Origin of the sequence: Aeromonas sp. SG16, from assembly GCF_024436135.1 — a bacterium.
In the GTDB taxonomy this organism is placed as follows: domain Bacteria; phylum Pseudomonadota; class Gammaproteobacteria; order Enterobacterales; family Aeromonadaceae; genus Aeromonas; species Aeromonas jandaei.
The window spans coordinates 1-56428 of record NZ_JANFNW010000004.1; the positions used below are offsets into that span (position 1 = coordinate 1).

53 protein-coding genes and 1 pseudogene (1 of these 54 cut by a window edge) are annotated in these 56428 nt (G+C 61.4%); 21 read left to right on the forward strand and 33 right to left on the reverse strand.

What is annotated here, in order from left to right:
- Positions 1-358: 358 nt before the first annotated feature.
- Together tmaR and NOM67_RS11745 are read left to right on the forward strand one after the other, a co-directional pair.
- Positions 359-676: a PTS system regulator TmaR gene (gene tmaR, locus NOM67_RS11740; RefSeq protein ID WP_033115541.1), complete on the forward strand. Its 318-nt coding sequence runs from the start codon at positions 359-361 to the stop codon at positions 674-676.
- Between the two features lie 209 nt (positions 677-885).
- The gene (locus NOM67_RS11745) at positions 886-3969 is read left to right on the forward strand and encodes a transglycosylase domain-containing protein (protein WP_156853670.1); all 3084 of its coding nucleotides are present in this window, start codon (positions 886-888) and stop codon (positions 3967-3969) included.
- Positions 3970-4050: 81 nt separating this feature from the next.
- On the opposite strand, the gene yidA is transcribed toward NOM67_RS11745, so the two are convergent.
- From yidA to NOM67_RS11765, 4 genes are all read right to left on the reverse strand, one after another.
- Positions 4051-4860: a sugar-phosphatase gene (gene yidA, locus NOM67_RS11750; RefSeq protein WP_156853692.1), complete on the reverse strand. Its 810-nt coding sequence runs from the start codon at positions 4858-4860 to the stop codon at positions 4051-4053.
- Between the two features lie 114 nt (positions 4861-4974).
- The gene (locus NOM67_RS11755; protein WP_339379672.1) at positions 4975-6642 is read right to left on the reverse strand and encodes a FapA family protein; all 1668 of its coding nucleotides are present in this window, start codon (positions 6640-6642) and stop codon (positions 4975-4977) included.
- Positions 6643-6899: 257 nt separating this feature from the next.
- Positions 6900-8063, reverse strand: a complete 1164-nt coding sequence (locus NOM67_RS11760; protein WP_156853669.1) for a molybdopterin-binding protein — start codon at positions 8061-8063, stop codon at positions 6900-6902.
- Positions 8064-8117: 54 nt separating this feature from the next.
- On the reverse strand, positions 8118-9362 hold the full coding sequence (locus NOM67_RS11765; RefSeq protein ID WP_198037988.1) for a DUF3391 domain-containing protein: 1245 nt from the start codon (positions 9360-9362) through the stop codon (positions 8118-8120).
- A gap of 144 nt (positions 9363-9506) precedes the next feature.
- Between NOM67_RS11765 and metA the strand changes: the two genes are divergently transcribed.
- Complete coding sequence (metA, locus tag NOM67_RS11770; RefSeq protein ID WP_255937231.1) at positions 9507-10454, forward strand: homoserine O-succinyltransferase; 948 nt, start codon at positions 9507-9509, stop codon at positions 10452-10454.
- Between the two features lies 1 nt (position 10455).
- Here metA and NOM67_RS11775 read toward each other — a convergent pair whose 3' ends face one another.
- A complete protein-coding gene (locus NOM67_RS11775) occupies positions 10456-10974 on the reverse strand; it encodes a tyrosine-protein phosphatase (protein ID WP_156853667.1) in 519 nt (172 codons plus the stop codon).
- Positions 10975-11117: 143 nt separating this feature from the next.
- Between NOM67_RS11775 and NOM67_RS11780 the strand changes: the two genes are divergently transcribed.
- Positions 11118-11588 (forward strand): Lrp/AsnC family transcriptional regulator, encoded by a 471-nt coding sequence (locus tag NOM67_RS11780; protein WP_033115549.1) that lies wholly within the window; start codon positions 11118-11120, stop codon positions 11586-11588.
- A 37-nt stretch (positions 11589-11625) separates the two neighbouring features.
- Here NOM67_RS11780 and NOM67_RS11785 read toward each other — a convergent pair whose 3' ends face one another.
- Positions 11626-13620 (reverse strand): LTA synthase family protein, encoded by a 1995-nt coding sequence (locus tag NOM67_RS11785; protein ID WP_255937237.1) that lies wholly within the window; start codon positions 13618-13620, stop codon positions 11626-11628.
- Positions 13621-13879: 259 nt separating this feature from the next.
- On the opposite strand from NOM67_RS11785, the gene NOM67_RS11790 reads away from it, so the two are divergent.
- The 3 genes from NOM67_RS11790 to NOM67_RS11800 all read left to right on the forward strand — a co-directional run bounded on the left by NOM67_RS11790 (position 13880) and on the right by NOM67_RS11800 (position 18088).
- Complete coding sequence (locus NOM67_RS11790; RefSeq protein ID WP_033115550.1) at positions 13880-14137, forward strand: DUF2442 domain-containing protein; 258 nt, start codon at positions 13880-13882, stop codon at positions 14135-14137.
- A 245-nt stretch (positions 14138-14382) separates the two neighbouring features.
- On the forward strand, positions 14383-16350 hold the full coding sequence (locus NOM67_RS11795) for a TonB-dependent copper receptor (protein WP_255937241.1): 1968 nt from the start codon (positions 14383-14385) through the stop codon (positions 16348-16350).
- Positions 16351-16459: 109 nt separating this feature from the next.
- Positions 16460-18088 carry an alpha-amylase family glycosyl hydrolase gene (locus NOM67_RS11800; RefSeq protein ID WP_255937244.1) on the forward strand — a complete coding sequence of 543 codons (1629 nt, stop codon included), beginning with the start codon at positions 16460-16462 and terminating at the stop codon, positions 18086-18088.
- A 74-nt stretch (positions 18089-18162) separates the two neighbouring features.
- On the opposite strand, the gene NOM67_RS11805 is transcribed toward NOM67_RS11800, so the two are convergent.
- Positions 18163-18702, reverse strand: coding sequence for an MgtC/SapB family protein (locus NOM67_RS11805; protein WP_255937247.1), 540 nt, complete (start codon positions 18700-18702; stop codon positions 18163-18165).
- A gap of 27 nt (positions 18703-18729) precedes the next feature.
- Positions 18730-20172: a RimK family protein gene (locus NOM67_RS11810; protein WP_255937250.1), complete on the reverse strand. Its 1443-nt coding sequence runs from the start codon at positions 20170-20172 to the stop codon at positions 18730-18732.
- Between the two features lie 186 nt (positions 20173-20358).
- On the opposite strand from NOM67_RS11810, the gene NOM67_RS11815 reads away from it, so the two are divergent.
- Genes NOM67_RS11815 through NOM67_RS11825 form a run of 3 tightly spaced genes read left to right on the forward strand, consistent with a single transcriptional unit; the run spans position 20359 to position 21884 of the window.
- Positions 20359-20838: a GNAT family N-acetyltransferase gene (locus NOM67_RS11815; protein ID WP_139394196.1), complete on the forward strand. Its 480-nt coding sequence runs from the start codon at positions 20359-20361 to the stop codon at positions 20836-20838.
- Positions 20835-21080, forward strand: a complete 246-nt coding sequence (locus tag NOM67_RS11820; protein ID WP_064335363.1) for a DUF3624 domain-containing protein — start codon at positions 20835-20837, stop codon at positions 21078-21080. The genes NOM67_RS11815 and NOM67_RS11820 overlap by 4 nt, the downstream gene beginning before the upstream one ends.
- A 57-nt stretch (positions 21081-21137) precedes the next feature.
- Positions 21138-21884, forward strand: a complete 747-nt coding sequence (locus NOM67_RS11825; RefSeq protein WP_255937260.1) for an SDR family oxidoreductase — start codon at positions 21138-21140, stop codon at positions 21882-21884.
- Positions 21885-21945: 61 nt separating this feature from the next.
- On the opposite strand, the gene NOM67_RS11830 is transcribed toward NOM67_RS11825, so the two are convergent.
- On the reverse strand, positions 21946-23418 hold the full coding sequence (locus NOM67_RS11830) for a C69 family dipeptidase (protein ID WP_255937262.1): 1473 nt from the start codon (positions 23416-23418) through the stop codon (positions 21946-21948).
- A 472-nt stretch (positions 23419-23890) separates the two neighbouring features.
- Here NOM67_RS11830 and NOM67_RS11835 point away from each other — a divergent pair, with 472 nt between their 5' ends.
- Both NOM67_RS11835 and NOM67_RS11840 read left to right on the forward strand, forming a co-directional pair.
- Positions 23891-24346, forward strand: coding sequence for a hypothetical protein (locus NOM67_RS11835; RefSeq protein WP_033115559.1), 456 nt, complete (start codon positions 23891-23893; stop codon positions 24344-24346).
- Positions 24347-24489: 143 nt separating this feature from the next.
- On the forward strand, positions 24490-25641 hold the full coding sequence (locus NOM67_RS11840; RefSeq protein WP_041209296.1) for an iron-containing alcohol dehydrogenase: 1152 nt from the start codon (positions 24490-24492) through the stop codon (positions 25639-25641).
- Between the two features lie 269 nt (positions 25642-25910).
- On the opposite strand, the gene NOM67_RS11845 is transcribed toward NOM67_RS11840, so the two are convergent.
- From NOM67_RS11845 to NOM67_RS11855, 3 genes are all read right to left on the reverse strand, one after another.
- Entirely contained in the window at positions 25911-26369 is a 459-nt protein-coding gene (locus NOM67_RS11845) for a methylglyoxal synthase (protein ID WP_033115561.1), read from the reverse strand.
- Positions 26370-26541: 172 nt separating this feature from the next.
- A complete protein-coding gene (gene bfr, locus NOM67_RS11850; RefSeq protein ID WP_033115562.1) occupies positions 26542-27018 on the reverse strand; it encodes a bacterioferritin in 477 nt (158 codons plus the stop codon).
- Between the two features lie 83 nt (positions 27019-27101).
- Positions 27102-27308 carry a bacterioferritin-associated ferredoxin gene (locus tag NOM67_RS11855; protein ID WP_104016567.1) on the reverse strand — a complete coding sequence of 69 codons (207 nt, stop codon included), beginning with the start codon at positions 27306-27308 and terminating at the stop codon, positions 27102-27104.
- Positions 27309-27445: 137 nt separating this feature from the next.
- Between NOM67_RS11855 and NOM67_RS11860 the strand changes: the two genes are divergently transcribed.
- Entirely contained in the window at positions 27446-27757 is a 312-nt protein-coding gene (locus NOM67_RS11860; protein WP_201930457.1) for an HlyU family transcriptional regulator, read from the forward strand.
- Entirely contained in the window at positions 27754-29820 is a 2067-nt protein-coding gene (locus tag NOM67_RS11865) for a tRNA(Met) cytidine acetyltransferase TmcA (RefSeq protein WP_255937281.1), read from the forward strand. Before NOM67_RS11860 ends, NOM67_RS11865 begins: the two co-directional genes overlap by 4 nt.
- 7 nt (positions 29821-29827) lie before the next feature.
- Here the strand turns inward: NOM67_RS11865 and NOM67_RS11870 are convergent, their stop codons facing one another.
- Positions 29828-30547: an SDR family NAD(P)-dependent oxidoreductase gene (locus NOM67_RS11870; RefSeq protein ID WP_255937282.1), complete on the reverse strand. Its 720-nt coding sequence runs from the start codon at positions 30545-30547 to the stop codon at positions 29828-29830.
- A 183-nt stretch (positions 30548-30730) separates the two neighbouring features.
- Between NOM67_RS11870 and NOM67_RS11875 the strand changes: the two genes are divergently transcribed.
- A complete protein-coding gene (locus NOM67_RS11875) occupies positions 30731-31747 on the forward strand; it encodes a chemotaxis protein (RefSeq protein ID WP_124243185.1) in 1017 nt (338 codons plus the stop codon).
- Between the two features lie 105 nt (positions 31748-31852).
- Here NOM67_RS11875 and NOM67_RS11880 read toward each other — a convergent pair.
- The 8 genes and pseudogenes from NOM67_RS11880 to NOM67_RS11915 form a co-directional block, all read right to left on the reverse strand.
- Positions 31853-32635 (reverse strand): annotated as a pseudogene (locus NOM67_RS11880) (vancomycin high temperature exclusion protein); the annotation flags it as partial.
- Between the two features lie 176 nt (positions 32636-32811).
- Entirely contained in the window at positions 32812-35559 is a 2748-nt protein-coding gene (locus NOM67_RS11885; protein ID WP_255937284.1) for a collagenase, read from the reverse strand.
- A 260-nt stretch (positions 35560-35819) separates the two neighbouring features.
- Positions 35820-37214: an AMP-binding protein gene (locus NOM67_RS11890; RefSeq protein WP_255937285.1), complete on the reverse strand. Its 1395-nt coding sequence runs from the start codon at positions 37212-37214 to the stop codon at positions 35820-35822.
- The gene (gene menC / locus NOM67_RS11895; protein ID WP_255937287.1) at positions 37207-38136 is read right to left on the reverse strand and encodes an o-succinylbenzoate synthase; all 930 of its coding nucleotides are present in this window, start codon (positions 38134-38136) and stop codon (positions 37207-37209) included. Before menC ends, NOM67_RS11890 begins: the two co-directional genes overlap by 8 nt.
- Positions 38136-38996 carry a 1,4-dihydroxy-2-naphthoyl-CoA synthase gene (gene menB / locus NOM67_RS11900; protein WP_041209282.1) on the reverse strand — a complete coding sequence of 287 codons (861 nt, stop codon included), beginning with the start codon at positions 38994-38996 and terminating at the stop codon, positions 38136-38138. The genes menC and menB overlap by 1 nt, the downstream gene beginning before the upstream one ends.
- The gene (menH, locus tag NOM67_RS11905; protein WP_255937288.1) at positions 38989-39783 is read right to left on the reverse strand and encodes a 2-succinyl-6-hydroxy-2,4-cyclohexadiene-1-carboxylate synthase; all 795 of its coding nucleotides are present in this window, start codon (positions 39781-39783) and stop codon (positions 38989-38991) included. The genes menB and menH overlap by 8 nt, the downstream gene beginning before the upstream one ends.
- A complete protein-coding gene (gene menD, locus NOM67_RS11910) occupies positions 39743-41491 on the reverse strand; it encodes a 2-succinyl-5-enolpyruvyl-6-hydroxy-3-cyclohexene-1-carboxylic-acid synthase (RefSeq protein WP_255937289.1) in 1749 nt (582 codons plus the stop codon). The genes menH and menD overlap by 41 nt, the downstream gene beginning before the upstream one ends.
- Positions 41492-41523: 32 nt before the next feature.
- Positions 41524-42843 carry an isochorismate synthase MenF gene (locus NOM67_RS11915; RefSeq protein ID WP_255937290.1) on the reverse strand — a complete coding sequence of 440 codons (1320 nt, stop codon included), beginning with the start codon at positions 42841-42843 and terminating at the stop codon, positions 41524-41526.
- Positions 42844-43050: 207 nt separating this feature from the next.
- Between NOM67_RS11915 and NOM67_RS11920 the strand changes: the two genes are divergently transcribed.
- Positions 43051-43956 carry a 1,4-dihydroxy-2-naphthoate polyprenyltransferase gene (locus NOM67_RS11920; protein WP_041209279.1) on the forward strand — a complete coding sequence of 302 codons (906 nt, stop codon included), beginning with the start codon at positions 43051-43053 and terminating at the stop codon, positions 43954-43956.
- Positions 43957-44031: 75 nt separating this feature from the next.
- Here the strand turns inward: NOM67_RS11920 and NOM67_RS11925 are convergent, their stop codons facing one another.
- A complete protein-coding gene (locus NOM67_RS11925; protein WP_255937291.1) occupies positions 44032-45426 on the reverse strand; it encodes a PepSY domain-containing protein in 1395 nt (464 codons plus the stop codon).
- A gap of 267 nt (positions 45427-45693) precedes the next feature.
- Here NOM67_RS11925 and NOM67_RS11930 point away from each other — a divergent pair, with 267 nt between their 5' ends.
- On the forward strand, positions 45694-46086 hold the full coding sequence (locus tag NOM67_RS11930) for a hypothetical protein (RefSeq protein ID WP_255937292.1): 393 nt from the start codon (positions 45694-45696) through the stop codon (positions 46084-46086).
- A gap of 18 nt (positions 46087-46104) precedes the next feature.
- Here the strand turns inward: NOM67_RS11930 and NOM67_RS11935 are convergent, their stop codons facing one another.
- Positions 46105-46395: a YkgJ family cysteine cluster protein gene (locus NOM67_RS11935; RefSeq protein ID WP_041209276.1), complete on the reverse strand. Its 291-nt coding sequence runs from the start codon at positions 46393-46395 to the stop codon at positions 46105-46107.
- Positions 46396-46476: 81 nt separating this feature from the next.
- The gene (dbpA, locus tag NOM67_RS11940) at positions 46477-47856 is read right to left on the reverse strand and encodes an ATP-dependent RNA helicase DbpA (protein WP_071912521.1); all 1380 of its coding nucleotides are present in this window, start codon (positions 47854-47856) and stop codon (positions 46477-46479) included.
- A gap of 229 nt (positions 47857-48085) precedes the next feature.
- On the opposite strand from dbpA, the gene NOM67_RS11945 reads away from it, so the two are divergent.
- On the forward strand, positions 48086-48463 hold the full coding sequence (locus tag NOM67_RS11945; RefSeq protein ID WP_255937293.1) for a hypothetical protein: 378 nt from the start codon (positions 48086-48088) through the stop codon (positions 48461-48463).
- Positions 48402-49607, forward strand: a complete 1206-nt coding sequence (locus tag NOM67_RS11950; protein ID WP_042032686.1) for a NupC/NupG family nucleoside CNT transporter — start codon at positions 48402-48404, stop codon at positions 49605-49607. The genes NOM67_RS11945 and NOM67_RS11950 overlap by 62 nt, the downstream gene beginning before the upstream one ends.
- Before the next feature lie 66 nt (positions 49608-49673).
- Here NOM67_RS11950 and NOM67_RS11955 read toward each other — a convergent pair whose 3' ends face one another.
- The 4 genes from NOM67_RS11955 to NOM67_RS11970 all read right to left on the reverse strand — a co-directional run bounded on the left by NOM67_RS11955 (position 49674) and on the right by NOM67_RS11970 (position 51700).
- The gene (locus tag NOM67_RS11955; protein ID WP_042032684.1) at positions 49674-50174 is read right to left on the reverse strand and encodes a metal-dependent hydrolase; all 501 of its coding nucleotides are present in this window, start codon (positions 50172-50174) and stop codon (positions 49674-49676) included.
- 89 nt (positions 50175-50263) lie between these two features.
- Positions 50264-50824 carry a cytochrome b/b6 domain-containing protein gene (locus NOM67_RS11960; RefSeq protein WP_108570505.1) on the reverse strand — a complete coding sequence of 187 codons (561 nt, stop codon included), beginning with the start codon at positions 50822-50824 and terminating at the stop codon, positions 50264-50266.
- Positions 50825-50868: 44 nt separating this feature from the next.
- Positions 50869-51138: a PepSY domain-containing protein gene (locus NOM67_RS11965; protein ID WP_071912525.1), complete on the reverse strand. Its 270-nt coding sequence runs from the start codon at positions 51136-51138 to the stop codon at positions 50869-50871.
- 109 nt (positions 51139-51247) lie between these two features.
- On the reverse strand, positions 51248-51700 hold the full coding sequence (locus tag NOM67_RS11970; protein ID WP_041209271.1) for a YaiI/YqxD family protein: 453 nt from the start codon (positions 51698-51700) through the stop codon (positions 51248-51250).
- Between the two features lie 140 nt (positions 51701-51840).
- Here NOM67_RS11970 and zntB point away from each other — a divergent pair, with 140 nt between their 5' ends.
- Positions 51841-52806, forward strand: a complete 966-nt coding sequence (zntB, locus tag NOM67_RS11975; RefSeq protein WP_165791467.1) for a zinc transporter ZntB — start codon at positions 51841-51843, stop codon at positions 52804-52806.
- Positions 52807-52819: 13 nt separating this feature from the next.
- Positions 52820-53332 carry a mechanosensitive ion channel domain-containing protein gene (locus NOM67_RS11980; protein ID WP_043849638.1) on the forward strand — a complete coding sequence of 171 codons (513 nt, stop codon included), beginning with the start codon at positions 52820-52822 and terminating at the stop codon, positions 53330-53332.
- A 64-nt stretch (positions 53333-53396) separates the two neighbouring features.
- On the opposite strand, the gene NOM67_RS11985 is transcribed toward NOM67_RS11980, so the two are convergent.
- The 5 genes from NOM67_RS11985 to NOM67_RS12005 all read right to left on the reverse strand — a co-directional run.
- Positions 53397-53645, reverse strand: coding sequence for a hypothetical protein (locus NOM67_RS11985; RefSeq protein WP_033113006.1), 249 nt, complete (start codon positions 53643-53645; stop codon positions 53397-53399).
- A 66-nt stretch (positions 53646-53711) separates the two neighbouring features.
- The gene (locus NOM67_RS11990; protein WP_255937303.1) at positions 53712-54284 is read right to left on the reverse strand and encodes a DNA-J related domain-containing protein; all 573 of its coding nucleotides are present in this window, start codon (positions 54282-54284) and stop codon (positions 53712-53714) included.
- 156 nt (positions 54285-54440) lie between these two features.
- Entirely contained in the window at positions 54441-54962 is a 522-nt protein-coding gene (locus NOM67_RS11995) for an MltR family transcriptional regulator (protein WP_005354914.1), read from the reverse strand.
- Positions 54963-55084: 122 nt separating this feature from the next.
- Positions 55085-56230, reverse strand: coding sequence for a mannitol-1-phosphate 5-dehydrogenase (locus NOM67_RS12000; protein ID WP_255937312.1), 1146 nt, complete (start codon positions 56228-56230; stop codon positions 55085-55087).
- 37 nt (positions 56231-56267) lie between these two features.
- Positions 56268-56428 carry the end of a PTS mannitol transporter subunit IICBA gene (locus NOM67_RS12005; RefSeq protein ID WP_255937315.1) on the reverse strand. It continues 1762 nt past the right edge of the window, so 161 of the gene's 1923 nt are visible here — the last part of the coding sequence; the start codon falls outside the window, past its right edge — the gene reads right to left on this strand; the stop codon is at positions 56268-56270.

Sequence of the window (56428 nt, forward strand, 5' to 3'; positions counted from 1 at the left end):
CCGGCCTGTCACGCCGGGGGTCGCGGGTTCGAGTCCCGTCCGCTCCGCCACTAAATAGAAGGCCTTCCCGATTGGGAGGGCCTTTTTGCTATGGGCGATTTGCCTGTTGGCCACAGTATTGCACACCAGAATAGACACCAAAGCCCGGTCTGATGACCGGGCTTTTTCGTTTGGAAATCCACCCGGCTTGTTTATTTTTACTGGTCTGCTTTTGGCTTGTGGTGCGCGATTAGGGTTGTATCTCGCTTATAACTCGGTAGAGTAAGGGCATCTTGAGTTTGCCTCTCCTGCCGGTGTTTGAGCGGGAGTCAGGTGTAACTTGGCCAGTTTTTATCAACCTTAAGCTAGTGGTATCGATATGGAACAAGTAAACAAGTCCACCTTCAGCGATGTACTGGAATATGTGCGTATGTCCCGTCGCCAGAACAAACTCAAGCGTGAAATTGCGGATAACGAGAAGAAGATCCGTGACAACCAGAAGCGTGTACTGCTGCTCGATAACCTGAGCGACTATATCAAGCCGGGTATGAGCATTGATGAAGTGCAGGCCATCATCGCCAACATGCGTACCGACTATGAAGAGCGTGTTGATGATCACATCATCAAGAACGCCGAGCTCTCCAAAGAGCGCAAAGAGCTGAGCACCAAACTGAAGAGCATGAGCTCCCACAAGTAATGCTTCGTTTACCATGTTAAACAACACCGGCCATTGGCCGGTGTTTTGTTATCAGCTCTGATCTCTGACACTCCTGCAACAATCGGCTCCCCTTTTTAGAGTTGCCCTGTTACCATCAATGCAAAGCGGTCAATAGTTTCAAGCCATTGACTTGAAACGACTAAGCTTGATTGAAACACAATAAATTGCGCAACCATGGTGGGGCTTTTATGGGCGCATCAGAACAGACGGATTTGACACAAGTGGCATCTCAAGATTCATCTGTCCAGACCATGGACGGGAACCCCAAGCGCAAGCGTCGTTCCTGGTGGCGCTGGCTGTTTTGTTTCCTCTTCCTCGCGTGTCTTGGGGCTGTGATCACTCTGGTTGGTTACGAGATGAAAACCTCGAAGCTGCAATCTCAGGAGATCTCGCGCTATGCCGCCAAGCTTACCTATCAGGTGGAGCCTGGTCAGAGCAAGCAGATCGCTTTCCCTGAAGATGGGCCGTTCGACAAGCGACTTGGCTACGTACAACTGCCAATGATGCAGGAGCGGCTGCTGCAGCGAGGCTATCAGGTGAGCAAGCAGGTGCATTTCTCCGATGCGCTCTACGACTACGCCAAGCGTGGCTTCTTTGTCCCCTATACCGAGAAGGTACAGGCCGGGCTGTCGCTCTATGATTGCCGCGCCGAACCTTTCTACCAGTTCCGGTATCCGACCCATCACTATCCGGATTTTGCCTCGATCCCGCCGCTCATCATCCAGTCGCTGCTCTTTATCGAGAACCGCGACCTGCTGAGCAATGAGGAGCCGTTGGCCAACCCGGCTGTGGATTGGCCACGCTTTGCCAAAGCGGCTGTTTCTCAGGTAGGCAAAGCGCTGGATATGCAGGATCAATCTGCTGGCGGCAGTACGCTGGCGACCCAGGTGGAGAAGTATCGTCACTCTCCGGACGGCTTGACCATGTCCCCCACCGAGAAGATCCGCCAGATGGCATCTGCCAGTGTGCGAGCCTACCGACTTGGGCCAGAGACGCTGGAAGCGCGCAAACTGGTGGCTTGGGCCTATCTCAACTCGGTGCCCCTCTCGGCTGCTCCCGGCTACGGCGAGGTGCACGGGTTGGGTGATGGCCTATGGGTCTGGTTTGGCGCCAATGTCGAGGATGTAAACCGTCTGCTGGATCCTGCTCGCAACCAGAACGCCTCGCTGGCGGAGCAGGGCCTGGCGCTGCGTCAGGTAGTTTCTCTGATGATCGCCCACCGCCGTCCCTCCTACTATCTGGCTCAGGGGCGGAGCGCGCTGGCAACGCTGACCGACAGCTATCTGCGTCTGTTTGTGCAGGAGGGGATGATCACGCCTCCGCTGATGGAAGCCGCCCTCAAGGCCAAGGTGACTTTCCGCGACTTTTTGCAATCTCCGGCGGTGACCAAGGTCAATAACAGCAAGGGGTTACAGGTAGCACGTACCCGTCTGAGCCGGCAGCTCGGGGTGCAGCTTTACGATCTCGACCGGATGGATCTGACTGCCGAGACCAGCCTCAATATGCCGCTGCAGAACGAGATTTCTCACTATCTGCAACAGCTCGCTGACCCCGCTTTTGCGGCACAGGTCGGCCTGTTTGGTGAGCGCCTGCTTTCGCCAGAGAAGACCGGTGACGTGCGCTACAGCTTCACCCTGTTCGAGAAGTCGCCGGAAGGGTTCAAGGTGCGGGTGCAGACCGACAACACCGATCAGCCGTTCGACATCAACGAAGGATCCAAGCTCGAGCTGGGCTCCACTGCCAAGCTGCGGGTGCTGACCACCTATCTGGAGATAGTGGCCGAGCTGCATGACAACTATGCCGATATGCCGGCTGCGAGCCTGCGCAAACTGGCAGATGCCTCTCAGGATAACCTCAGTCGCTGGGCCATCTCCTATCTGATGAGCGCGAAGGACAAGAGTCTGCCCCCGATGCTGGAAGCTGCGCTGGATCGCCAATATTCCGCGAGCCCCAATGAAGGCTTCTTTACCGGTGGCGGTATGCACACCTTCAACAACTTCCGTAAAGAGGATAACGGTCGCATCCCGGCAATTCGCGATGCGCTGCGCGAGTCCATCAACCTGCCGTTTGTCCGACTGCTGCGCGACATTGTGCGGTATAGCCTCTACAAGGAGGGGAACCGCGCCCAGCTGCTCAAGGATGACAAGGATCCCCGCCGTCAGGAGTATCTGGCCAAGTTTGCCGACAAGGAGGGTCAGACCTATCTGCTGCGTTTCTGGCGCAAGTATCACGGCAAGAGTGCCGATGAGCAGCTCGATACCTTCCTGGATGGGTTGAAGCCGAGTGCGGTGCGGTTGGCGGCGGTTCACCGCTATCTGATGCCGGATGCCGACCTGGCAACCTTCTCCGCCTTCCTTGCCAAGCGTCTGCCGAATGAGAAGCTGAGTGCAAAACGGATCGAGCAGCTCTATGTCAGTTACGGCCCCGGCAAGTATTCATTGCCGGATCAGGGCTATATCGCACGGGTACACCCGCTGGAGCTGTGGCTGCTCTCCTACCTCAAGGAGTTCGACAAGGCTACTTTTGCCGATGCGGTTGCGGCAAGCCGTGACGAGCGCCAGGAGGTTTACAGCTGGCTGTTCAAGACTCGTCACCGCAGCGCCCGTGACAGCCGCATCCGCACCATGCTGGAGGTCGAGGCTTTCCTCGATATCCATCAACGCTGGGCGCGGCTGGGCTATCCGTTCGACCATCTGGTGCCGTCGCTGGCAACTGCATTGGGCAGCTCGGGCGATCGTCCGGCAGCCTTGGCCGAGTTGATGGGGATTATCCAGAACGGCGGTATCCGGGTACCGACGCTGCGCATCGAACATCTCTCGTTTGCCAGAGGAACGCCTTTCGAGACCGAGTTCGATCCGACCCATACCGAAGGGACACGCGTCTTGCCGGCCGAGGTGGCGACAGCGCTTCGCAATGCTCTCTCCAAGGTTGTCGAAGGGGGGACGGCGAAGCGAATTGCCGGCGCCTTTACCATGCCGGATGGCACCGTGCTGGTAATGGGCGGCAAGACGGGGACCGGTGACAACCGGATCGAGACGGTCGGGCGTTATGGCAATGTGACCAGCTCGCAGGCTCGCAACCGTACCGCGACCTTCGTCTTCTATCTGGGGGATGATCACTTCGGCACGCTGACGGCTTATGTGCCGGGCAGTCAATCAGACAAGTTCCGGTTCACCTCCGCGTTGCCGGTGCAGGTGCTCAAGGGGATGGCGCCGCTGCTGATTCCCTATCTGCAACCGGGTTCCCATACCCAGTGTCTGGCCACTCAGTGAGTAGCAGGCAGAGATAAAAACGGGGAGGCTGTGAAGCCTCCCCGTTTTTTTATTATTGAATACAGCGCTCTAGCTGACTCGTCAGGCGTTCAGAATGAACTGTTCAATCACCTTAGCCACGCCATCTTCATCGTTGCGAGCGGTTGTGTGCTGGGCCAGCGCCTTGATTTCGTCGATGGCGTTGCCCATGGCGACCCCCAGTCCTGCATATTCGATCATATGGTGATCATTGCCGGCATCCCCGACGCATATCACCTGATCGGCGGTCAGACCAAGGTGATCGGCCAGCGCGGCGACCCCGGTCCCCTTGTTGCTCTGCTTGTTCATGAATTCGAGGAAGAAGGGGGCACTTTGCACCACTGTGTAGCGTTCATACAGCTCTGCTGGCAGGCGCTCGATGGCGCGGGTGAGCTGGGGCGGTTCGTCGATCATCATCACCTTCATGATCTGCTCGTCGGCCGGCAGGGTGGCGAAGTCGATCAGATTGATGGGCATGCCGATCAGGCGGGATTCATGCTCGGTGTAACGGCTGACGCGCGGGCTGATAAGCCCCTTGGTGACGGAGAAACCGTGTACGTTCACTTCCAGCTCGTCGGCCAGTTTGGCGACGGCGCTGGCATCGCTGCCGGTCAGCAGCTGGCTGCGGATGATGCGCTGATCGGCAACCTGCTGTACCAGAGCGCCGTTGTAGCAGATGACATAGTCATGCTCCCCGGTGAGGCCGAGCTCGACCAGATAACGGCTCATCCCCTCCAGCGGCCGGCCAGAGGCCAGTACCACGGTGACACCTTTGGCACGAGCAGCCGTGATGGCGGCGTGGGTGCGGGGAGTAATCTGGCCTTGCGGGTTGAGCAGGGTGCCATCCATATCCAATGCGATCAGCTTGTACATCATTCACTACCTGAGTCTGGGCGGCCCGCCCAATGGGGCCTGGGAAGTGGCGAGTGTAGCGAAAATCGGCGGCCGGATCACGGTCGCTACTGATATGAATAGGGGCAGCTTGACCTATTTATGCGCCTCATAGGGGATCATCTGAAGTTGATCTTCCCTGATGCAGAAGTGGATGGGGCCGTGTTCGATATCGACCCGGTTGTGGTGATGGGCCATCTCTACCTCGATACCGGGGAAGAGATGCTGGGTGGCGATGATGTCCATCTCTGCCATCAGCTTCTGAAGCTCTTCGTGGTTGGCGGCAAGTTGCTCTTCCAGCTGGCGGAGCTCCTGCTGATGGCGCTCGCGGATTGGTTTGAGCTTGCGCAGGGTATCGGGATTGCGTTTTTCAGTGGGGAGTTGCACCAGCCGCATCACCAACTCCTTGATCTTGTCGAGCTGCTCCTGACAGAGCTGTTGCTGTTGTTTGAGCTGATGCTCCTGCTCCTTGTGAGTAAAGTAGCCGCCAAGGATCTGCAGCTTGGTATGGTTGCCGGCCGATGCACCGAGCACGGGAGAGATGATGAGCCGGTTGGCGATGGCGAGCCCTCCCAGCAGGTTTCCTTTGCGCATCCCGCTGTCACCCACCTTGATGTCCTGACCACTGCGGCTGTAGCAGTGGCTGAGCTGGGTCTGGATCTGGATATCACCGCCGGCCTCCAGCTGGGCATATTGGGCGTAGTTGGCGTGGATCTCCCCCTGCGCGTTGAGCTGGCATAGGTACTCGCCCTGTTCATTGCGCCGACCTATGATGCCGTGGCGCACAGTGATAGTTCCCCCCGCTTCAATCCAGCCCCCTTCGATAAAGCCACCGATGACGATGTCACCGCTGACCGAGATCTTCATGCCCGGATTGACATCATCATTGACGATGAGTCCTCCCTCGAAGGTGATGTGACCATGGCGGGCATCCACCCGCTTGACGCTCAGCACCTCATCCACCTTCATTCCCGCCTTCTCCTGACAGGGGAGTCCGGCGCGGCTCGCAATCAGCAGATCCGGGTCATCGGGCGAGAAGAAGGTGCCCTCTCCGGCACTCATGGGACTGTCCTTGCCATGCTTGGCGGGGAGTTCCTGACCGGTCACGGTGAAGCCGGGGACGCCCTGAGTTGCCGGGTGACGGCGCATCAGCTGGGCTCCTGCCTTGACGGTGACGATGGAGCCGAGATCCCTCAGATCGACCCGACCATGATCCAGCTCCTGAGGTTTGAGAATACGTTCGGCAGGGGTCTCCACCAGCCGCTCGTAGCGGGTGTCCTGACCGTTGACGGCGGCCTGGCCGCGGGCGATGACCAGTTTCAGCATGCTGCCGGGGGCGGCCTCCTTGGCGGAGAGAATGGCGGTAGCAAGCAGAGCCTCGCTGACCCCCTGCTTCACCTCGCTGATAGAGATCGCCTCTTGCAACTGTTCGAGGGTCAGGTACTTGCCACCCCAGTCGGCGGTGATCTGGGCGCTGGCACTCATCCGGTCTTTCTCGACCACAATCATCACCTTGGCATCGTGCCGCTTGGCGATGGGGATGGGTGTCGTTGGGACAGAGGCGGCAGGGTTGCCTTGCAGCATGTTGAGCAGGGTGATCGACTGTTTGATCCCCTCCGTCAGGGGTTGGTAGCGGCGGCAGTTGGAAGCGAGCAGCAGGGTCTGCACATCCTGTTCGGTGACAGGTTTGGTGAGTCCCGGCGCGATGCGCAGGCAGACCTGATCCATGTCACTTGATAGCAGCAGCCACTCTTTGCTTAACACCGGCTCTCCTTGCAGGGTGGGAGAGGGAAGTGCCCCTCTACTGTCATTAAATCTCTCAATGATGGATAAAGCGAATCACTGAGCCGAAGAGTGTGCAGTATTTGGATATTTCTGCTGGAAGGTCAATGGATTGAGTGCAAATGGGTGACGGGATCGTAAGAAATGACAGTGCTGATTGGAGATGACTCGGCCCAATGCCGGATCATGGAAACGAGCCTGTGCGGCGCGGACGATTCAGGACTGGTTTTCAGCGTTGGTCAGTCGCCGAGCCGGGCTGTTCTGGTCAGGGTGAGGTAGTCGGCCAGTACCGGCAATCCCAGCAGGTGGCGGCGCAGCATGTCGAGGGCGGCGAAGGCGAGGATCTTGCGGCGGCTTTCGGGATCCGGGTGGCTGACCTTGAGGGTCTGACCGAACGAGATTTCATCGGCGCAGAGCAGCAGTGGCACGCCGTCCGGGCCAGCCTGGCCTATGGTCAGACTCACTCCATGGGGAGTGCCCGTCAGCTGGGCAAGCTCGCAGCTCAAGGCGCTGCTAAAACTGGCCTCCAGCGCTGCGTGTTCATGGCACATGGCCAGCAAGGCGCCCCGGCTCTCACATTCATACAGTGCGAGTGGTTTCTCTCCCAGCAGAGTGAGGATCTGCTGCGCCGGTTCGATATCCCCTCTGCCGACCAGCCAGGGCTCGATGGTGGCGAGCAGCCGCGCTTCGGCTGCATCCATGTCTGCCGTGCTGGCGCCGTGGCCGATGAGCTTCAGCTCGATGAGCGGCATGGCGGATCGGTAACCGAGTTCGATGCCGTTGGGCCAAGGGGCCGCATCCAGCATATCGCTGAGGGCTGATTCCGAGACGCCGAAGGTGTAGAAGCGGCGCAGCTCGGTATCGGTCTGGGTGCCGGCCAGCGCCTTGAGGCGCGGCAAGATCTGTTCGCGCACCATCTGTTTGAATTCGAAGGGGACGCCCGGGGTGAAGAAGAGGCGGCTCAGGCCGTGGCTGGCCGGGTGATTGACCACAAAGCCGCAAGCGGTACCGACCGGGTTGTCGAGGATCTCGCAATCCTGCGGCAGCCAGGCCTGCTTGGCATTGCTGGTTGGCATGGTACGGCCGCGGCTGGCGTAACGCGCTTCAATGGTGGCGAGCCAGTCCGGAAACAGGGTGAGCGGCTGGCCGAAGGCCTCGGCCGCTGCTTGGGCGGTGAGATCGTCGGCAGTGGGGCCGAGTCCGCCACACACCAGCACCACCTCGGCACGGCTGGCGCTCTCTTGCAGCACGCTTTTCAGGTCGGCGAGGTTGTCCCCCACTGTCAGGCGGCGGCGCACCTGCCAGCCCTGCTCCAGCAGCAGGGCGCTGAGCCAGGCCGCATTGGTATCCACCACCAGACCCGTCACTATCTCGTCTCCGGTGCTGATGATCTCGATACGCATGGCGGGCTCCTTGTGCTGAAACGGGGAAAAGAGAGGGCTACTGGCCTGCGGGGATCAGGGCTTGTTGTGCTCGAAGTAGTAGCTGATCCGGGTACGCGGGTTGAGGTACTCGAACACCGCAGGTGGCAACCGCTTGGGATGGATCACCTTGGCGATGGAGAGCTCGGCCTGCTGCAGGTCGATGATGGCCGCCTCCTGACGCGGGATACGCGGATCGTAGACCAGCACCGAGGGGTAGAGCAGGCGGGAGGCGTTGACCGACATCACCAGCCCTACCTGACCGTTGGATAGCTGCACCACGCTGCCGGGCGGGTAGATCCCCATCAGCCGGATCAGCATGCTGAGGTACTCCGGATTGAACTGGGCCTTGCGCTGCTTGTAGAGACCGCTCAGGGCCGAGTAGGGCACCTTGGCCTGCATGTGGCAGAGGTTATCGTATTCGTTGATGAGGGAGACCATCTGGGTGAGCGGATCGAGCTGCCCCTTCTTGAGCCCCTCCGGCCCGCTGCCATCCAGATATTCGTGGTGGTGCAGCACTATACCCTTGGCCTCGGCCGGAAAATCCTTGGCCAGATTGAGCAGGTCCAGCCCGTAGCGCGGGTGCTGGGCCATCAGGTTTTGCTCCGGCTTGGTCAGCGGCTCGGTCTTGCGCAGGATCTGGCTCGGGATCTTCAATTTACCGATGTCGTGGAACAGTGCCCCCATGCCGACCTGGCGGATCTCGTCGGCCGTCATGCAGCACTCCTTGGCGAGCAGCATGCTGAGCACGCTCACATTGAGGGAGTGGAAGTAGAGGTTGTTGCCATCCTCGCCGTCAGAGACCAGATGGAGCACCATCTCGTCTACCGAGAGCAGCTGCTCGGTCATGGCGTTGATCAGCTCCTGCGCCTCGCCGATGGCATTGAGGGGACGAGACTGGATCTTGCTCATCACGCTGCGCACCTGCGCCAGCGACTGCTGGAACTGTTTCTCGCACTGCTGCAGATCTCGGCGGTACTGCTGCAACTGCTCGATGCGGCGATCCTTCTCCTGCTGCATCTGGGCCTGACGCTGGGCTGCGTCGGAGTTCTCCGATGGCTGGGTGACGGCATGTGCCTGCTCGAGAGGCTTGGGCGGTACATCGCTCTTGTCGGGAATGATGGTCACCAGTTTGAGGCCCAGGCGACGGATCAGTTCGATCTCTTCTTCATTCTTGATTTTGAAGCTGGAAAACAGGAACGGGTGTTCGCGCCACCCCAGTGGCAGGGATACATAGTTGCCGACTTGCAGTCGATCTACGGAAATCTTGATACCGGTCATTATCTTGGATGCAGGGGAGATACTGAGCCGTATGCTAGTCAAAGGCGAGGGTGAATACAAAAGGTATCTGATGACAGGGTGAACGCTTTATTATAGGCTTCTGGATGTCCAGACATATTTACCGATGCAGTACAGGGAGTAAGCATGCCGATCAAGATCCCGGACCAGTTACCCGCCGCCGAAGTGCTGGGGCGGGAGAACATCTTCGTGATGACGGAATCACGGGCCGTCACCCAGAACATCCGCCCGCTGCGGGTGTTGATCCTCAATTTGATGCCCAAGAAGATTGAGACCGAGATCCAGCTGATGCGGATGCTCTCCAACTCGCCGCTACAGGTGGATGTGGATCTGCTGCGCATCGACGATCGGGAGTCGAAGAACACGCCGCAGGCGCATCTTGAGAACTTCTATCACGACTTCGAGCAGGTGCGTGGCAACAACTATGACGGCATGATCATCACCGGGGCGCCGCTCGGGCTGGTGGAGTTCGAGGAGGTGGTTTACTGGCCGCGCATCGTCGAGATCATCGAGTGGTCCCATCAGCATGTGACCTCTACCCTCTTTCTCTGCTGGGCAGTGCAGGCGGCGCTGAAAGCCCTGTATGGCATGGAGAAGCAGACCCGGGGCGAGAAGCTCTCCGGCGTTTATCACCACCACCGCCTCGACGAGCACGAGCCGCTGCTGCGCGGCTTTGATGACGAGTTTGTCGCGCCTCACTCCCGCTATGCGGCGTTCGACGGCGACCTGATCCGCGCTCACACCGATCTGCAGATTTTCGCGGAGTCAGCAGAGGCGGGAGTTTATCTGGCGGCCACCAAGGATTGTCGTCAGGTCTTCGTGACCGGCCATCCCGAGTACGATGCGTTGACCCTCGACGGTGAATATCGCCGGGATCTGGCGGCGGGGCTCGACCCCATCATCCCGGTCAACTACTACCCGAACAACGACCCGAGCCAGACCCCGCGCGCCAGCTGGCGCAGCCACGGCCATCTGCTGTTCTCCAACTGGCTCAACTACTACGTCTATCAGCTCACCAGCTACCGGGTGGAGGATATCGGCAAGGTCTTTACCTACGACCAGAGCGGCAAGTAGCTCAGGCGTTGTTCTCCAGCCGCTCGGCCTGCTGCTGCAGCCAGTGGCGGTGGGTATCCAGAGTGAATGCCTTGGGTCTGTGCGCCTTGACGGTGGCCATCGCCTCGTCGAGGGGCCGGCCAAGGGAGATCAGCAGAAGGGCGGCCAGCAGTCCAGTGCGACCGCTTCCCCCCTTGCAGTGGATGACCAGATGTTTGCCATCGCGCAGCATCTCGGTCAGCCGGGGCAGAAGTTGCAGCCAGCTCTGCTCGAAACGGGAGTCGGGGGCCTGATCATCTTCGATGGGAAGGTGGAACCAGCGCATTCCCTCCCGTTCGACCTGCACGCCAAGGTGGGCGAGGTCGAAGCGGGCCAGTTCGGCGTCAGTCATCAGGGTGATGACGGCGTGGGCACCGGCCAGTCGCAGCTGGTCGAGGGCGAGAGTCAGCGGCACCTGCTGGGTGCCCGGACAGGGGGTCAGCAGCAGCTGACCATCGACGCGGGGAAGCTCCAGGCTCCAGAAGGGATGAAACGGGTGCATGGCGGATCCTCGTGTGGTGGCCGGGTTACCGAGCCCGGCGAATGGCGCCAAGCATAGGCAGGGCGGGGGGGATGTCAATGGCCGTTGTGTTTGGCCCGGTTTACGGGCAGAGTCTAAAAAATTGAGCGGTTAGAGGAGTGAAGATGAGAAATCTGGATCAACTGGATTTGGATATCCTGGCCCATCTGTTTCGGGATGCAGGTATGACCAACAAGGATCTGGCCGCGTTGGTGGGGGTTGCTCCCTCCACCTGTCTGGAACGGGTACGCAAGCTGCAACAGGACGGGGTGCTCAAAGGGGCGCACTGCGAGGTTGATTATCAGGCCCTCGGTGGTCACATTCAGGCCATGGTCTCCCTGCAACTGGCCCGTCACAGCCGCCAGATCATCGACGATTTTCGCGATGCCATTCTGGTGTTGCCCGAGGTGATCAGCCTGTTCCACATGGGGGGCAAGGATGATTTCCTGGTGCACCTCTGCGTGGCCGATACCGAACACCTGCGCAACTTTGTCTTCGATCACTTCACCTCCCGCGAAGAGGTGGTGCATCTCGAGACCTCGCTGGTGTTCGAGCACAGGTTCAGCCGCTCGCTGCCCTGTTTCCCCCAGCCATAACGCCAGTGTGAAAAAACCGCCTTTCGGCGGTTTTTTTCTATCGGGTGGCGCTGGTTGATGGCGCCTGTTCGGCAGCGGCGGTTCGCTCATCTTTAGCCGTCCGGTAGAGCCCCTTCTGATAAGCCAGGCTGCCCCAGAGCGCCAGCCCCAGCGTCGCCTCTTTCATGGCGGCTGGTTGTGCCACCGGCGTCAGCGTTTCGGTGGCATCGTCATAACGATACCCCTCCGCCGGACGTTCCGGTTGCAGGATCACCACATCCTGACCGCGCATCAGGGCAAAGTTCTTGTCGTACTGCATGATGGCGCGCCCCGGCCAGTCGGCGGGCATGCGGGTGAGATCCTTGCCGAGCATCGGATAGTCGGCACTGATCCCCATCAGGGAGAGCAGGGTCGGTGCCATGTCGATCTGGCTGACGATGCGCGGATCTTTCTTCGGCGCTATGCCGTCGCCCACGATAACCCCCGGGATATGGAAGCGGGGAATGGGCACCAGACTGGCGCCACTGACCCGGCTGTCGTGATCGGCGATGACCAGAAACAGCGTGTCTTTCCAGTACTCCGAATTTCTCGCCTTTTTGAAGAACTCGCCAATGGCGTAATCCGCATACTTGGCCGCGTTGTTGCGGGTCTGCTGGGGCTGCTCATAGAGGGCGATGCGATTGTCGGGAAATTCGAACGGATCATGGTTGCTGGAGCTGAATACCAGACTGAAGAAGGGTTTGCCCTGTTTGTGCAGTTCTCTGAAGGTTTCGTCAGCCTTGGCCATCAGGTCCTCGTCGGAGGCGCCCCATGAGCCCTTGAAGACCGGGTTGGTGAAATCCTTCTGCTCGACGATGGTGGTGAAGCCGTTGCCGAGGAAGAAGCTGCGCATATTGTCGAAGTGGCTCTCGCCGCCGTAGATAAAGCTGGTGTCGTAGCCCCTTTGTTTGAGCAGATCGGCGATGGTGAAGAAGTTGGTCTGGCTCTTGCCGAGCTTGACCACAGCTTGTGCCGGGGTCGGCGTGAAGCCGGTCAGCACGGCCTCGATGCCGCGCACCGAGCGGGTGCCGGTGGCGTAGAGCTGCTCGAACGCCCAGCCCTGTTGCGACAGGGCGTCGATGTTGGGGGTGAGCGGCAGGCCGCCGAGGGAGCCGACGAACTGGGCGCCGAGGCTCTCCTGCAGCAGGATCACCAGATTCTTCGGTTTACCGCCGTAGCTGGCTTCGTTGAAGGTCTGGCTCGGCAAGGTGTCGGAGCTGAACTCATGGGCGGCCCGGCCACTCTCCTGACGCACAATCTCGATGATCTGCTTGTCAGTCATCTTGCCGTAAAACTGGCTGGCATCCTCTTCATCTCCCATCTGCTTGATGGCAAAGAAGAGAGAGTAGGCGGAGTTGACGGTCAGCGCATTGACCAGCGGGTCATCGGCAAAGGCGACCATGGCCGGGTTCAGGGCGCGATGGCCCAGGCTGGAGCGGGCACCGAGAAAACCTATGGCCAGAATGAGCAGGGCGAAGGCGGGCCGCCAGTACCAGCGCGGGAAGGTGAGATCGCGCAGCAGACGGCCACTCAGCCACCAGCCTCCGGTCAGCACGGCGCCACTGAAAACCACCGCCAGCAACAGCTCGGCTTTGCGGCCCGCCCACAGCATGGAGAGCACCTCTTTCGGATAGATGAGGTACTCCACATAGAGGCGATTGGGGCGCACGCCATATTCGGTGACAAACGAGGGGGTGGAGATCTCGAGGAACAACATCAGCCAGAGCCCGACGGTCAGCCAGACGCGCATCAGCTGCATCCAGCCCCGACCGATGGCGTGAGGCCCGGCCAGCAGCAGGGTAAACATGGCCGGGACACCCCAGAGCCAGCAGATTGTGGCGAAATCGACCCGGATCCCTTGCAGCAGCATCTCCTGCCAGCCGGCGACGGCATCGACCCGTTCCAGTTGCCAAATCCCCAGCGCAATACGGCTGAGAGTCAGAGAGCCAAGGGCAAGCGCACAGAAGACGGCAAAAGGCCAGAACGGGCCTAGCCGATGTTTCAGAGTTGTCATGGTTGTTCCTGATTGAGCCTGTAAGCATCTGTCCACAGATGCTTTTTTTGTTTTGTTGGGAGATATGACAAGGAGATGGGGAGAAGGTTGCGAGCCGTTCGCGGTAAAAGAGATAAATTGCGTGCTGCTTATGCAAAAGTGTGACATCAGACAGCTGTAGCACACAGCATAACCTGCTGCAGGAAGTGTGAGCCGGCACGCTAATGGGGTCATGACAGCTATTTATAATTGCCGCGAATTATCTGGGTGGAGCCGAAGGATGCCGGTCTTTATCGATGTCGACTATTTGCAGGGATGGCGCCTGTTTCTGGTGTTGTCGGATGGCACAACAGGCGTGCTGGATCTGACCCCGTGGCGAGGTCAGCCGCTGTTTGCTGCGCTGGAGACGGAACGTCATTGCGCCCGGGTCTTCATCAACCGCCACCACCAGCTGGAGTGGCCTGTCGGCTGCACGCTATCCGCCCATGAGGTCTATCACCTCATCATGCCGATGGACGAGCGGGAAGCCTTCCGCTAATCCCTGCTTTTTGTGAGCCAACGCCAGATTCCTGTTACTGGAATGTTTGGGAGTTTGCCTTCCTGAATCAAATTGGGTAAAAACAGCGCAACATTTTGCCAACCTGGCTTTGTTTCGTCTGATCAAGGCTTGCCGCACTCATGCTGCAGGCCTTTTTTGCGACCAGAGTCCAAACCTTTCCCTTGCTGAAAGGTTTGGCTGGCAAGATGAAAAAAACATAACAAACAAATACATAAGGAAAATGTATGGCTTGTCATATGCGCACACCCCTTGCCCTGCTGGTGGGAGGGTTGGCCTGTCACGGTGCTGCCGGGCAGGAGCAGATTCAGCAACCGGAAACCATGGTGGTCGTGGCGAGTCGCCCCGCCAGCACCCTGGAGGTCACCCTCGATCCCAAGAAACCCGGCTCTCCCATGCCGGCTGCCGATGGTGCCGGTTATCTCAAAAACGTCACCGGCATGAGCATGGTGCGCAAGGGCGGTCTGGGTGGCGATCCCGTGCTGCGGGGGATGGGGATGTCCCGCCTCAACGTGCAAATGGACGGCGGCATGTTGGCTGGTGGCTGTGGTGGCCGCATGGACCCGCCCACCGCCTATGTGTTCCCCCAATCCTTTGACCGGATCCGGGTGCTCAAGGGGCCGCAATCCCTCGAGCAGGGGGCAACCCTTGCGGGAACCGTACTGTTCGAGCGGGACAGACCCGAGTTTATGGCACCGGGCTTCAAGAGCGACGCCTCGGCCCTTTATGGCAGTTTTGGCCGCGATGATCAGATGGTGGATATGACGGCGGGCTCGACCGACGGTTATCTACGCGGTCAGTTCACCCACTCCGACAGCGACGATTACCGCGATGGTCACGGTAACAAGGTGCGCTCTTTCTATCGCCGCGAGAACGGCACCGCCCAGTTGGGCTGGACGCCGGGGGAGCACACCTGGCTGGAACTCACCGCCGAGCGCAGCAATGCACGTGCCGCCTATGCGGACCGCACCATGGATGGCCCCATGTTTGATCGCGAATCCTTCGGGCTGAAGCTCAAGCAGGAGGAGATCACCACTCACTGGCAGCGCAGCGAGCTGACCCTGTGGGACAACTACATCGACCACATCATGGACAACTTCAGTCTGCGGCAAAGCAGCGACCCCAAATCCCTGAACAACCCGGATCGCCGCAACACCGGCGGGCGTTGGGCCAACGACATCGCTCTGCCAGCCGACTGGTTGCTGACCGCCGGGCTCGACAGCAACCGGGATCAGCACCGCAGCCGGGGCGACGTCGACTATGCCACCAAGGATCGCCAGCGCACCCTGCGTTTCGAGCAGCAGGGCGGCTTTGCCGAGCTGGGGCGCCAGCAGGGGGCCCACAGCTACAAGGGGGGGTATCGTCAGGATCGGGTCGAGACCACCCGTTATGGTGCGGGGGATCAGACCCTCTACAGCGAGACCGAGCACCTCGACAGCGGTTTTGGTCGCTACGAGTATCAGTGGTCGCCTCGCTGGTCCAGTTATCTGGCGTGGGGACAGGCAGAGCGGGCGCCGGACTACTGGGAGCGCAGCAAGGACAGCACCCCGTTCACCCTCAGCCCGGAGCGCAGCCGCCAGTGGGATGCGGGTCTGGCTCTGCGCAGCCGCGAGCTGGATCTGACCCTCTCCCTCTTTAGCGCCAATATCAAGGACTACCTGCTCTACAACAGCAGCACACGTAAGGTGCGCAATATCGACGCCCAGACCCGCGGTGGCGAGCTGGAGGGGCGCTGGCAGTTTGCCGAGCAGTGGCGTCTCGATGGTGGTCTGGCGGTGGTCTACGGCGAAAACCAGAGCGACAACAAACCGCTGGCGCAGATGCCGCCCCTCGATGGCAAGCTGGCACTAGGCTGGCAGCCGGACGAAGCGCTGAGCTTCACCCTGCTGGGGCGCGCCGTGGCGGCGCAGGATCGGGTGGATGTGGGCTCCGGCACGGTCGCCGGTCAGGATCAGGGCGAGACCCCGGGCTTCTTCACCATGAACCTGAGCGGCGCCTGGCAGTTTGCCAAGGGGTGGCAGCTCTCGGCCGGGGTAGACAACCTGTTCGACACCTTCTACTACGAGCACCTCTCCAAGTCGGTACACAGCAGTCAGGCCGGGTTGGGCTATGAGCAGAGCGGCCGCATTCCCGAGCCGGGTCGTGCCTACTGGATCTCGGTCAACTACCGTTTTGCCTCCGACGGCGTGCTCTGAGCAAGACGAGCGGGTAACGTTTTCAGTCACAGACCCCTCTGCGAGCGCTCGCTATCATGGCGAAAAGCAGGTGCATTCAGACACTTGTGCTCACAGCGGGAACATAACAATGAAACAGGGAACGTTGCGTTATGGCGGCCTCATCGGGGCCGCCCTGTTACTCGCCGCTTGCGGCGGCAGTGGAAGTTCTGGCGGGGGGAGTACGCCTCCCGTCGTCAATCCGCCGGTCACTCACCCTCCGGTCGTCACGGCCAGTCGGGCCTGCTACGGCGATGAGCAACTCGCCTGCAATCTGCGCATCTATCAGGTGATGGTGGAGTCCTTCGTCGACGGTGATGGCAGTGCAAACTACGGCGTCGGTTACGGTCCCTCCCGCCACAACGGTGATCTGCAGGGGATCATCGACAGCCTCGACCACATCAAGAGCCTCAACGTCAATGCCATCTGGCTCACCCCCGTGTTCGACTCCTGCGCGGGGCAAGGGGGTGATGACAAGCTCGATGCCACCGGCTACTTCGCCTGCGACTTCTTCAACGTCGATCCCAACTTCGGCAGCAACGCCCAGCTGAAAAAGCTGGTGGATGGGGCGCATCAGCGCGGCCTCTACGTCTTCCTCGACGGGGTGTTTGGCCACGTCAACAAGGTGGGGGTGAGCAAACCTTCACCGGCCGGCTTGCTGCCCGCCCTCAAGAGCGGCGGTGCCGGTTATCCGGGTCAGCTGGTGGATTACAGCCAGCCCCAGAGTCTCGCCTACTTCAAGGAGGTAGCCCGCTACTGGATCGAGCAGTACGGCATCGACGGCTGGCGTCTCGATCAGGCCTATCAGCTGAGTCTCGATGAGTGGCGCGCCATTCGCCGCGAGGTGGCGCAGGCCAGCGCGGCGCGCAAGGCGACCGGTCAGCAGTGGGGCACCCTCGGCTATATGGTGGGCGAAGTGTGGAAGGGGGCCGACGAGATCCGCGCCCAGGCTTACGGCAGCAGCGACAATCCGGCGCTCTCCTCGGCGTTCGACTTCCCGCTGCGCTACGGCCTGGTACAGGCGCTGGCGGTGGAGGAGTCCGGCAAGGGCGGTCAGGGGGCCAGCGTGCTCGACGCCAGCTGGAACAAGGTGGAGAACTACCCGAATCACGCCATGCCGAACCTGATGCTGGGCAACCACGATCTGGTGCGTTTCGGCGATCTGCTGGAGCGCGGTCACTTCAATCCGGCCGAGTACTGGCAGCGCCACAAGGCCGCCTTCAGCTTCCTCGCTGCCCGCTCCGGCCCCATCACCCTCTACTACGGCGAGGAGTTTGGCGACGAGGTACCTGGCTTTGCCGCCAAGGTGGGCGGTGACTGCGCGGCGTTGGGATTGTGCGACGATCACGTGGCCCGCAGCGACGGCAAGGTGCCCGCAGTCACCGGTTTTGTACCGAGCAGCGAGCAGAGCGAGCTGAAACAGTGGCTCAGCCAGCTGCTGGCTCTGCGCGCCAAACACCCCGCCCTCTATCAGGGGGAGCGGGTCAAGCTGGTGGCCGAGGGGAGCCTCTATGGCGATATCAAGCAGACGGCGGCAGAGCAGATCGTCTACCTGCTCAACGTCTCGAGTACACCCCTGAGCTATGCAGTGCCGGTTGGCAAATTGCGCAGCGGCAGTGCGCTGGTGGATCTGCAGAGCGGCGAGAGCCTGGCCATCGGCGGCGGCAGCGTAACGGTGGAGTTACCGCCCCTCACAGGTCGCTTCCTGTTGCTGCAATAGCGCGACCACGACCCAACGCAAAGGGCTCCATAGCGGAGCCCTTTTTTCATGGCGATACCCGTGGCGACGCCGTCCTACTTCTCGATGCCGCTGCCCAGCTCATCCGAGCGGGGTGCGGCTGGCGGGTGACCATTGCCGTTGCCATTGCGCCAGCTCTCCAGCCGGTTGTGCACCCCGCGGCGCAGGCTCTTGAAGCTGGTCTCCAGATAGTCGACACCGACCAGAATGGAGAGGGTGACGCCGGTGAGCAGCAGCGCCTGATGGAGCATCTGCATGCCGATGAGGGCGCCGAGGGCCGCCAGCATCCAGACGGTGGCGGCGGAGGTGACCCCCAGTACCTGGCCATCCCGGGTCATCATCACCCCGGCGCCGAGAAAGCCGATGCCGGTGATGAGCTGGCCCAGCACCCGCGCCTGATCGGCGCTCTGGGGGCTGAGGGCTGCGCCGATGGCGAGAAAGCAGTAGGTGCCGAGGATGATGAGCGAGGAGGTGCGGATGCCGACCGGCTTGCCGCGCAGCTGGCGCTCCAGCCCTACCAGAGTGCCGCACACCAGACAGACCAGGATGTTCTCCCAGCCAAGGGGCGCAATGTCCCACCAATCAGTCGTCATCATATCCACCTCTGCAATCGATGCTTGTTGTTATCCGGCCGCGCTCTGCCCCCGGTTCTCCAGCCGCTGGCGGAAGGCGCGGGCGAGGCGCTCGTAGAGGTCCTTTGCCTCTCTGTCCTCAATATCGCCACGTATCCAGGGATTGTCGATGATTTCCAGCAGCACGCAGTCGCGCCCTTGCTGGCGCAGGTCGACCCCGAACAGGCCGTTACCGAGCTGATGAACGGCGCGACGGGCGGTTTGCAACACCCGCTCCGGCACCTCGTTCAGTGGCAGCGCCTCGATCCGGCTCATGTCGAGAGGGTGTTTGCGGCGGCGGATGCGGTTGCCGGGCTCGGGGCGGAAACGGCGGCAGGCAAACAGCGGTGAGCCATCGAGAAAGCCGATGCGCCAGTCGAACTCGGCGGGGATCCGGCTCTGCACCAGCAGCAAGGCGGATCTCCCCAGCCCCTCGTCCAGCAGGCGAACCAGCTGCTGCTCGTCGCTGGCCATGGCCAGATCCCGCCCCTGCGCCCCGTCGGGCACCTTCACCATCAGCGGCAGGCCGAGCCGCTGCACCAGCTCATCGACATGGTGGCGGCCGCGGCGGGTCACCACCATGGTGGGCGGCATGGGCACGCCGCTACGCACCATCAGCTCGTAGAGATAGAGCTTGTTGCTGCAGGCGAGGATGGCGCGGGAGCTGTCGATCACCGGCATCTTGAGCTGCTCGGCACGGCGGGCAAATTCGAAGGTGTAGTGGCCGACCGCCGTCTCGGAGCGCAGCCAGAGGGTGTCGAACTCCGGCAGCCGCTCGATGGCGGACGGCGCCAGGATCTCGGCCCGGATCCCCTGCGCTGCGGCTGCTTTGATAAAGCGCTCCAGCGCCACTGCATCGCTGCTGGCGCGGCCGTCGTTGGGGTCGACCAGAATGGCGAGCTGATAGAGCGGCGCCGCCTGCTCCTCGTCGCCGGTGCCCACCAGTGCCTGGGCGTGGTGCAGCATCAACTCTTTCTCGCTTGTGCTCAGCGCCAGCGGTGACAGGCTCTGCTGCTGGCGCACCGACCAGCCGTGGCGGCCGCGCTTGAGGGTCAGCTCCTGCAGCGGCAGCTGGCTCAGGCCATAGTAGTAGCGGGCCAGCCCCGCCAGCTCACTCTGTTCACACTGGCCGAAAATGGCGCGCACCCGGATTCGGTCTTCGCTCTGCTGGGCAAGCCACCCCTGCAATTTTCGCCACAGCTTGGCCGGTGGCTGCTGGGGTTGCAGCTGGCTGATGGCCTGCAAACCCGGCAGACAGTGGTGGCCGCGGGCCTGGGCCAACAGCGAGCAGTAGTAGCCGGCGCTCAGGTGTTCCAGATTGCGGCAGAGGTTGATGATGCGGGGGCGGCCGCCGGTGGTGGGCACCCCGTGTTGCAGGTAGGTGCGGGCGGTCAGCAGATAATCGGCATGGCAGGGCCAGTCGCCCAGCTCTTCGACGATGACGTAGGTACTCATATTTTCGGCTCCACAGATGAAACTGCCTTAAGCGGCAGGATCCCCAGTGGGCTTCGATGCACCGACAAGCACGACAATGGCGCGAGGGGAAACAAGAGGTTACAGTGCCTAATATTCTGCCTTGGTAACTTGTGATACAAGTCGCATTTTTGGTGCTGAGGATAAATAACCGAACAAGGACTCCCCGTGTTGACCGTCCGCGCCGCCCGACCCAGCGATCTGGGCGCCATCGTTAAACTGGAACGCTACTGTTTTCCTCCCGAGGTCGCCTTTGGCCGCAGTCGCTGGCACTATCTGCTCGCCCAGGCCAGAGGCCGCACCCTGCTGGTGCTGGATGAGAAGGAGCAGCTGATGGGCTATCTCTGCCTGCTTGAGCACAAGGGGTGGGATCGCCTCATCGTGCAGACCCTCGCCATCCGCTGGACCATCCGCCGTCAGGGCTGGGCGCGGCGCCTGCTGGAGCAGGTGATCCGCGAAGGGCAGGAGGCTGGCTGGGGGGCGATCCGGCTGGAGGTGGCGGATGCCAATGCCGAGGCGTTGGCACTCTATCGGGGTCTGGGGTTCAAAGCCACCCAGCGGCTGCCCGACTACTATGGCCCGGATCAGCATGCCCACCGGCTGGTGCTGAAGCTGGCCGGAGAGAGGAGAGAAGAGGAGAGGGGATGAGCTGCGACAACTGTCTCGCCACCGCCATCAGGGCCAAGCTGGGGCGCTGCCCGGTCTGCGCCGGCCAGACCTTCGCCATCGGCATGGTCGGTTGGCTGGTCTGGTGGTGGTGTGGCGCCGACACCTCGGTCAACGCCCTCACCGCCCTGCTGTTTGCGCTGGGTGGCTCGGCCCTCTTGCTGCTCCATCTGGCAGTATTTGTCTGGCGCAAGGCGACCGGACGTGAATTGAGCGATGAATAAATCAGATTGGTTTCAACAACATAAATAACAATATCGGTTGAGATAATGGAGGTTCAGATGATAGCAATGGTAACGGGCGCCTCGTCCGGTTTTGGTGAGTCCATCAGCCGCCAGCTGGTGCAGGCGGGCTACAAGGTAATCGGTACCGGTCGCCGTGCCGAGCGGCTCGCTGCGCTGGCTGACGAGCTGGGCGAGCAGTTCCTGCCGCTGGCGTTCGACGTGCAAGACAAGGCGGCCACCCGCGCCGCCATCGCTGCTCTGCCAGCCGAGTGGATCGAGGTGGATCTGCTGGTCAACAACGCCGGTCTGGCGCTGGGGCTGGAGCCGGCCCACAAGGCGGATCTGGAAGATTGGGAGCAGATGATCGCCACCAACATCAGCGGTCTGACCCTGCTCATCCGCCTGCTGCTGCCGGGCATGGTGGCGCGCAATCGCGGTCACGTCATCAATATCGGCTCCATCGCCGGCACCTACCCCTATCCGGGTGGTAACGTCTACGGCGCCACCAAGGCGTTCGTGAAGCAGTTCAGCCTCAACCTGCGCGCCGATCTGGCGGGTACCGCCATCCGCGTCACCAACGTGGAGCCGGGCCTGTGCGGCGGCACCGAGTTCTCCAACGTGCGCTTCCACGGTGATGATGCCAAGGCGGCCTCCGTCTATCAGGGGGTGGAGGCGATCCAGCCGGAAGATATCGCCAATACCGTGCTCTGGGTGAGCCAGCAACCGGCTCACGTCAACATCAACAGCATCGAGATCATGCCGGTGGCGCAGACCTTCGGCCCGCTCAATATCAGCCGTCGCTGATCGCTGGATTGGCTGAAACGAAAGAGGCTCCCTTGGGAGCCTCTTTGCGTTGGCGAGCCGGTTACAGGCTCATGATCTTCTTGAACTCCTCCGGCGAATACTTCTTCTCGGTGCGCTTGGTGAGATCCGTCATCAGCTTGTAGCGCAGCGTTTTGGCCATCTGATAGGTCTGCTCCAACTGGCCATAGGAGTAGTCGGCAGCCAGCCCGATGGCGGTAGCCTTGTCGCTGGCGTAGGCCTGCTTCAGGCTCTTGTCGAGCAGTGCTACCTCCTTGTAAAGCTTGCTGCTCTCCTTGCTCCAGACGCCGCGCAGCAGCGGCAGGTACTTGTCCGGATCGGCGCTGGCCAGCGCGGTCAGGCTGCGGAACTGCCAGTAGGCGGAGTCATCGGAGTAGCTGTCGCTGCCGGTGCGATAGGGCAGGGGGTAGGATTCCAGGGTGTTGTAGAGCGGCACCATCACAGATTCGGCCAGCACGCCGTAGCTCTGCCAGATCAATCCCTGCAGCTCTTTGGGCATCTCCTTGCGCAGCTGGATGACGTGGGATTCCAGTTGGCGATCGATGCGGATCGGCCGCTCCGCCTTGCCCGCCAGCGGCGTGCCCTCATAGGTGGCGCTCAGCAGCCTGGCTACGTCCGGCACGGCGATGGGGGCATCCGGCTTCATAAAGAGCGGATATTGCGCCTGCCGGGTCGGCTGCGGGTGGCTGGCGGTCAGCATTTTCTGGCCGAGCCACTCCCGATCCACGTTATACGGGTCAGCGATGACCCCGAACGCCTTGGCGAAGTTGAACTCTTTCGGGTCGGTGTTATCCAGCAGTTTGTGCTCGCGTACAAACTCCAGCAGCTTGGGCGAGTGCAGCACATCGGCGCTGTCGAGATTGACGCCGTGGATGCGCAGGCCGTTGGCCACCATGGCATAGCTGTCGTCCGGCACCCGCACCGCAATCCAGTGGTGGCCGGAGCCGATCTCCATCAGCCAGGCCTCGTTCACATCCGCCAGATAGAGGCTGTTGCCCTCACCGGCGCCATATTGCTCCACATAGCGGCCGAGCAGCTCGACCCCCTCTTTGGCCGTTTTGGCCTGCGGCAGGATCAGGGTGGGGATGATGGCTTCAATCACTCCCTTCTCGATCAGCGGATCGGCTTTTTGGGCCTTGTCGTTGACCTCGGCACTGGTGGTGGCCGAAATGGCGACGTTGAACTCGTTGATGCCGCGCTCCTCGTAATACTTGCCGTCGGGGTCGCTGGCTGTGGCATCCCAGTCACGAATGGCTGAGTAGGCGAAAAACGCCTTTGGCATCGGCACTTCCAGCCCGTTACCCAGTTTCCAGACCTTGCCCTCGTTCTGCTGCGCGGGCCGGAAGGCGAGGTACTTGTTCCAGTTGTTGACGCCAAAATCCTCGTTTCTGGCGATCATCACGCTGCCATCGGCACTGGCGCCCTTGCCGACGATAAGGCCGGTACAGGCGTCGGCACTGGTGCCAAGCAGGGTGAGCAGGGTGGCGGAGAGAAGACTCAAAGTGTGTTTTTTCATCGTTATGCCCGAAAGGTTGCGGTGAGTGAGAGTCAGACGAGGGGATGAGGTGCGGGTAGGCCGCAACTCCGAACTGGCAGCGGAGTGCGCTCGGCAGATTGGTCTGCCTGTTATTGGTTTTACGAACAGATCATCCATGACTCGGCTGGCTGGTTGTGATGTGCGCCAAAATTGTATTCCTCGCTGGTTGTTTGTTTTGTGATCGACGGAGCGTTCCTGCGGTTTATATGGTGCAGCGTTTTTGAGGCAGCGGTATGTGTCGGAAATTGGGGGGAAAGCAGCGGATGAGTCATGATTCTGACGCTGCGTCGGGGCTGTAACCGCAGGCAAGCTTGCCAGAGCGGGGATCTCGCCCAATCTGACAAGTTGGCCTGTAACTTGCTGGTTTTATTGTCAAAGGTGGGGCCAGACCCCATAGCGCCGCATTCAGTCGGCCCGCTTCGGCGGGTCGGCACACAGAACGGGAGTCTTCATGGATATCAAACCCTACAGCCAGCAGCTTGCCCAGAGCGCCTCCAACAACCGCGCCCTCGCCACCCTCAACAGTGCCAGTAGCGGCGGGCAGGGTGGTGGCTGGGAGGAGATGGTCAGCCTCTCCACCCAGCGCATGACCGGTCAGGCCCAGCAGGTGCTCACCTATGAACATCTGGCCAAGAACAGCAAGCTGCCGCCGGCGCTCGACATGAGCTCCGATAAGGGGGGCGTGGTACAGCAGCTGGTGGACAAGGCGCTCGGGTTTGATCGCAAGAAATTCAACGAGATAGAAGACAAACTCAAGGCTATTGCCGACAACAAGAAGCTGACCCCGGAAGAGCGGGCCGAGCAGAGCAAGCCGCTCAACGAGCAGAAAGATGCGATGCTGAAAGAGGCAATGGATCGCCTGACCGGCAAGAAGAGCTCATCCAAAGATGAGGCCAAAACCGCCTGATCCAGTCACTGTTGTGAGAGATACCCGGTCGGCACAGATGGGCCAGTGTCGACCGCCGATGGGCAAGCTTCTGCCACCTCTTTTGACCTCACCTCCCCACAGGCGCACAATGTCCGCGCATTGAGCCAGTCGAGGAGTCCGCCGTGTACAACTTCCAATATGCCAATCCGACCCGCATCTGTTTCGGCGAGGGGCAGATCGCCAGCCTGCCCGAACTGATCCCGCCCGGCAGCCGGCTGCTGGTACTCTACGGCGGTGGCAGCATCAAGCAGAACGGGGTGTATGAGCAGCTGACCCGGGCGCTGGAGGGGGTGACGTGGCAGGAGTTTTCCGGCATCGGCGCCAACCCCAGATTCGAGCTGTTGATGGAGGCGGTGGCGCAGGTGAAGCGCGAGCGCATCGACTTCCTGCTGGCGGTCGGTGGCGGCTCGGTAGTCGATGGCACCAAGTTTGTCGCGGCGGCCGCCTGCTACGAGGGGGATGATCCCTGGGATATCTGCGGCAAGCAGGCAAGCGTGCACAAGGCGCTGCCGATGGGCTGCGTGCTGACCCTGCCGGCGACCGGCTCCGAGAGCAATCCCACCTCGGTGGTGAGCCGGGGGGATGTGAAGATCTCCTTCAGAAGCCCGCTGGTGCAGCCGCAATTTGCGGTGCTCGACCCGACCACCACCTACAGCCTGCCGCCGCGCCAGACCGGCAACGGGGTGGTGGATGCCTTCGTCCATATCGCCGAGCAGTACCTCACCTTCCCGGTGGGAGGCGAGGTGCAGGACAGACTGGCGGAGGGGCTGTTGCTGGTGCTGGTGGAGAACGGCCCCAAGGCGCTGGCTGAGCCGACCAACTATCAGGTGCGGGCCAATCTGATGTGGGCGGCCAGTCTGGCGCTCAACGGCCTTATCGGTTGCGGGGTGCCGCAGGATTGGGCCTCTCACGCCATTGGCCATCAGCTGACGGCGCTTTACGGGCTCGACCACGGCCAGAGTCTGGCGGTGGTGCTGCCCGCCCTGCTGCGGGAGCGGGCAGCGCAGAAGCAGGAGAAGCTGGCCCAGTTTGCCGAGCGGGTGTGGCACTCCAGCCGCGAGGATTATGCCCTGCGCATCGAAGAGGCGATTATCCGCACCGAACAGTTCTTCCAGCAGATGGGGCTTGGCACCCGCCTCTCTGACTATGGCCTCAGCGAAAGCTGTATTCCGGCAGTCTGCTCCAACCTCAAGCGGGTCGGGCGTACCGCACTCGGGGAGCAGCAGGATATCGACCCGGATCAGGTAGCGCGGATCCTCGCCCAGGCGCTTTGAACGGCTATAAGGGACGATCGGAGGTTTGCTCTCATCCCTCTGCCTGAGTGGCAGGCGTCAGCGCCAAACAAGATTGTTTCAATAAACGCTGGCTATAAAATTTGTTTGTTGCGCCAGTGAGATAATCGCGCGACCACACCAGCGGCTTGTTTCATCAGTGCCGGCAAATCCCGTTGGCCGATCTTCCGGTCAACCCGCGCTGACCGGGGGCTATCCCCGGCAATAACAAGGGCCGCTTGCTGCGGCCCTTGGTGTATCTGGCAGATCTGTTACTCGGTACGTGCCTTGAGGTAGCCGGCGTAGTCCGGGATCTGCACGCTGAACGCCTGCCGCATATGGGGGCTGTCCATGATGAAGTCGGCGGTCGCTTCGTTGGTGGCAACCGGGATGTTCCACACCGCAGCCAGTCGCAGCAGCGCCTTCACATCCGGATCGTGCGGCACCGCATTGAGGGGATCCCAGAAGAAGATCAGTACGTCGATCTTCCCTTCGGCAATCAGGGCGCCAAGCTGCTGGTCGCCACCCATGGGGCCGGAGAAGAGGCAGGTGATGGGCAACTCGGCCTTTTTGCCGAGCATGGTGCCGGTGGTGCCGGTGGCATAGAGGTGGTGCAGCTTGAGCTCCTCCTTGCGGCGCATGACCCAGTTCAGCAGAGGGGTTTTCATGTTGTCGTGAGCGACCAGTGCCACCCGCTTGTGGGGTGCCATCTCGCGTGCAATCTGTTCCATGAAGGTATCCGTAGCATTGTGATTGGAATTGAGCCGTATCCTAATCGAAAGCCATGACAGATGCTGTGTCGGGCGTATTAACTGTGATCCTGCCGGAAAGTTTTCGGGCAATGGTGGCCCAAATGAAGAGACCCGCCAGCAGCGGGTCTCTTCATTTGAGTTCTTTGGGGGGTCAGGAGCCGTGGTGCAACTGCGCCTGCTGGTAGTTCTCCAGCCCGATGCGATCGATGAGATCGAGCTGGGTCTCCAGCCAGTCCACATGCTCCTCCTCATCTTCCAGGATCTCCTGAAACAGGTCGCGGCTGATGTAATCCTGCACCGATTCGGCGTAGGCGATGGCCACTTTCAGGTCGGGAATGGCATCCATCTCCAGCGAGAGGTCGCAGCGCAGCATCTCTTCCACCGTTTCACCGATGCGCAGCTTGCCGAGATCCTGCAGATTGGGCAGCCCCTCGAGAAACAGTACCCGCTTGACCAGCTCGTCAGCGTGCTTCATCTCGTCGATGGATTCGTGATACTCCTTGTGCCCGAGCGCCTTGAGGCCCCAGTCATCATAGATGCGGGCGTGCAGGAAGTATTGGTTGATGGCAATCAGCTCATTGGCCAGCACCTTGTTGAGGTGGGCAATGATCTTGGGGTCTCCTTTCATCGACAGTGCTCCTTGGTTCGTGCCTGAGGTGGCAATCATCAGAGCTTAGTCGAGAAACATGACGACTTCGGGATGGCGGCGGATCAGGCCACTTCGTAGTAGAGCGGGGTTTGCTCCTGCTCCATCTTGTCGAGCTCGGCGGCGATGATCTCCATGGTCATGCGCACGCACTTGCCGCACTGGGCGCCCACCTCGAGCGACTGCTTGAGCTGGCGGAACTCGCTGTTACCTGACTGCACCGCCTTGCGGATCTGGGTATCTGTGATGCCGCGGCACAAACAGACGTACATGGTGGTTTACCTCATATGAAATTGAGTGAAATCTAAATGAGAGTTGTTCGCAATGCAAATAACCATTGGTAATAAGATCCCCCGCTTGCCACTTCCCACCCCCTTGGGGAGAATGCCCTGATACAGAGGGAACCATCATGCTCAAGAAACTGTTCAGCGCCCTGTTCGGGGGCGAGCCAGCCAAGGCTGCGGAAGTCACCCCCACCGAATATGCCGGCTATCTCATCTATCCGGAACCCATGGCCGAAGGTGGTCAGTACCGGCTGGCGGGCCGCATCACCAAAGAGGTGGACGGCGTGCTGCAAACCCATCGCTTTATCCGCTCCGATCTGTTTGCCAACCCGGCTGATGCCGAGCGCTTCATGGTGCAGAAGGCCCACACCTTTATCGATCAGATGGGGGAGCGCATGTTCGAGCCCCGCAAACCGGCTGACAGCCAGAGCTCATGACACCACCTGAGCTCAACAGCCTGCGCGAGGCGCTGGCCCACGCCGGCGAGCGGCGCCTGATCTGGTTGGAGGGGGAGGAGGCCGACTGCATTGCCCGCGCCCAATCCCTGCTCGGCGAGACTGTCTTCTGGCTGGGCGCCGGGCCCGAGTGTTATGCCCCGCAACCCGCCGCCAAGGCGCTGCAGCGGCTCGGTCAGGAGTGTGACACGCTGGTGTTCAACGCCTTCAGCGGCTTTCATCCCGACGCCTTCGGGGCGCTGGCGGGCACTCTGCGCGCCGGTGGCTTGCTGTTGCTGCTGACGCCGCCCAGAGAGAGCTGGCCCGCATGGCCGGATCCCGACCGGATTCGGCTGGTGGCCCAGCCAGAGGAGGCCGGTCGGGCCGGTCACGGCTTTATCGCCCGGCTGGTGCGGTTGCTGGACGGGGATCCTGCCCTCTCTCTGGAGCCGCCGGTTTGCTCGCTGCCGTGGCAACCGCTTGGGCCGGAGCGCAGGCTGAGTTGCGATCAGGCATGGGCACTGCCCGCCATCCACAAGGTGTTGTACGGTCATCGCCGCCGGCCGCTGGTGCTGAGCGCCGACCGCGGTCGCGGCAAGAGTGCGCTGCTGGGCCTGGCCGCCGCCGAACTGCTGCGCCAGCAACCCGGGCTGAACATAGTGGTGACGGCTCCCTCGCAGGCAACGGTCGCCACTCTGTTTGCCCATGCTGCTCGTGGGCTTGATTGCACGCCAGAACAACTGACCGGGCTGAGCTACTGTTCGCCAGATCGGCTGGTGCACGAGGCGATGAATTCCGACCTGCTGCTGGTGGATGAAGCGGCCGCCATTCCGACCCCGCTGCTTGAGGCCATGCTGGCCCGCCACAGCCGCATTGTGTTTGCCACCACCGAGCACGGTTACGAAGGGACGGGGCGCGGTTTTCACCTGCGCTTCAAGCGGGTGCTCGATAGCCAGACCCCGGAGTGGCAGGAGATCCACCTCTCTGAGCCCATCCGCTGGAGTGAGCGCGATCCGCTGGAGCCGCTGATTTTCCGCCTGCTCGGCCTCAATGCCGAAGTGGCAACTCCCTTGCCGCCGACCAGCCCGAGCTGGCGTCTGGTCAGTCAGGAGGCGCTGGCGAGCGACGAGGCGTTGCTCAACCAGCTGTTCGGCCTGCTGGTGCTGGCTCACTACCAGACCACGCCGAGCGATCTCAGATCCCTGCTGGAGAGCCCGGATCTCGACATCCATCTGCTGGAGCAGGATGCGAGCCTGCTGGGAGTGGCTTTGGTGGCGCGGGAAGGGGGGATAGACCCTGAACTTGCCGAGGCGATCTGGGCCGGGCGTCGCCGTCCGCGTGGCCATCTGCTGCCCCAGTCGCTGCTGGCCCACGCCGGTTTCAAAACGGCGGGGGGGCGCAGCTACGCCCGGGTGATGCGCATCGCCATCCACCCCGAGCTGCATCGCCACGGTCTGGGGTCGCTGCTGCTTGGCAAGCTTGAGGAGCACTATCGCCAGATTGGCATCGACTACCTCGGCTCTGCCTTTTCGGCCAGCGCTGACCTGCTCCCCTTCTGGCGCAAGGCCGGGCTGGCGGTGCTGCGCATCGGCCTGCAGCGGGATGCCGCCAGCGGCTGCCACGCTGCCCTGCTGCTCAAAGCGCTGAAACCCGAGCATGAGACCGAGTTGAATCAATGGCAGCAGCGTTTTGTACGCCAGCTGCCGACCTTGCTAGCGGGTGAGTTGAAAGGATTGGATCCCGAGTTGGTATGGCAATGCCTCCAAGGCAGTACCGTCACCGCGCCCAAGCTTGGTGAGTTCGAGCGCGACGAGATTGAATGCTTTGCCCTGCACCACAAGCCGTTCGAACTGAGCCAATCCAGCCTGCAGTTGTGGCTGGCGGGCAATCTGGATGTGTTGGCTTCACTGACTCCTGACGAGCGTGCTCTGCTGATTGCCCCCATCTGGCAATACGCAGAGTGGGGGGCGCTGGCTGCGAGGTTGCAACTGGCGGGCAAGCCCGCAGTGATCAAGAGTTTGCGGGCACTGCTGGCGCGTCTCCTGATCTCCCCTACCACTCGATAGGTTTGCCCTACCACTCGATAGGTTTGCCCTGCCAGTCGAGAAAGCTCAGTTCTCCATCCGGTTGCAGCCGGTTCATCAGGTTAACCAGATGGCCGGCCACCCGCTCGGGACTCTGCACATTTCCCGCCGGTACATTGGCGTGAAACGGGCGGGAGAGTGGGGTATCCACGGTGCCGGGATGGAAGGCCAGCAATTTGACGCCGGGGGCCCGCCGGGCCAGCTCGATGGCGGCACACTTGAGCAGCATGTTGAGGGCGGCCTTGGATGCGCGATAGCCATACCAGCCGCCAGCCCGGTTGTCGCCAATGCTGCCGACCCGGGCGCTGAGAACGGCCAGAGTGCAAGGCTCGCGGCCAAACAGTGGTAACAGCTGGCTGATCCAGCGCAGCGGCAGCAAGGCGTTGGTCTGGTAGAGGCGGGTCATGGCATCGAGATTGAGTGCTTCCAGCCGCTTCTCCGGCTGGATCTCCCCCTGATGCAGGATGCCGTTGCAGATCACCACCCGATGGGGTCGCGGCGCCAACTCCGCGATACGGGCTACCGCAGCTACCATCTGCTCATCGCTGTAATCGCAACATAGCCAGTGCAGACCCGGCGATGAGAGGCCAGCAGGTGCGGGCTGACGACTGATAGCAATCCCTGGCCCGACACCCGCCGCCAACCAGTGTGCGACCAGCGCCGCCCCGATACCGCCAGAAGCGCCAATCACGACGACACCTTCACTCATCTCTGGCTCCTTATCAGCGCATGGATTTGTCCTGATTGGCAGATACGATCGTGCCAGCCTGCGGGATCAAGCGGTTAAGGCTGCAATCTTGCCGAGATCCGAGCCGCTGGGTGAATTCCATTCCTATACTGAGGGAAAACCGCAGCGGAGTGCTGCCTGCGCAACCAGAGCATGAGAGTCACCATGATGGCTAAAGACGGGGAAGAGCGTAAATCCATTCTGACCGAGAGCGGCACCAACGAGCTCGAGATCATCGAATTTCACCTCAAGAAGCAGCTGCCGGACGGGCGCGAGAAGATCGCCTACTACGGGATCAACGTCGCCAAGGTGCGCGAGGTGATCCGAGTGCCGGAGACTACCGACTACCCCAACGCCCAGCGCCACATGGTGGGGGTCTTCTCCCTGCGGGATCGCCTCATCCCGCTGGTGGATCTGGCGGGGTGGCTCGGCATCAAGACCAACCCTGACCCCAGCCACAAGGTGGTGATCGTCACCGACTTCAACAAGATGGCCAACGGCTTTCTCATCGACAGCGTCAGCCGGATTCACCGGGTCTCCTGGGAGGATGTGGAGTCACCCAGCCAGTTTCTGGAGGCGGGGGAGAATGACTGCGTGGTGGCGGTGGTCAGGCGCGATGGCAACCTCATCATGATCCTCGATTTCGAGAAGATCATTGCCGATATCAACCCCGAGCTCAGCATGGAGAAGTACGACGTCACTCAGGATCGCAAGGTGCTCATCGACGATCGCATGATGGCGCTGCGTCAGGGCAAAACTATTCTGGTGGTGGATGACTCGGCCTTTATCCGCAAGATGATCGAAACGACCCTGCGCACCGCCGGCTATAACGTGATCACGGCCAAGGATGGGGGAGAGGGGCTGGAGATGATGACGGATTTCGATCGTCTGGCCCAGGAGGAGAGGATGCCGGTGACCGGCTTCGTCAATGCGGTGATAACGGATGTGGAGATGCCGCGCATGGACGGCATGCACCTGCTCAAGCGGTTGCGGGAGACCCCCTCCTACAAGGAGATGCCCATCGTGATGTTCTCTTCGCTGATGAGCGATGACAACCGCCAGAAGGCGCTGCAACTGGGGGCGAACGATACCATCACCAAACCCGAGATTGGGCGGATGGTGGGGATGATGGATCACATGCTGCTGGGGATAGCACTCCCTTCGCCCGCCAACAATATCTGATAGCGGATTGGCCAAGAGAAAACGGCCACCCCATGGGGTGGCCGTTTTGCTTTTACTGGTTATCCGAAGGTCAGGCAGTTTTTTCCTGATCAAGCGTCACCCTCAGGAGGCAACGCTGGCACTGGCTGCTGAGGGGGCAACCGGCAGTTCGATAGCCGGTTTGGCCGGCTCTTCGGCAGGCTTGGGCGGCTTGATGCAGGGCTGCACAGTGCCGATGGTGCTGAGCGACAGGCAGGGGATCGGCAGACCGATATGGACGGGTTCGCCGAGAAACTTGGGCCCCTTGTCCAGCACGTAGAGATCGACCAGCCCCATCACCCGGGCAAACACCTCGCGGATCCTGGTACGGATGCCCTGATAGGCGCTGGGATCATCGGCGTTGAAGCCGACCGCATCGATGCCAAAGTGACGGGCAATAAAGATGGCCCGCTCGTTGTGAAAGCCTTGGGAGACCACGGTAAAGCGATCCTGACCGAACACCTCTTTGGCTCTGACCACAGAGTCGAGGGTGCGGAAGCCGGCGAAATCCATGTAGATGGCGGAGGCCGGGATCCCCGCCTTGATCAGGGCTCGCCGCATCTGGCGCGGTTCGTTGTACTGCAGGGTGGCGTTGTCGCCGGAGACCAGGATGTAGTCCACCTTGGCATTGTTGTAGAGCTCGGCCGCCGCCTTGATGCGGTATTTGAAGTAGTGGTTGGGGCCACCGCCCGAGAGGTATTTGGAGGTGCCCAGCACCACGGCAACCCGGTTGTATGGCACGTCGCTCACCTTGTCGAAGGTGTAGTGGCGTGCATCCGAGACGATCCACTCGCTATAGGCCAGCACCGAGGCAATCAGGGCCAGCAGTGACAGCAGGCAGGCGAGGAGGATCTTGGCAAACTTCTTCATGCGCGATGCGGTTTGGGTCTGAAATTGGGAATGGCTTCCGGCATTCTATTACAACTCGGCTGTTGGCGTCAGGCTTGATAGCAGTAGCGGGACGCATTGGGGCAGGGCTTGTCGCAGGAAATCACGGATATAAAGAGGGGCTGCGCTGGCAGCCCCTCGACGTTTTCAGGCCCGGATCAGTGAGCCGAGTCATTGGCCTTGCAGGCTTCCGACTCCTTGTTGGCTTGCCACCAGGGCAGCAGATCCCGGCTCAGCCACTCCTGATAGGCGGCGCTGTCATTGGCGATCAGCTTGTCGAGCTCCGCCTCGAAGTCGCTCAGCGCCTGCTGCCGATCCGGATTGCGCAGTGCCTGCGCCATCGCCAGCCAGCTGGCATTGCGACCGGTATCGTTGAGGAAGCGGTGCACCGTGTAGGACCAGGAGTAGACCATCTCGCCCCCCTGGTCGTAATCAAGGTGCAGGATGGATGCCAGAGTCGGCCGCTGGTTGGCGGGGCGGTTGCTCACATTGTCCAGACCTCTGGCAAAGCACTGGCCATGGGCAATGTACTCCGCTACCCCCTCGGCCCACCAGGTGGTGCGATTGAGGGGATAGTGGCCAAAGCTGCCGTACTGGTTGAAGCGGCCGTCGAGATAGTGAATGTACTCGTGGCGCAGGTTCCACACCTGGAAGGCGGGGCGTTTCCACTCGGCCTCATAGGCAAAGAAGCGGGCCTGATTGCCGGGCCGAGCCGGATCACCTTCGATGTAGATGCCGCCATTGTCGGTGGAGACGCCAAAGAGGGCGCCGCCGTACCGGCTCCAGTCGGCGGAGGAGTTGAAGATCACCAGCTCCAGCGCCTCGTTGTGATCATCCGCCACCGGTTGTTCGCCGGTTTCCATCAGCTGGTGGAAATGCTGCTCTTCCTCACCCAGCTCGCGGCAGATCCCTTCGGCCTGAGCCTGGGTGAGATCCTGGGCGCGCAGGCGCAGGGTCGGTGAACAGGTGTGCTCGAAGGGCAGGATATCCTCCATGCGGATTGGGGTGCAGAGCCCGGCAAACTCGCCACTGACACAGGCTTCGCTGGTGCGATCCGTGTAGGTGAGGTAGTAGCTGGAGAGGGTGAGGGAGACCTCTTCCAGCAGGGCTGCGGGCTGATTACCTCCCGGAACCAGCCCGTGCTGGCGCATGATGGCGATGACATCGCGGTCGAGCTGCTGGCGATAGCTGTTTGCCTCGTCCGGTCTGGTGTAGCGCATCATCTGATAGAGACGGCTGTGGGCATCGAGGATGTTGTTGAAGATAAACAGATCCCGCGAACCGTCACGCTGTTTCCAGAGTGCCAGCTCGCTCATGCCGAGCAGACGCAGGTTCTGGCGGATGGCCGTTTCCTGCGCCAGCACGGTGGCGGTGAAGTCCGCCTGCTGGCCATAGGATGCGCTCTGATCGACCAGATTGAGCAGTTCGAACAGCCCGTCAGCCCAGGGCTTGTGGCCATTGATCTGTGCCGCATGTTGCACTGCATAGCCGAGCGCCTGATTGAGCTGTGCCAGCATGGGCGCGGCGCTTTGCCGGAAGGCTTCCTGCCCCAGCTGCCCCTGGGCGGCCACACTCCATGCCTCCAGCACGGTTCCGGCCTGATCCTGCGGTTCTGCGCCCAGCAGCAAGGGGTGGTTGAGCAGGTCAATCATGACGCCAGCCAGTGCGCGGGCGACCTGATCGCTCTCCTGCTTGATGCCGCCGTGATAGTTGTGGGCGCGCACATAGTAGAGCAGCTTGTCCATCGCCGGATGGGTCGGCTGATTGGCTGCCAGCAGGGCACGCATGCCACGCACCACCGCCATCAGCTTGGCATCGTCGTGACCATAGTCCGGCTGCCACGCTGGGCTGTTCTGCCCGCTCACATCGGCCACCAGCTTGGCTGCGTCGGCATCGAGCAGATCCGTATCGGGTTGCTCGGGCTCCGAGCAGGGGCGGCCGTTGGCGCGGCGACACTCCAGTTGTTCCTCCTTGCTATCAAGGATGATGGGGCGGTTGAGTACCCGGCTCTCTTGCCACTCGTCGGTTTCCGGCAGCGGCTGCCACTCGGCTCCGGCGATCGAGTATTGGTAACCACTGTCCCTGAGGGTCACGGAGACGTTGCTGCCAGCCGGGATCACCTGACGGCAGATGCGATAGCGGATGGTGTTGGTTCCCTCCTTGCGCTCCTGCGGTTCGTCGCACTCTTGCTGTGGCGTGAGCTGATCGAGCTGCCACTGATAACGGCGCCAGACGTGGATCTCGCTCACCTGAGCGGCCGCCTGAGATCCGTTGTTTGGTTGCAGGCGGAAGAAGATCTGCTCCAGCCGGCCATCCCGTTCGCTGGGGCTCTCTTCCAGCACATGCAGCTGTTGCCAATCCTGTGGCTGATAGTGCCACTCCGGCTCGGCACAGCGCCCCTGCGCGTTGAGCTCACAGCGGTCCAGTTCGCGCTCGCTCTGCCCCAGGATCACCGCAGAGGGGAGTGGCAGGCGATCCTGGCGGGTGGCGGTCGGCGTGCCAGCCAGCTGCTCCCAGCGGCCCTGTTTCATGCCATAGCCGAAGTCATAGCTGCTGGCGGGGATCAGCTTGCCGGCCGGAACCCGATCTTCACAGCGGACGAAGCGGATCTGCCAGCCGGATTCTACCCTGAGCTGAGGCTCGCCACACTGCAGCTCGGCGAGGGCCGCGAGGTCGCTCCCCTGCCAGTCAAAGCGGCGATAGACCCTGAGCTGCTGATAGGGAGCGCTGGTGCTGCGAGCCTTGAGCTCGTAGGTGATCTCGGTGATGCGCGCGGTGAGTTGCCGGCTCGACTCCCCGGTCAGCTGGTACTGTTGCCAGTCGCTGGGGGAGTAGTTGGCCTGTGTTGAGGAGGCAAAAAGCAGAGGTGCTGCCAATAGCAGCCACCCGGAACCTGAACGATTCATTTTTATCCCTTGTTATTGTCTGCGTTGTAACCGACAGGCAATTTATAGGGATTCAAAAGAACATCAATGGCGATTTAAAAAAGATAAAAATCAATAAGATGTGCTTTATTTTTCGGGCGGGTGGTATGAGGGCGCTTCAGCAGTAGTAAAGGCTCACATGAGACATTCTCATGTATGAAATGAAATCACGAAAATGGGAGCAACATCACATCAGGTTGCCGGTGTTACTCCCGTCGGTTGGGTCAACCGCCGCTGTTCGGTTATTCAATGGCCCACTGTTGAAACAGTCTGCGCTGGGGTTTGAGATTACCGCCTAGATCGGGCCAGGGGAGCCAGCGGTCGGGCACCATAAAGCCGGGCAGGGTGGCACGGATCCAGGCTGCCAGTTCGGGGTAGGGGACCGGTTCGCCGTGCCAGTCGATAAAGGCGGCGGGGCGCTGTCCCCACTCGTCGCTCGGCACCGGCACCACCAGTGCCTGGGCGACGGCCGGGTGGTCCACCAGCCGCTGCTCGATGGTCTCGGGCTGGATATTTTCGCCCCCCGAGATAAAGAGGTTGTCGAGTCGCCCCTCTACCACCAATTCGCCGCTCTCGCTGAAGTGGCCCTTGTCACGGGTATGAAACCAGCCATCCCCATTAAGCGGTAGATCGAGCGTTCCATCGCGATAGTAACCGGCAAACAGGGTGGTACCGCGCACGCAGATCTCCTGCTCCCTGATGCACACCTCCCGTCCCGGCAGCGGGTGGCCGACCACACCGGTATTGCCGGGGATGGTGGTGCAGACCTGACTGCCCATCTCGGAGAGGCCATAACTCACCTTGGGTTCGAGCCCCATGGCGCAGAGACGGCTCACCAGTGGCTGCGGGATGGCGGCACCACCGAGCAGCAGCTCGCGCAGGCGGGTGCGGGCTGGGTCAAAGCCCTCTGCCAGCAGGCGCCAGAGCTGGGTCGGCACCAGCGAGAGATGGGTGATGGGTTGCTGTTCAAGCCGCGCCTTGAGCGGCTGAGTGCGATCGTCCAGCACCAGAGTGGCACCCACCAGAAAGACCCGAAACAGGATGGCGTAACCGCCAACGTGAAACAGCGGCAGCGAGAGCAGCCAGCCGCACCCCTGATCGAGGGGGATCAGATCGGCTGAACCGCGAGCCGAAGCCAGATGGTTGGCCAGCCGGTGTACCACGGCCTTCGGCGTACCGCTGGAGCCCGAGGTGAGGATCATGTTGTTGAGCTGGGCTGGCGCCAGCATGCAGCTGCTTTCATCCGTTGCCAGCTCATGAGTGAAATCGAGGTGCAAGGCTTGCCAGCTGCCCGTCGGGATCTCGCCAGTCGACCAGAAGGCAGTGGCATCGAGCAGGGTTGCCAGCTCTGCCTGCCGCGCCGGCGGAAAGGCGGGATTGAGTGGACAGAAGATGATGCCGCTGCGCACGCAGGCCCACGCCAGCAGCACATCCTGCTGCGCGCCGCGCACTACCGCTGCAAGGTGATCGCCGCGCTGGAGCCCAGCTTGTGCCAGCTGCTGGCAGAGGCTGTTGATGTGGCGATCGAGCTGGCGATAGCTGAGCGGGGTCGGGCCATGGATGGCGATATGGTCGGGCGTGAGCCCTGCCCAGTGGCGTACCGGGCAGGGTTCCTTGCTGTGGGCGGGCTCAATCACGGAGAAACAGCTGGGTCAGTTGGCTCACGTCGGGCTTGCCATCGCTATCGAGCAGATCACCCGCCATCCAGCGGCGGGTATCGAGACCGGGTGCCTGCTCCGGCGCCCACTCACCCGCCAGACGGGCGAGCTGATTCAGCCCGAGACCCGACTCGAAGCAGGAGGAGATGATCACCTTGAGCCGCAGTTCGCGGGCACGGTTGACCAGCGCCTCGATGTTTGCCAGCGAGCCGAGCAGGGTGGGTTTGAGCACCAGCGCCTTCAACTGCGGGATAGGCTCCCACGGTTTGCCCTGCGCCAGGAGTTCGTCCAGCGCCACCGGCATGCCGGTGCGGTTGGCAACGAAGGCGATATCGGCGAAGTCGGCGCAAGGGTCTTCCAGATACTCGATGCGGTTCGGATCGAGATGGCCGCAGAAGGTCCAGGCCTCCTCGCGGGTCCAGCCCTGGTTGGCATCCAGCACCAGTTTGAGGGAGGGCACCCGATCGCACAGCAGGCGGATCAACGCCAGCTCGTCACGCATCGGATAGCGGGCCACCTTCAGCTTGGCCTTGCTGGGGGTGCTGTGGAGCCACTCTTTCCAGTTTTTCAGCAGCTCTTGCGGCGAGCCCTGAATAAGGGGGTAAGGCGCGGGCAGCGGGTTGCTCTGTTCCGGCCATTTGCGGCGTGCACAGTCGAGACCAAATTGCACCGACGGCAGCGCGGGATTCGGTGTATCTCCGGCGGCCAGGGCCGCCAGAGCGGCGAGTGCTTCCTGCTCCGCCTGTTGCAGGCTCTCTTGCGAGAAGCCGGGCAGGGGGGCAATTTCCCCCCAGCCGTCGTTGATGCGCACCAACAGCCCCTCTCGCGCCACCTCCACCTTGCCGTGAAAGGTCAGTGGCTGGGTAAAAGGCAGTTGATAGCGATAGAGGGCTAGTGTCATCAGGGGTTCCGCTTGTATTTGGAGAAGTCGGGACGGCGTTTTTCGTTGAACGCGTTGCGCCCTTCCTGACCCTCTTCGGTCATGTAGAACAGCATGGTGGCATTGCCAGCCAGCTCCTGCAACCCTGCCTGACCGTCACAATCGGCATTGAGGGCCGCCTTCAGGCAGCGCAGCGCCATCGGGCTGTTTTGCAGCATCTCGCGGCACCAGCGCACGGTTTCGCGCTCCAGATCCGCCAGCGGTACGACGGTGTTGACCAGACCCATGTCGAGGGCTTGCCGGGCATCGTACATGCGGCAGAGGAACCAGATCTCGCGGGCTTTCTTCTGGCCGACGATGCGGGCCATGTAGGAGGCGCCCCAACCGCCGTCGAAGGAGCCCACTTTCGGGCCGGTCTGGCCAAACTGGGCGTTGTCGGCGGCGATGGTCAGGTCACACATCATGTGCAGCACGTGGCCGCCACCGACCGCATAGCCGGCGACCATGGCCACCACCGGTTTCGGGCAGGTGCGGATGTCGCGCTGGAAGTCGAGCACGTTGAGGTGATGAGTCCCCTCGTCATCGCGATAGCCACCGTAGTCGCCACGGATCTTCTGGTCACCACCGGCGCAGAAGGCCTTCTCGCCGAAACCGGTCAGGATGATGGTACCGACCTGATCGTCATAACGGGCATCGGCCAGCGCCTGCAGCATCTCTTTGACGGTGCGGGGACGGAAGGCGTTGCGTACCTGGGGACGGTTGATAGTGATCTTGGCAATGCCATCGCCGGACTTGTGATAGAGGATGTCCTCGTAACCGGCGGAGCAATCACGCCACTCGACAGGTGCGTAGAGTTCCGCTTCAGTCATTGCTTCAATCATGACTCTTCTCTTCTTGTTGTTGGTTGACCCACTCCGCAAGGAGTCGGGCAAAAGCCTCGGGCTGGTGGGCATGCAGGTTGTGGCCGCCATCCAGCTCCAAGTGGTTGATTTTGCGATGCTGACTCGCCATGAGGCAAGCCAGCTGATGGAATTTGTGATCCCGCTTGCCGCTGACATAAGTGACTGGCAACCCGCCTTGCGCCAGCCAGGAAGCGAGATCCGGCTGCTTACCAAGGGAGGTGGCGCGCAGCATGGCGGCCACGGCCTGGCCATCGTTGCCAAGGCGGCGAGCGATCTGGCGAGCACGGGCTGTCTCATCGAGATCGGCAAATACCCCCTGCCGATACCAGTCTTCCAGCACGTCAGCCAGGGGCTCGCGCTCGAAGCGCCCTGCCCAGCTCTCATCGTGGGCGATACGGGCGGCCCGCTCAACGGCTGGCAGCCCCGGGTGGCAGTTCTCCAGCAGCAGTCCCGATAGCCCCACCGGCTCACGGCTGGCGTGGTAGAGGGCCAGTCGCCCGCCCAGCGAGTAGCCGACCAGCAGGTAGCGCTCGATACCGCGACTGGCTAGCTCGCGGCACAGCCACTGGTGACTCTGCTCGAAGTCGTTGACCCGCAGCTCGTGATGCAGGCCGTGACCCGGCAGGTCGAGGGCAATGCAGTGGTGGCCGGGCAGGCGGTCAATGACCGGTTGCCAGTCGTTTGCATCGCCGAGCAGACCGTGCAGCAGAACCAGCGGTGTGTCGTTACAGCTCACGGATGGTGGCTCCCAATGCCTTGAGATCATCGGCCACCTGCTCGCTCGGTACCCTGATCTCGATCAGGGTAACGCCACCCTTGAGGGCCAAACCGTACTCCTGCTCGAACCCGGCCAGGGTCGTCGGCGCGCGGTAGGCGAGGCCAAACATGGCGGCGGCATGTTCAAAGCTAAGGCCGTGGGGCAGCCGGTAGTAGCTCTCCAGCAGCTCCCCTTCGGTGGGCACCGGCAACATGCGAAAGATGCTGCCGCCATCGTTGTTGAGCAGGATCACCACCAGCGGCTGGCTCGCCTTGCTGAGCAGGGCCAGGCTGTTGAGATCGTGCAGGGCGCTCAGATCGCCGATCAGCAGGGTGGTGGGCTGGTTGCTGCTTTGCGCAAATCCGTAAGCGGTGGCGATGAGGCCGTCGATGCCGGAGGCGCCGCGGTTGGTCATCACCCGGCTCGGCCCCTTGCCCGTTTCGCCGAGCATGTCCATCAACCGGGCCGGCATGCTGTTGCCGACAAAGAGCTGCCCCTCGATAAGGCTATTGATGCGATGGCAGACTCCGAGCTCGGAGAAGCGCTCGCAGGCGGCGGCTATTGCCTGACCGACCGGTTGCAGCAGCGTTGGCAACCGATGCCAGGGAGCCTTGCTGGCGGTGACCGGATGGGCAGAGGCAAAAGCGCCGGCACTGCAGAGCAGGCGGTTGCGCAGCCGGTAGTCGGGATCGAGCCGCGCCGGCTGCGGGTCCACCAGCCAGTAGTCGTGCCACGCCTGCTGCTTGATGAACTGGCCAAGGCGCTTGGAGACCAGTCGTGCGCCAAATTGCAGCAGCACCTCGGCACGGCCCAGCTCGGCGGCCACGGCAGCATTGTTGAGGGCGAGATCCAGCTCGATCAGATTGCGGCGATCGAAGCGCAGCTGGCTCTGGATATCGGCCAGCAGCGGCCAGCCAAGTCGCTCCGCCAGCTCGGCGGCAGCCTCTGCTTGCTCCGGATCTGTAATGCGACCGGCTACCACGATGCCGCGCTTTTGCCGAAAGTTTTCCCACTCTGCCTGCGGTGGGCAGGTCGGCTCGCTCTGCTGCCAGGGGTTCCAGGGCTTGTACGAGCTGAGCCAGTTGCCAAGGGGGGCTAGATAGTCGGAGAAATCCTGATAGTGCTCGCCCGGGTAGAGGGGCTCGGGGTACATGCAGTTGAAGTGCACCACCCCGGGGATGAGCGCCTGTCTGGCCAGCGCCTGATCCACCGAGCTCAGCACAAACGCCGCCGGAATGGTCGGAGTGGGGCTTGGCAGGTTTTGCTGATAGACGGGGTAGCGGCCGAAGATCCCCTGCTGGTCGATCGCCTGATTGGCGCCGTTGTCGATAAGCTCGTGGGGACGATCGGCGGAGAGAATAATGAGCGGCACGCCGGTGAGCTGGGCCTCGGCTACCGCGGGCCAGAGGTTGGCCACCGCGGTGCCCGAGGTCATGATCACCGCCACCGGGCGATTACTTCCCTTGGCCAGTCCGAGCGCCATAAAGCCGAGGCCGCGCTCGTCAAAGTGCAGATGGCGGCGAAAGCCCTGATGTGCCGCAGCCGCCATGGTCAGCGGCGCGGAGCGGGAGCCGGGAGCCAGCACCAGATCGCGCACGCCGAGGCGAAAGAGCTCCTCCAGCAACAGGGAGGACCAGACATGGTTGAAGGTGGCGTGCTGATTTGAAAACGGGCGGCAGGCAAACACTTCGCTGGCTGGCTCTTTACGGGTGGGCATAGGGGCTCTCGTGGCGTGAAAAGGGTAAATGACTATCCCAGCAGGGAGAGCACATTGGCGATCTTGTTGTCGAGCTCGGCCCACTCTGCGGCAGGTTCGGAACCTGCGACGATGCCGGCACCGGCAAACAGGGTGACGCTGCCGGGCTGGATGCGGGCGCTGCGGATGGCGACCGAAAACTCCGAGGTTTCCCGGCTCAGCATGCCGCAGGCGCCGGCATACCAGCCGCGCTCGTAGGGCTCGAACTCGCGGATAAAGGCGAGCGCCGCCTCGCGCGGGGCACCGCCTACCGCCGGAGTCGGGTGGAGGGCGTCGAGCAGTTGCCAGTCACAGACGCCGGGTTTTAGCTCGGCTTCGATATCGCACTTGAGGTGTTGCAGCAGCCGCAGTTTGAGAATGCGCGGCTCGGTCAGGGTGGCATCGTGGGCCAGTGGCGCCAGTCGGCTCAGGATGTCGGCGTGAACCAGCCGGTTCTCCAGCCGGTTTTTACTGTCGGTGAGCAGCTCGGTGGCCAGCGCTTCATCGGTTGCCTCGTCGCCGGAGCGGCGAATGGTGCCCGCCAGCGCCTCGGTAAATAGGTGGCGCTCCTCGCGGCGGTAGAGCCGCTCGGGGGAGCAGGCGATAAAGGCTTGCTCTGGAGAGAATTGAAAACCGAAGTGGAAGCAATCCTGTGCGTGGTTGGCCCACTGATCCAGCATGGCCCAGGGATTGATCTGGCCGGCGTCGTGCTGGCTGGTCAGCACGCTTTCGCGCGATAGCACCACCTTGGGGGTGCTGGCCTGAAAGTCGGGGGCTGTGACGCGCTCCACCAGTGTCTGCCAGCGCTCGGGGCCGGGGCAGTCGTGACGATGCCAGCGCTGTTTTTGCAGCGGGGGCAGCGGCGCTTCCGGTTGCAGCGCATCGAGGGCGGTTTCGGCCGCCTGCAACTCCTGCTCCAGATTGTCGCCGGTCAGCCAGAGGTTGAGGCAGAGGCTGACGCACTCGCCGCGGCGCACCAGCTCGATGCGTGGCAGTACGAAACGACAGGTGCCAAAGCCCTGCCAGCCTGGCTGGGTCGGGTCGAACGCCAGACCGCCATAGTAGCGGGGGCTGTCATCATGGGGTTCTGCCGTGTTGCTGCACACCTGACGGATATCTTCCGGCGCAGTCAGCTCCTGAATGGCGCCCAGCGCGACATATTCGGGGCTGCTCTGGCCACGGGCATGCCAATAGATACGCGGATAGAGGGTTTGCGCCGCGAGCCAGCCCAGAAAAGAGCGGATCTCGAACGTCACGCGCAGCCGCACGAAGCCGCTGGCCTTGCTGTGACGCAGGGCGTCCAGTTGTTGCTTGATATGGGTCTGAGCCAACATGGATTCTTGTCTGAGCCGGATAGTAACGGCCGATCCCGCAGCGGGATGCCGTAGGTTTATGCCAAAGGCGATGATTTCCTATATATTATCTGCCCATTCGTCCATGTAAATCGCCCGAGGGTGCTGCACTCTCAGGGGCCAAGTATACCCAAATCCGGTTCGATAACCCTTAATCCGATCAATATCCGATAGTTTGGCCATCACAATATGACAAATAACGTATCTGTTTGGTTGCTGGCGGCGCGTTTGCGCACCTTGCCGCTCGCCTGCTCCTCCATCCTGCTGGGCTCCGGGCTGGCTGCCAGCCGCGGTGCCTTCGATGGCACCATCATGGCGCTCTCCCTGCTGACCGCCATCCTGCTGCAGATCCTCTCCAATCTGGCCAACGACTATGGCGATGCGGTCTCCGGTGCCGACAACGGTGAACGGATCGGGCCACAACGGGCAGTCGTTTCCGGCCTGATCACCCGCAAGCAGATGTGCGTGGCGATGGCGCTGACCGCGCTGGCTGCGGTGGCCAGCGGCCTGCTGCTGCTCGGTTGCGCCTTTGGTGGCCAGTGGTTGCAGATCCTCACCTTCGTGGTGCTGGGTGGTGCGGCCATTGTCGCGGCAGTGACCTATACGGTTGGCAAGACTCCTTACGGCTACCGCGGTTTTGGCGACATCTCTGTGTTCCTCTTCTTTGGCCTGCTCGGGGTGCTCGGCTCCTACTACCTCTTTACCAAGACGCTTGAGCTGGATCTGCTGCTCCCTGCGACAGCCTGTGGCCTGCTGGCGACCGCGGTGCTCAACATCAACAATGTGCGCGATATCGAGACCGATGCCGCCAGCGGCAAGATCACTCTGGCGGTACGCCTTGGCCGCAATCGTGCCATCGCCTATCACTGGGTTCTGCTGGGGGCGGCGCTGCTGGCGACCATCGCCTTTATCCTGACCCAGCCCGCCAGCTTCTGGCCGTGGATCTTCCTGCCCGCCATGAAGCCGCTCACCGATGCCGCCAGAACCCTGCGCGAAAGCTTCGATGGCGAGGTGCTGACCGGTGCCCTCAAGAAGACTGCCATCAGCGCATTTCTGTTCAGCCTGCTGCTCTCCATCGGGTTGGCGCTCTCCTGAGACTTACTGGATGGAACGGCGATAAATGAAAAGGGCTCCCGAACGGGAGCCCTTTTTGATCGTTATCGAGGCAGCTCAGCTGGCCTTGGCAAGCGCCGGAGTCCGGCGGGAGAAGAGCAGGGTATCCAGCAGCCAGATGGCGACCAGCGAGGCGCCCACCAGCGGGAAGGCAATGCCCAGCAGGATCAGCAGGGTGATGGCGCCACGCATCGGCGGAAGTTTGGCAGGCAGCGGCGGTGCGGCGAGACGACCCTGCGGGCGGCGGCACCACCAGATCCACAGACCGCTCACGGCGCTGGCCAGCACCATCAGGCAGATGAGCAGCATGGCAAGCTGGTGGGGCCAGCCGTAGAGCTTGCCCATGTGCAGCATGACGCCACTCTCCACCGTTTTGGCGACCGGGCCGTAATCCTGCCAGCGCACATCGGCCAGCACCTTGCCACTGTATTGATCGATATGCAGGGTAGCGTCGTTGCGCGGATCATCGGCAAAGATCGCGATGGTATAGACACCGGTGGTGCCGACCGGCGGGGTGATGCTGTACCCCGGACTCACCTTCCGGGCTGTGGCGATATCCACCACCTGTTGCAGCGGGATCCGCTGGCTGGCCATCACCATTCCCTCGTGCTCGCCGTGGTTCATGGCGCCGTGATCGTGCCCCTCATCAACCGGCTGCGAGCTGGGCATGGGAGTGTTCTCCACCGCCCAGGGGACGGTCTGCTCGTGGGCCTGATTCAGGCTGCGGGCCAGCGGTGCCGATTTGGGTACCTCGTTCCACATGGCGGCCGGGAAGCGGTTCCAGACTGCGGCAAACTGGTCGCCCCAGAAGCCGGTCCAGGTCATGCCGCTCAACAGCAATAGCAGCAGGAAACCTGCGCCCCAGAAGCCGATAACGGCGTGCAAATCGCGCCACCAGAGGCGGCCACGCTGGCTCACTCTGGGCCAGAGGATGCCACCCACACCGGGCCCCTTGCGGGGCCACCAGAGATAGAGTCCGCTCAGCAGCAACACAATGCCCCAGCCTGCTGCCAGCTCGATCAGCCGATCTCCGGTGGTACCGAGCAGCAGCTCGGCGTGCAGAGCGCGAGCGACTGCCTGCAGGTTCCACTTGTTATCCATGGTGCCGAGCAGAGCGCCGCTGGCGGGATCGAGAAACAGGGTCAGTTCGCGATCCCCCTGATTGACGATGAACTGGGCGCTGGCATCCGGGCTGGCGGGCGGCAGGTATTTGCGCAGGCTGGCGTCCGGCATGGCGATCATCGCCTTGGCCAGCAGCTGGTCGGCACTCAGGGTTTGACTGGCGGGGGTGACCTTCATCAGCTCGGGATACATCAGGTTGTCGAGCTGGGGTTTGAACAGATAGACGATCCCGGTCAGTGACAGCAGGATCAGAAAGGGGGCGACAAAGAGCCCTGCATAGAAGTGCCAGCGCCAGATCCGCTGGTAGTGGTTAGAATCCCTGCTTTTCATTGCCCGTCCTTGTTGAGTGTTCAAACATTTCTGTAGGTGGAAGGTTTGTGGTGGCGCGGATAATAGCAGCAACGTTTCGTTAACTGCAATCACACATTCTGGCTATTCGTCTGACCATGGGAGATGGTGCCGCCAGCGGGATATTCGAGGCATAACCCGTTCGGGAAGGGCTGGAGGGAGACCGGATTTATCTGGACTTTTTCATATAAATTATTACGTTATGGTAACAATCAGATTTCGGATGCCAATAAAAAGAGGGACGCAAGGATGCAGCCGCACGGTCAATTCGAGATGGAGCGCAGGGGACAGATGATGATCTGTCGGCCGAGCGGCCCCTTCAATCTGGCGGGGGCCGCCGCCTATGAAGCGCACTTTGCCCGTGAGCTGACCGGGTTGGCGGCGCATCCCTGGGGAATCGTCGAGGTGGCGACCGAGTTTGAAGCGGCCGGGCCTGAGGTGCTGAGCCGTTTTCGCCGCCAGTTTGGCTGGTGCGCCGAGAACGGTTGTCTCTTTCTGGCGGTTGTGTTGTCGGGGGGATTCAAGCGCTATCTGGCCGATCAAGTTTTCAGTGGCTTGCCGTTTCGGGCGGTGCGCTATTTCGAGCAGGAGGGGGCCGCCATCCGCTGGCTGGAGCAGCAGCTATCGCTCTGCGAAGTGTGAGCAGCCGATCCACTCACGTCAGCTGAGGTTGATAAACCACTTGTCCCGCTCGTCGATGCAGTCGGGTTCCCCCATCTCGAAATCGCGGCAGATCAGCGGCCGAACTTCATAGATGCGGCACATCATGGTGTTGCGGTCGAGCGCCGCGCACCAGCCATCTTCCAACCGATGCATAACCGGCACCTCACCTTCCCGCTCCTCGATATAGCGATCCGGCACGCCGGTATCGGTAATGATCATCACTTCGAGACGGCAGCAGCAGGCTTCGCAATTCTGGCAGCTGACGGCTGGCTGGGTTGTCCGGGGCATGTTGTCTCTCTGGCCGGATAGCGGCATTGATGGATATGAAACAGGCGCCGTGACGGCGCCTGTGTCCGGGCAGGATGAACCTTAGCCCAGTTTGCGGGCGCGGTAGCTGCGGCCCTTGATCTTGCCTTCCTGCAGCCGCTTGAGTGCAGCCTTGGCCACGCTCTGTTTGACCGCGACGTAGGAGTACTGCTCGGAGATCTGGATCTTGCCCACATCGGCGCCGGCAATGCCGCCTTCACCGGTCAGGGCACCCAGGATATCACCAGCGCGCACCTTGGTCTTGCGGCCCGCATCGATGGAGAGGGTCACCATCTGCGGCGCCAGCGGCTTGATAGCACGGCCGATGGCATCGAGATCCCCCAGCGGCATCGGTGCTTGCTGGTACTCCTCGATGAGGTTGACCCGCTGCGCTTCATTCGGCTGATAGAGGCTCAGGGCCAGACCCTGCTGACCGGCGCGGCCGGTACGACCGATGCGGTGTACGTGCACTTCCGGGTCATAGGTGAGCTCGTAGTTGATGACGGCGCCCAGCTCCTTGATGTCGAGGCCGCGAGCCGCCACGTCGGTGGCGACCAGAATGGTGGCGCTGCCGTTGGCAAAACGCACCAGCACCTGATCCCGCTCACGCTGCTCCAGATCGCCGTTCAGCGCCAGTGCCGAGAAGCCCTTGGCGGCCAGATGGTCAGCCACGTCATTGCAGGCCCGCTTGGTGTTGCAGAACACCACGCAGGAGCTTGGCTGATAGTGGCTCAGCAGCCAGGTGAGGGCGTCGAGGCGCTGGCCGGCCGGTACTTCATAGAGCTTCTGTTCGATGGCGCTCTCTTCATGGAGTGCCTCTACGCTTACCTCAACCGGATTGCGCTGCACGCCGCGGCTCATCTGGGCGATCCCCTCCGGATAGGTGGCGGAGAAGAGCAGGGTCTGCCGGTCGCGCGGGGCATGGCTGATGACCCGGTTGATATCTTCGCCAAAGCCCATGTCCAGCATGCGGTCTGCTTCATCCAGCACCAGCGTCTTGAGGCTGTCCAGCTCCAGAGTGCCCTGCTCCAGATGCTTGAGAATGCGGCCCGGGGTGCCGACGGCGATGTGGGCACCAAAGCTCAGGGTGGCGGATTGCGGTGCGGTCGGGGTGCCGCCGCACAGGGTCACCAGCTTGACGTTGGGCAGGGTGCGGGCGAGACGACGGATCTCGGTCGCCACCTGATCCGCCAGTTCGCGAGTCGGGCAGAGCACCAGCGCCTGTACCTCGAGCCGGTTGACGTCGAGGCTGGAGAGCAGGCCGAGGCCGAAGGCTGCGGTCTTGCCGCTGCCAGTTTTTGCCTTGGCGATCAAGTCTTTGCCGTCGAGTACCAGAGGCAGGCTCTGAGCCTGGATCGGGGTCATCTGCAGATAACCCAGAGTGGTGAGGTTCTCGAGCAGGGCGGGGGAGAGGTTCAGGCTGCTAAATTCGCTGTTGTTCACAAAAAGGCTCTATTTCGGAGAAAAACGGGCAGCGCCATGGCGCCAGGGGCGCGCATCATACCAGAATCCGGCGCAGGATGTGGCGGAAATTTGAACGACTGGTCCGCATCGGGTCATCTCGGGGTCATTTGTCGCCAAAGTAACAAACACGAGAGATCGGGAATAAATAGCCGGTATTTTTTAAACGTGTTTTTAATTATTCATCGCAGATAAACGTTTTTCGCTTGGGGTGATTAAATTATCGGGTGAAAAAACGGCGCAAATGGGGGTAGAGCAATTAACTGGCTGTTATGAAAATGATATGAAAATATCGGCCGGTATCGTTGCTTACATTCGTTTATTTTCTATCATTATGTTTTATATGAAGTTTGTTGGTGGTGATGTTGCACGATTAATATGCTTTTATTGCTTAATTAATTTAAAAACGTTTGTATTATCTGGCATGCATATTATTGAGCAGGATTGTGATGGCTATCTGATTTTTAAATATGCAAATGTCTATGATGGCGCCGTCAAAAAATACAATTTACTCAGGTGCTACTGGTATGGAATACGTTCACTTTGTGCTCGGACTGGTAATGGTCCTTGCCCTCTCTCTGCTGGCTAACCGCCACAACTGGAAACAGATCAAGCTGCGTTATATCGGCCAACTGCTGGTGGTCGAACTGGCGCTGGCCTGGTTCATGCTGAACTCCGAAGTGGGTCTGGCAGTCGTGGGTGGCTTTGCCGCCGGCTTCACCAAGTTGATGGAGTTTGCCAAACAGGGTACCGACTTCGTGTTCGGTGGTCTGGTCAACGAAGGGGCCTTCTCCTTCTTCCTGATGGTGCTGATGCCTATCGTCTTCATCTCCGTGCTGATCGGTATTCTGCAGTACATCCGTCTGCTGCCGCTGGTGATCCGTGGCATCGGTACCGTGCTGGCCAAGATCAACGGCATGGGCAAGCTGGAGTCCTTCAACGCCATCAGCTCCATGATCGTCGGTCAGTCCGAGAACTTCATCGCGCTCAAGAACATCCTGCCGCACCTGAACGAGAAGCAGATGTACACCCTGGCCGCCACAGCCATGTCCACCGTCTCCATGTCCATCGTCGGTGCTTACATGCAGCTGATCGAGCCGCGCTACGTGGTCGCCGCGCTGGTGCTCAACATGTTCAGTACCTTCGTCGTGCTGTCACTGATCAACCCCTACGAGCCGGACAATACCGTGACCGACGCCAAGGCGCTGGCCGAGGGTGACGAGCACCATACTCCGAAGAAAGAGAACTTCTTCGAGATGCTGGGCGAGTACATCATGGCCGGTTTCTCCGTCGCCGTTATCGTGGCTGCCATGCTGGTCGGTTTCATCGCCCTGATCGCACTGGTCAACTATCTGTTCGAGATGGCGTTTGGCGTCAACTTCCAGTACGTAATGGGTTACATCTTCTATCCGATCGCCTGGATCCTGGGTATCCCGAGTGGTGAAGCGCTGCAAGCGGGCTCCATCATGGCGACCAAGCTGGTGACCAACGAGTTCGTGGCCATGATGGATCTGGGCAAGGTTGCTGCTCAGCTCTCTCCGCGCACCGTCGGCATCCTCTCCATCTTCATGGTCTCCTTCGCCAACTTCAGCTCCATTGGCATCATCGCCGGTGCGGTAAAAGCGCTGAACGAAGAGAAGGGCAACATGGTCTCCCGCTTCGGTCTGAAGCTGGTATACGGTTCTACGCTGGTCAGCCTGCTCTCCGCAGTTATCGCAGGCATCATGCTCTGATCCTCTAGTGGCACTTGCCACTGTTTAGGCCCCTGATTTCGGTCAGGGGCCTTTTTTGTTTCTGGCTTACAGGTGCCAGCCACACCACCAGCCCGCGACCAGCAGGGTGAGGGTGCAAAAGCCGGTTTCGATGGTGCCACCGCTTTTGAGCGGCCAGCCCGGCAGGCGGTAGCGGCGCTTGATGGGCCAGAAGAGCGGAATGCCCGCCGGGGTGAGCCAATCCCCCAGCAGATGGCTCAAGTAGCCGACGATCAGGGCATCCTTGACCCCGACCGGCAAGGTATCGGGCGGCAGCTGCTGGTTGAGCCCCCAGATGGCAGCAGCGACCGCCAGCAGGCTGTGGGTGAAGCCGCGATGGCCAAAGAGGCGCGACAGGGGCTTGGAGATCCACGGCAGTTGTTGCCCCAGCAGCGATTTGGGGTGGTCGAGATCCGGCAGCAGGGCGCTGGCCAGCGCGATCGGGATGCTCTGCCACAGGCTGGCATCGGCCAGGGCCGGCGTCAGCTGCAGTTTGTGGGCGATCAGGGTACAGGTAACGGAGAAGAGCAGGTGCCCTTGGGCTGTCATGGTGGCTACAACATGGGAAAATGGCGGCGCATCTTACCAGTGTTGTAGCCCGTTGCAGCAAAAAAGCGGGGCTGGCGGGGGCAACCCGCTCAATCGTTGCGCGGGTCTTCCACTCTGGCGTCGGCAGGCACCCGTTTTTTGCCCACTATCATGGCGCGCAGCAGGTCGCTGCGAGTGAGGCGGTCGGTCAGGATCACTACGGCGGCGTGGACGCCGACGGCGGCCAGCAGGGTATTGGCGATGGTGCCGTGCAGCTCTTCCAGCCAATCTTCGCCCCAGAAGGCATCCCAGGTGGTGAGCCAGCCGGTGGTGATGGTGCTCACCAGCAGCAGGATCAGCAGCCAGATCATCAGGGCTCCCATCGGGTTGTGGCCCAGATAGTAGGGGTGACGGCCTTTTAGCAACTGCTGGAGGTAGCTTCGCACCTTGCCCGGGGTTGGCCACCACTGGCCGAAGCGGGCGTAGTAGGAGCCGGCAAAGCCCCATACCACTCTCACCAGTAGCAGGAGGGCCAGGGTATAACCGACGTAGCGGTGGGGCTTGCTCCCCTCTTCCAGCACGAAGAAGTTGAGCAGGCAAAGGGTGACGGTGGCCCAGTGAAACAGCCGGATGAGGGGATCCCACACTTTCACTTCAGATGAGGTTGTCATGGCAAGACTCCATGGAGGGGCCGCCAGCGCGGCCCGTTACTGCGCTATTCGTCGATCTCTTCCTTTACTTTCTTCAGGTCGGTCGGATCAAAGTAGATTTCGACTTTGCGCTTCTCCTTGTCCCAGCCGTAGATCTCGTAGCAGTTGGTCTTGGTGACCTTGAACTTCTTGATGTCGTAGCCCATCGCCTTGATCTGCTGTTGGGCATCGGCCTCGCTCAGCCATTTGCTCTTGTCGGTCCGGGTACATTGGGGGTCGGCCAGGGCTGCGCCGCTTAACAGGGGGATCAGTAACAACAGGGGGGTCAGTTTCATTGCTTGCTCCTTGCGGTTGATGTTGCAACAGCGACAAGGTTAGGCGGCAAGACTTAAGAGAGCGTTAAGAGGGGGAAGATATTTTCCCCGGCTTGCACCGGGGCTGTGTTTAGTCCAGCTTGCCCTTGACCAGCCACTTGTCGAGGGCATTGGCAAAACGCTGCTTGTCGGCGGCGTTGAAGGGGGCTGGGCCGCCGGTTTGCACTCCGGCTGAGCGCAGCTCTTCCATGAAGTTGCGCATGCCAAGACGCGCCTTGATGGTCTCGCGGGTGTAGATCTCGCCGCGGGGATTGAGCGCCTCGCCACCAGCATCGATCACCCAGGAGGCGAGGGGAATGTCGCCGGTGATCACCAGATCGCCGGGTTTGACCTGCTGGGCGATGACATGATCTGCCACATCGAAGCCTTTCTCCACCTGCTGGGTTTTGATGAAAGGCGAGGGGGGCACCCGCAGTCCCTGATTGGCCACCAGGGTGGTTACCACTTGAGCTCGGTGGGCGGCGCGGTAGAGGATCTCCTTGACCGGAATGGGGCAGGCATCGGCATCAACCCAGATAGGCATGGCATGGTTTCCTGTAGTCAAACGGACGACAAAATGGCAGCGCGCATGGTAGCACAATCCCCCCGAGGCTGGCTCGGGGCTGAGTCGGCCCCGCCTTTCGTGTAAGCTGGGGGCTGCATGTGACACGAGAAGGAGACGAGATGGATCGGGTGCCCAGTGATGTAATTTATGCCCTGACCCTGGATGGCAAGGGCGGCATGACGCCGCTGGCGGCGGGAAGCGAGATTCCGGAGCAGCAGCCGGGCTGGCTGCATCTGGACTACGGCAATCCGGAGGCGGCACGCTGGCTGCTGCAGACGCCGCTACTCAACGAGGCAGCAAAAGAGTCGCTGCTCGGCCAGAGCAATCGACCCAAGCTGGTCCGGATGGGGGAGACAGTGCTGCTGATCCTGCGCGGCATCAACCGCAACAAGGATCACCGGCCGGAAGAGATGGTGGCGCTGCGCATCTACATCACCCCGGATCTCATCATCAGCAGCCGGCGCCGGCCGCTGCTCTCCGAACAGGATGTCTTCAACCAGCTCAAGCTGGGCGGCGGCGCAGATAGCCCGGCTGACTGGCTGGTGGAGATCTGCGATGCCCTGACTGATCGCGCCGGCGAATTTGTCGAGGAGCTGCACGACCAGATCCTCGAACTGGAAGAGATGGTGCTGATGCGTGACATGCCGGCCAATGGCCGACTGGCGCTGATCCGCAAGCAGCTCATCATGATCCGCCGCTACCTCTCGCCCCAGCGGGATCTGGTGGCGCGCCTCGCCAACGAGAAGATCAGCTGGCTGGATGAGGATGACCGCCGCCGTCTGCTCGACATCGCCGACCGCTTGCGGCGCTGGCTCGACGACCTCGATGCCGGGGTAGCGCGTACTGCCGTGCTGGCGGACGAGATCAACAATCTGATGGCAGAGGCGACCAACCGCCGTGCCTACCAGATGTCGGTGATGGCGCTGCTGTTTCTGCCTGCCAGCTTCCTGACCGGCCTGTTTGGCATCAACCTGGGTGGAATGCCGGGGGCCGAGAGCCCGACCGCCTTCTGGGTCTTCTGTGGATCATTGGTGGTGATGGCGGTGGGGCTGGCGTTCTGGCTCAAACATCGACGCTGGTGGTAGGGAGGAGCGAACCATGTGGCAATCCATCGGTTTGACCCTGCTGCTGTTGCTGGGTCACACCCTGATCCGGCGACTCATCCACAAGAGCCTGATGGCCCTTGGCCAGAGCCGGCAGGTGAGCGAGAACCGGGTCATTTACGTGGCCCACGTGTTCCACTTTCTGCTCGGCTGCGCCACCCTGCTGGTACTGGCCGGCGTGTGGGGGCTCGACTTCTCGCGGCTGGTGGTGCTCGCCTCCTCCTTCTTCGCGGTATTGGGCGTGGCCATGGTGGCGCAGTGGTCGATCCTCTCCAACATCACCGCCAGCATCACCATCTTCTTCGCCTTTCCCTACAAGATTGGCGACCGGATCCGCATCCTCGACAAGGATGATTCGGTCACCGGCGTCATCACCGAGATCGGTCTCTTCTATGTGCGGGTGCGCGATGACAACGGCGATCTGGTCACCTATCCGGCCAACCTGATCCTGCAAAAGCCGGTCAGAAAGCTGGAGTCCAAGGCGCCGGAACCGTTGCAACCGGAATAATCGGAATGGCACGCAACCGGAACAGAAAAGGCTCCCTCGGGAGCCTTTTTAACGATGGATGGTGTTAGCGTTCGAAGAAGCGGTAGAGGTGCTCCACCTGCACCGGGCAGTCTGCTACCAGATGCACATGTTCGCGCGCCTGATCGACCGTGCCGAAGCTGACCGGGCAGCCGAGGGTATCGGTCAGTTCATACAGGGTGCCCTTTTTGTCACGAAATTCGATGAGCCAGCCGGGAATGGCAACGTCGTGGAGGATTTCGGCTTCTTGCAGGATATGTTGCTGATAGAGCTTACGAAGTTCACTGACTGTCATGATGCTCTCCTGTGAGGGGATATCCGATTCCAGTCTATGCCTGTCACCCTGCGGGCGGCAACAGGATCATCCGCGCAGGCACTCCCAGCCCCAGCGGATGCGAATAAAGGTCTCTGCATCGCCACCCCGATCCGGGTGATGCGCAAGGGCCAGCTCCCGCCAGCGGCGGCGGATGGCCTCTGGCGTGGCATCCATCGCCAGTCCGAACAGGGCCAACGCCTCCTCTCGTTGACCTGCGCCATCGCAGGTGCGCCAGAAGCTTGCAAGCAGGGCTTCCACCTCCTCCCTACCGGTCTGCCAGAACACCTGCCAGTCGAGGTAGTAGCTGCGCAGCGCCTCGCCCCGTACGAGTGCATTCCCCGCATCAGCATTGGAAGCAAGCGGTTCGAGGCGGATATCCAGCGTGCTTATCACCAGCCACCAACCCTCTTCATAAAGCTCGGCCTGCAGCTGGTAGAGGGCGTTCATGATGAGGAAGTTGAGCCGAAACAGTTGTAGTTGCTCATCGTCAGCCAGCAGCGGAATTACCACTTGCTGACGCAGTGCCGCCATCAGCTCGTGCACCTTGTAGCTGCCATCGGCCCGTTGCAGCAGGGCCAGCAGCGGGGCGATCAGCGGGTTGGCACTCTGGTCGCTCATGGGGTCCGATTCCTCCGGATGAGAGCTGTGGTGACAGAAGAGGCCACCGTACAGGCGAGGTGGCGATGAGCCAGAGTGACATCTGCCAGAGGGCGGGGCAAGGGCGGCGCAGAAAAAGACCGCCAGCAGGCGGTCATGTCATTTCATGTGGCCGGATTAGATGGGGCTCTCCTTGTGGAGCTCGCCGACACAGTCGGCCAGCGCCAGTACCAGTGCGGAGCGCACCATCTGATCGAGCCGGTTGAGCTGCATCTGGTAGAAGGCCCAATCCTCTTCGCTGGCTGGGGGCTCCAGCTTCATCATGCCGCCCTGATTGACCCCGTGCAGGCGGTCGAGCAGATCGCGGATCGGCTTGTCGCTGAAGCGGTAATCCTTGGGGTCGCGCACCAGAAAGTCGCGGATCTTCAGATAGGCTTCCAGATCCTGATAGCGCTCGAGGGAGATGAGGCCGAGGGCGAAGATGAGCTTGAGGCGCACCTCCAGCTGACCGAGGGGGCCGCTCTGGTTGAGCAGGGGTTCGATGGCGTATTTGACGGCATACTCCTCCTGACGAAAGGCGCGTCGCATCAGGGAGTCGACCGCCTCTTCCAGGATGGTCACGGCTTCGAGAAAGAAGCCGCGGGGGCCATCCTGCTCGTTCAGTCGTTCCAGTACTTCATCTTCCTGGTGTGTGGTCATAGGTGCATTGGATCCAGCTGACAGGGAGAGAGTCAGCCTCTCTCCCGGTTTTTATCATATGGGGCGCATTTCCTTGCGATTCAATCAATTGGAGCATCCGGTCATGCGCCGCCAGCAGGGTATTACAAGGTCTCGTAACGAGCCACTATGGTGCGGACGATTTCGCTCTCTTCATCCAGTCCGGTGATGCGGGCCAACGCTTTGGCCGGGCCAAGCTCCGCCAGCAGCTGTTGCAGCTCGACCGCCTGCGGATCATCGGCATTGCGATAGTGGAGCGCAGCGGCGATCCCCTCCTGCAACTGCTCGTTGGGCAGGCCGTACTCCAGGGTGCCGAGCAGCGGCTTCACCAGTCGATCCCCCGCCGCCAGCTTGCGCAGTGGCTGACGGCCGACCCGGTCAATCTCGTCCACCAGATAGGGGTTGGCGAAGCGGGCCAGGATCTTCTCGATATAGGCGGCGTGCAGGCGCGGGTCGAAGCCATAGCGTTTTACCAGCACGGCACCGCTCTCCTCCATGGCGCGGCGCACCTTGCTACGGATCACCGGATCTTCGATCGCCTCGCGCACGGTGCGATAGCCCCGCAGCTTGCCGAGATAGGCGGTGACGATGTGGCCAGTGTTGAGGGTGAACAGCTTGCGCTCGACGAAGGCCATCAGGTTGTCGGTGGGCTCCATGCCTGCCACCTGTGGCAGCTCCCCCTTGAACTGGGTCTGGTCGACGATCCACTCGCTGAAGCTCTCGACCGTCACTTCCAGCGGGTCATCGTTGGCAGCTGCGGCGGGCGGCACGATGCGATCCACCGCCGAGTCGACGAAGCCGATGCAGGATTCGAGCGTGGCATGATACGCGACCGGCAGGTACTTGAGTACCTCCTGCTTGAGGTGGCTGGTGCCGCGCACCATGTTTTCGCAGGCGATGACGTTCAGCGGTGTCAGGTTGCCGGCATCGAAGCGGGCCTGCAGCCCCTTGGCCAAGGTGCTGGCAATCTTGTCCAGAATGTTGGGGCCGACCGCAGTAGTGACCAGATCGGCGGTGATGATACGGGCGATCACCTCGTGACCGGCGGAGCTCACCGCCGCCACGTTGCGCACCACGTCCAGCTTCTGATCCGCTCCCACCACATGGACCTTGTACTCCTGACGGTGGTTGAGCTGATCGATCAGAGTGTCGTTGACGTCGGCGAAGGTGACCTGATGGCTGGCATCTGCCAGCACTTTGCCGATAAAGCCGCGACCGATGTTGCCGGCACCAAAATGCAATGTTTTCATGATATTAACCTCTTGAACCAAAGACGATGAAAGATGATTAGGCAGCCTGTTCGGCACCCAGCAGATCCAGGAAGGCCTGGGGATCCGTGGTGCTGGCCAGCCGGTCGATGAGACCGGGTTCATCCAATGCATTGGTCAGGCGGGTTATCACCTGCATGTGTTCGTCGTTGCGGGCGGCGATACCGATCACCAGCCGCG

Bases quoted from the DNA above. Each gene is read 5' to 3' on its own strand.
- tmaR (WP_033115541.1), top strand. From the start codon at position 359: ATGGAACAAGTAAACAAGTCCACCTTCAGCGATGTACTGGAATATGTG.
- NOM67_RS11745 (WP_156853670.1), top strand. From the start codon at position 886: ATGGGCGCATCAGAACAGACGGATTTGACACAAGTGGCATCTCAAGAT.
- yidA (WP_156853692.1), bottom strand. From the start codon at position 4,860: ATGTACAAGCTGATCGCATTGGATATGGATGGCACCCTGCTCAACCCG.
- NOM67_RS11760 (WP_156853669.1), bottom strand. From the start codon at position 8,063: ATGCGTATCGAGATCATCAGCACCGGAGACGAGATAGTGACGGGTCTG.
- NOM67_RS11765 (WP_198037988.1), bottom strand. From the start codon at position 9,362: ATGACCGGTATCAAGATTTCCGTAGATCGACTGCAAGTCGGCAACTAT.
- metA (WP_255937231.1), top strand. From the start codon at position 9,507: ATGCCGATCAAGATCCCGGACCAGTTACCCGCCGCCGAAGTGCTGGGG.
- NOM67_RS11775 (WP_156853667.1), bottom strand. From the start codon at position 10,974: ATGCACCCGTTTCATCCCTTCTGGAGCCTGGAGCTTCCCCGCGTCGAT.
- NOM67_RS11780 (WP_033115549.1), top strand. From the start codon at position 11,118: ATGAGAAATCTGGATCAACTGGATTTGGATATCCTGGCCCATCTGTTT.
- NOM67_RS11785 (WP_255937237.1), bottom strand. From the start codon at position 13,620: ATGACAACTCTGAAACATCGGCTAGGCCCGTTCTGGCCTTTTGCCGTC.
- NOM67_RS11790 (WP_033115550.1), top strand. From the start codon at position 13,880: ATGCCGGTCTTTATCGATGTCGACTATTTGCAGGGATGGCGCCTGTTT.
- NOM67_RS11795 (WP_255937241.1), top strand. From the start codon at position 14,383: ATGGCTTGTCATATGCGCACACCCCTTGCCCTGCTGGTGGGAGGGTTG.
- NOM67_RS11800 (WP_255937244.1), top strand. From the start codon at position 16,460: ATGAAACAGGGAACGTTGCGTTATGGCGGCCTCATCGGGGCCGCCCTG.
- NOM67_RS11805 (WP_255937247.1), bottom strand. From the start codon at position 18,702: ATGATGACGACTGATTGGTGGGACATTGCGCCCCTTGGCTGGGAGAAC.
- NOM67_RS11810 (WP_255937250.1), bottom strand. From the start codon at position 20,172: ATGAGTACCTACGTCATCGTCGAAGAGCTGGGCGACTGGCCCTGCCAT.
- NOM67_RS11820 (WP_064335363.1), top strand. From the start codon at position 20,835: ATGAGCTGCGACAACTGTCTCGCCACCGCCATCAGGGCCAAGCTGGGG.
- NOM67_RS11825 (WP_255937260.1), top strand. From the start codon at position 21,138: ATGATAGCAATGGTAACGGGCGCCTCGTCCGGTTTTGGTGAGTCCATC.
- NOM67_RS11830 (WP_255937262.1), bottom strand. From the start codon at position 23,418: ATGAAAAAACACACTTTGAGTCTTCTCTCCGCCACCCTGCTCACCCTG.
- NOM67_RS11835 (WP_033115559.1), top strand. From the start codon at position 23,891: ATGGATATCAAACCCTACAGCCAGCAGCTTGCCCAGAGCGCCTCCAAC.
- NOM67_RS11845 (WP_033115561.1), bottom strand. From the start codon at position 26,369: ATGGAACAGATTGCACGCGAGATGGCACCCCACAAGCGGGTGGCACTG.
- bfr (WP_033115562.1), bottom strand. From the start codon at position 27,018: ATGAAAGGAGACCCCAAGATCATTGCCCACCTCAACAAGGTGCTGGCC.
- NOM67_RS11855 (WP_104016567.1), bottom strand. From the start codon at position 27,308: ATGTACGTCTGTTTGTGCCGCGGCATCACAGATACCCAGATCCGCAAG.
- NOM67_RS11860 (WP_201930457.1), top strand. From the start codon at position 27,446: ATGCTCAAGAAACTGTTCAGCGCCCTGTTCGGGGGCGAGCCAGCCAAG.
- NOM67_RS11865 (WP_255937281.1), top strand. From the start codon at position 27,754: ATGACACCACCTGAGCTCAACAGCCTGCGCGAGGCGCTGGCCCACGCC.
- NOM67_RS11870 (WP_255937282.1), bottom strand. From the start codon at position 30,547: ATGAGTGAAGGTGTCGTCGTGATTGGCGCTTCTGGCGGTATCGGGGCG.
- NOM67_RS11875 (WP_124243185.1), top strand. From the start codon at position 30,731: ATGATGGCTAAAGACGGGGAAGAGCGTAAATCCATTCTGACCGAGAGC.
- NOM67_RS11885 (WP_255937284.1), bottom strand. From the start codon at position 35,559: ATGAATCGTTCAGGTTCCGGGTGGCTGCTATTGGCAGCACCTCTGCTT.
- menC (WP_255937287.1), bottom strand. From the start codon at position 38,136: ATGACACTAGCCCTCTATCGCTATCAACTGCCTTTTACCCAGCCACTG.
- menB (WP_041209282.1), bottom strand. From the start codon at position 38,996: ATGATTGAAGCAATGACTGAAGCGGAACTCTACGCACCTGTCGAGTGG.
- menH (WP_255937288.1), bottom strand. From the start codon at position 39,783: ATGATCTCAAGGCATTGGGAGCCACCATCCGTGAGCTGTAACGACACA.
- menD (WP_255937289.1), bottom strand. From the start codon at position 41,491: ATGCCCACCCGTAAAGAGCCAGCCAGCGAAGTGTTTGCCTGCCGCCCG.
- NOM67_RS11915 (WP_255937290.1), bottom strand. From the start codon at position 42,843: ATGTTGGCTCAGACCCATATCAAGCAACAACTGGACGCCCTGCGTCAC.
- NOM67_RS11920 (WP_041209279.1), top strand. From the start codon at position 43,051: ATGACAAATAACGTATCTGTTTGGTTGCTGGCGGCGCGTTTGCGCACC.
- NOM67_RS11925 (WP_255937291.1), bottom strand. From the start codon at position 45,426: ATGAAAAGCAGGGATTCTAACCACTACCAGCGGATCTGGCGCTGGCAC.
- NOM67_RS11930 (WP_255937292.1), top strand. From the start codon at position 45,694: ATGCAGCCGCACGGTCAATTCGAGATGGAGCGCAGGGGACAGATGATG.
- NOM67_RS11935 (WP_041209276.1), bottom strand. From the start codon at position 46,395: ATGCCCCGGACAACCCAGCCAGCCGTCAGCTGCCAGAATTGCGAAGCC.
- NOM67_RS11950 (WP_042032686.1), top strand. From the start codon at position 48,402: ATGGAATACGTTCACTTTGTGCTCGGACTGGTAATGGTCCTTGCCCTC.
- NOM67_RS11955 (WP_042032684.1), bottom strand. From the start codon at position 50,174: ATGACAGCCCAAGGGCACCTGCTCTTCTCCGTTACCTGTACCCTGATC.
- NOM67_RS11960 (WP_108570505.1), bottom strand. From the start codon at position 50,824: ATGACAACCTCATCTGAAGTGAAAGTGTGGGATCCCCTCATCCGGCTG.
- NOM67_RS11965 (WP_071912525.1), bottom strand. From the start codon at position 51,138: ATGAAACTGACCCCCCTGTTGTTACTGATCCCCCTGTTAAGCGGCGCA.
- NOM67_RS11970 (WP_041209271.1), bottom strand. From the start codon at position 51,700: ATGCCTATCTGGGTTGATGCCGATGCCTGCCCCATTCCGGTCAAGGAG.
- zntB (WP_165791467.1), top strand. From the start codon at position 51,841: ATGGATCGGGTGCCCAGTGATGTAATTTATGCCCTGACCCTGGATGGC.
- NOM67_RS11980 (WP_043849638.1), top strand. From the start codon at position 52,820: ATGTGGCAATCCATCGGTTTGACCCTGCTGCTGTTGCTGGGTCACACC.
- NOM67_RS11985 (WP_033113006.1), bottom strand. From the start codon at position 53,645: ATGACAGTCAGTGAACTTCGTAAGCTCTATCAGCAACATATCCTGCAA.
- NOM67_RS11990 (WP_255937303.1), bottom strand. From the start codon at position 54,284: ATGAGCGACCAGAGTGCCAACCCGCTGATCGCCCCGCTGCTGGCCCTG.
- NOM67_RS11995 (WP_005354914.1), bottom strand. From the start codon at position 54,962: ATGACCACACACCAGGAAGATGAAGTACTGGAACGACTGAACGAGCAG.
- NOM67_RS12000 (WP_255937312.1), bottom strand. From the start codon at position 56,230: ATGAAAACATTGCATTTTGGTGCCGGCAACATCGGTCGCGGCTTTATC.